We start from the raw sequence: 56264 nt of genomic DNA, 5'->3' as shown, positions 1-56264 counted from the left end.
GCACCGGCAGCGCATTGCGCCGCGTGTGGTCGCACTCCAGCACCGCACCGCCCAGGCCCTGGACGACGAACTCACGCGCCGCCGCGAACACCCGCGGCTCGGCGCGGCGGAAGCGGTAGATGCTCTGCTTCGGGTCACCGACGATGAACACCGCCGGCGGCTTCTGCCCGCTGAAGCCACCACCGGCGCCACTGTAGGACGACAGCCAGGCGTACAGCGCGTGCCACTGCAGCGGGCTGGTGTCCTGGAATTCGTCGATCAGCACATGGCGCACGCGGGCATCCAGCCGCTCCTGCACCCAGCCGGACAGATCAGCGTCGGCCAGCAGGGCGAGCGCGCCACGCTCCAGATCGTTCATGTCGACCAGGCCACGCGACGATTTCAGCGCCTCGTACTCGCTCAAGAGCACGCGGGACAGGCCCACCAGCTGCAGATGTTCGCACCGTGCCTCGTGCTGGGCGATCGCCGCGGCCAGCAGGGTGAGCCGCTCAAGGCCCTCGTCCAGCAGAGAGCTGTCGCCCAGATTCTTGCGCGGCGTGCCGGTGGCGGTGAACAGGGCCAGCCGCGCGGCGTCGAAGGCGGCGCGGTCGTCGGCCAGGCTCAGCGCCTGCTCCAGTGCGCTGCCGGCCTTCTGCGGGGTGACGCCCTTGGTCGCGCCGAGGACCTGGGCCAGGGCCGTCAGCGGCCGCGTCCAGGCCGGCAGACGCAGGGCCTGCACAGGGTGTGCCAGGCCTGCAAATGCGGCATCAACGCTGTCGGCACCAGGCATGCTGTCCTCCAGCACCGAATCGGCCAGGCGCAGCTCGACGCGCTTGGAGAAGGCCGACTCCAGCCAGCGCGTCACCGTGCTGCGGCCCCGCGCCGCCACCAAGGCCTGGTAGTCGGCCAACAGTTCTGCATCGTCCAGTACCTGACCGTGGAAGCGCAGCCACAGCTCGGGCATCAGATCGGTCTCGTCCTCGACCAGCTGCAGCTCGGGCGACAAGCCCTGTGCCTGCAGCAGTTCCATCGGCGCGGCGCGCAGCAGTTGCGAGAACCAGGCGTGAAAGGTGCGGATCTCGACCGCACGGCCGCCGATCAGCAGCTTGGCATGAAGGTCGCCCAGCAAGACCTGGCCCTGAGCGGCCTGCTCAGCGCTCATGCCTCGGTCCACCAGCGCCTGAATCCGCGCCTCGGGCGTGCTGTGGGCGCGGCTGAACTCGCGCAGCCAGTCGCTCAGCCGGTCGCGCATCTCGCCGGCGGCCTTGCGGGTGAAGGTGATGGCGACGATCTCCTGCGGCGCGGCACCGTCCAGCAGCGCGCGCAGGATGCGCGACACCAGCATCCAGGTCTTGCCGGCGCCGGCGCAGGCCTCGACGACGACGCTGCGCGCCGGGTCGCAGGCCACGCGGTAGAAGCGCTCGCGCGCCACCAGCGCACCATCCAGCCGGTAGGCCGGCCCTGAAGCATTCATCGATCCTTCATCCATGCTCAAGCGTGTTCCTGTGCAGACCAATCGTCGCGCCGGCACAGGCCGCGCATCTCGCAGTGCTCGCAGATCGCCCCCTCGCCGAGCGCCGGCAGGCGCTGGCCGCCGTGGATGGCCAGCAGGTCCTGGCCCAGGCCCTGCAGCATCTGCTGCGCCGAGGCCTGCGGGTCTTCATGCTCGACCCGCTCAATGCGCTGGGCATCGTCCAACGCCAGGTAGATTGCACGCATCGGTCTATCGGGGTCCACGCCGTCCAGCGGTTGGGCGTCCATCAGCGCGGCATAGACGGCCAGCTGGGTGTCTTCCAGCGGGTCGGACACCCTGTCCTTCAGGCCCGCCGCCCCGCCGGTCTTGTAGTCCACCAGCAGCAGTTCCAGGCCCCGCTTGCCGCTGAGCAGGTCGATACGATCCAGCCGGCCGCGCAGCTTGATTTCAGCCAGCACGCCATCCTGCCAGGCTGCGGGATGGACCTCCCGGTCCAGCTCGCCGGCCGCCCACATCGCGCCCTCGGCCTCGTGGCCGCGCAGCCAGTCCAGATAGCGCGGCACAAAGCGCTGGAAGCTGGCCTCGAACGGCAGAAAGGCGGCAGCGTCCAGGCCCAGCGCCGCGCTCTGCGCCGTGGCGGCCTGCTGCATCAGCGCGACTTCGTCGCTGCCGGGCTGCTCGACGCGCCAGCGGTGAAAGTCATACAGCACGCCATGCAACCAGGTGCCGTAGTCGCGCTTGTCGACCTCGTCGCCCAGTTCGTCGGTCTCGCGCAGGCCCAGGAGCACGCGGCTGAAGAATTGATAAGGGCAGCCGCGCAGCGACTCGACCGCGCTGGCGCTGAGCGCCCGCGGCAGACGGCCCGAGGCCTGGGCCGAGGCGCGCGCTTGAGGCCGCAGCGCCACGTTGGTGGGCACCCGGGCGTCCTGCCAGGGCTGGACAGGTGCATGGCCTGCCGCTTCCAGCGCCTGCTGCAGACGCTCCAGCAGGGGGCTTGCCGACAGCGGCTCCGAACCATTGGCCAAGCGCCGCAGCAGGGTCAGCGCCGGGGCGCGCATCAGCTGGGCAAAGGCTGCCGTCTGGGCGTCGCGCCGCTGCGCCTGAGTGGGCAGGCCCAGCGCCTCAGCCACCGCTTCGCCGGTCAGCGAAGCGCCAGCGCCCGCTGCGCCCAGGGTCTGCGCATCGGCGCCGGGCAGCACTACGGCGGCAAAGGGCCGCAAAATCGCCCGCACCAGCGGTGTGATGTGGACCTGAGGCAGGGCCTCGCCGGGCTGGGGCACGAATTGCTGCGCCTCCAGGCATTGGTCCACCCAGGCGACGAATTCGGCCGGGCTCAGCTGGCTGCCGCGCTGCACGGCATCGCGCGCCGAACCGGGCCAGGCAAGTTGCTGCAGGCTCAGCGCGGCAATCAGCTGCGGGCCTGATGGCGCCGACTGCAACTCGGCCCAGGCCTCGGCCTGCTGCAGCACGTCCCGCAGGCTCTCCAGCCAGGCGCCCAGGCTGCGTTTGGCTCCGCCCTGCAAGGGCTGCAGCACCTGCCGGGCACGCTGCCACAACCGCGCCGCGCCCTCGCTCAGTTGCTCGGGCCGTACCGAGGCCGCCCGGGTCCAGCCCTGGCTGCGGCACTTGGATTCGAGCTGCTGCAGGCTGGCGTAGGTGCTGTCGCCATCGAGGCGCCGTGCGATGTCGCTCTTCAGCCAGTCCAGCCAGTCGTCCAGGGTGGCATGGCCGCCTGCGGCGCGCAGCAGGGCCATCAGCTGGGCGGCCGCCGGCAGCGTGGACAGCGTCCAGCCGGTTTCGTCGGCCAAGGCCACGCCGCCGCGCTCCAGCAGGGCGCGCACGCGGCGCAGCAGCAGACGGTCCTGGGCAATCAGCGCCACCGGCACCCGGCCGGCATTGACGTGGGCCAGCACGGCAGCCGCTGTGCACTGGGCCTCGTCCTCGAAGTCGCTGCACAGGGCCAGCTCCAGTGTGCCCAGCGGCGGATGCTGGTCGAACAGCGAGTCCAGCCGCAGATCGGTGTCCAGCCGCAAGACCTGGCCGCCGCGGGCCTCCAGCACCGCTGCCACGGCCTCGCCCAGCGGATCGGCCCCACCCGCCTGGACCAGCACCAGGCCTGGCACCGGCATCGCGAACAGGGCATCCGTCACCGGGCTGGACGCGGTGGCCGCAGCCCACTCCAGTGCCAACCGGGCCAGACTCCGCTCCATCTCGCCGGGGCCGCCGGCGGCCAGCGCCGCGCGTGCCTGTTCCCAATAGGCCGCCCTGAGCTCCGGCGATTGCTGCGCCGCCGCCCGCGCCCACAGGTGTGCCGTCGCTACGACACGCGACACTGCCAGCTGAAAACCCCGGGGATCGCGCCGTTTCCAGTCCCGCGCCCAGGCCTGGCTGCCCAGCAGGTCGGCCGCACTGAGCTGATCGGTAGCCACATCGAAGCTGATGTCGCCCCCCTCGGGTGGCAGCTCCGGGGCCAGGCTCTCGGCCAGGGTGCGCGTGGTCTCCAGCCGCGGCGGCCAGCCGCCCTGGGCCATCCAGGCGCGGCGCGCCAGCGGCAGATGTTGGGCAAAGGGCAGCAGCACGACGCAGTCGCGAGGCGCCAGTTCCAGCCTGGCCATCCAGTCGCTGGAGATGGCCGCGATGCGCGACCAGATCAGGACCGCCGTGTGGTCGGTATCGAGGGGGAGTTGTGGCATCTTCGCTGTCTTGGCCCGCACGCCCGACAGGGGCGTGGGCTTTGTGTCAGAATCATTGTGCCTTGATGTATGGCCGATGGTCGGCCACCGAGAGGACTAATTCAATGAGCAGCGAACTGATCAAACACATCTCCGACGCGTCGTTCGACGCGGACGTGCTCCAGGCCGACAAGCCCGTGCTCGTCGACTACTGGGCCGAATGGTGCGGCCCCTGCAAGATGATTGCCCCTATCCTGGATGAGCTGTCCAAGGACTACGACGGCCGTCTGCAGATCACCAAGATGAATGTGGACGAGAACCGCGATGTGCCCGCCAAGTTCGGTATTCGCGGCATTCCGACCCTGATGCTGTTCAAGGGCGGCCAGCTCGCCGCGACCAAGGTTGGCGCCCTCTCGAAAGCCCAGTTGACGGCCTTCGTCGACGCGCATCTATAATCACTTCCAAAGCCGCTCGGGCTGCCGCAGACGATCCAGACGATCGGCCGGCCCTGGCGGCCCAGCAAAGTTCTGCCACCACGCCCGATTTCGGCGCGTGGACTCGGCCTAAAGCTCCAACGTTTTTCAGTTCATCGTTCGCAAGCCTTGCGCTTGATCGGCCTTTGTGACGTTCGCGAGCCCTCGCAGCCGGCAATTCCGCCGAGCCGCGAGTCGCAGCCGATGTTTTCCGTTGAAGACCCTTGGCAGGGACTTCGACGACCTACAGGGTGTTAACCCATGCATCTTTCAGAACTAAAAGCGCTCCACGTTTCCGAGCTCATCAAGATGGGCGAGGCACTGGAGATCGACAACGTCGCTCGACTGCGCAAGCAGGAGCTGATGTTTGCGATCATGAAAAAGCGCGCCAAAGGCGGGGAGCAGGTGTTCGGCGACGGCGTGCTGGAGGTGCTGCCTGACGGCTTTGGCTTCCTGCGCTCGCCCGACGCCAGCTATATGGCCTCGACCGACGACATCTATCTGAGCCCCAGCCAGATCCGCCGCTTCAATCTGCACACCGGCGACATGGTCGAGGGCGAGGTGCGCGTGCCCAAGGACGGCGAACGCTACTTCGCCCTGGTCAAGGTGGACCGCGTCAACGAGCTGACGCCCGAGGAGAGCAAGAACAAGATCATGTTCGAGAACTTGACGCCCTTGTTCCCCAAGGAGCAGTTCAAGCTCGAGCGCGACATCAAGAGCGACGAGAACATCACCGGCCGCATCATCGATCTGGTGGCGCCCATCGGCAAGGGCCAGCGCGCCCTGCTCGTCGCCCAGCCCAAGACCGGCAAGACGGTGATGATGCAGCAGCTGGCCCATGCCATCGTTGCCAACCATCCCGAGGTCTACCTGATCGTGCTGCTCGTCGATGAGCGGCCCGAGGAAGTGACGGAAATGCTGCGCACCGTGCGTGGCGAGGTCATCAGCTCGACCTTCGACGAACCGGCTGCCCGCCACGTGCAGGTCGCCGAGATGGTGATCGAGCGGGCCAAGCGCCTCGTCGAGCTGAAGCGCGACGTGGTCATCCTGCTGGACTCGATCACCCGTCTGGCCCGCGCCTACAACAATGTGCTGCCCTCGTCGGGCAAGGTGCTGACCGGTGGTGTGGACGCCAATGCGCTGCAGCGCCCCAAGCGCTTCTTCGGCGCGGCACGTAACGTTGAAGAAGGCGGTTCGCTGACCATCATCGGCACGGCGCTGATCGACACCGGCAGCCGCATGGACGAGGTGATCTACGAAGAGTTCAAGGGCACCGGCAACTGCGAAATCCATCTGGACCGTCGCATGGCCGAGAAGCGCGTCTATCCGTCCATCCTGATCAACAAGTCGGGCACACGCCGCGAAGAACTGCTGCTGAAGCCCGAGATCCTGCAAAAGACCTGGATTCTGCGCAAGCTGCTGTACCCGATGGACGAGATCGAGGCGATGGAGTTCGTGCTCGACAAGATGAAGTCCACCAAGAGCAATATCGATTTCTTCGACATGATGCGAAGAGGCGGTTGATTTTGGTGGCTCCAGGTGCGCGTAATCCGCGCACCAGCGGCGCGCCGGTTCGGACGCCAAAAAACAGTATATAATCCGCGTTTTTCCGCTGTCGGAAAGTGCGTCGCATGGTGCGGCAAGGCTCCCGGCACGTCAGCGCGAAACAAGCGAGAGGCTCCCCATGAAAGACGGCATTCACCCCAACTACCGCGAAATCTGCTTCGTGGACCTGTCCAACGGTTTCAAGTTTGTGACGCGTTCCTGCGCACAGACCAAAGAAATGGTGAAGATGGAAGACGGCCGCGAACTGCCGTTGTTCAAGCTGGAAACCACCAGCGAATCGCATCCGTTCTACACCGGCACGCAGAAGAGCATCGACTCGCTGGGTGGTCGCGTCGAGAAGTTCCGCAACAAGTTCACGCGCATCGGCGCCGCCGTCAAGAAGTAAGACTGGCAGGACTTGTACCAAGAAGGCAGCTCAGGCTGCCTTTTTTCGTTTCTGCCCCTCTTTGCGGCATGATCCCGCACTGACAAGAACCACAGCCCACAAGCCGACTGCGTGAACCTCCCAACCCCTGCCATCGCCACCGAGCGCAGTGCCACGCGGCTGCCGCGCCTGGCCCTGATCCTGTTTTGCGCGGCCTATGTGCTGCCCGGCCTGTTCGGACGCGCGCCCTGGCGCAATGCCGACGTCACCGCCTTCGGCTATATGGCCAGCATCGCCAAGGGCCTGGCGTCCTGGTGGCACCCGACGATTGCCGGCATCCCGGCCGAAGGCGCGCTGCTGCCCTACTGGGTCGGTGCGCTGTTCATCAAGGCCCTGCCCTTTGCCGATGCCGCCTTTGCCGCCCGCCTGCCCTTCGGCCTGGCCCTGGTCGGCGTGCTGATGCTGACCTGGTACAGCAGCTTTCACCTGGCCCGCACCGACGCCGCCCAGCCGGTCGCCTTCGCCTTCGGCGGCGAGGCCCATGCGATCGACTATGCACGCGCGCTGGCCGATGGCTCGCTCCTGGCCCTGATCGCCAGCCTGGGCCTGCTGCAGCTGGGCCATGAGACGACGCCCGAGCTGGCCCAGCTACTGGCCGCCACCCTGCTGCTCTATGGCATCGCCGCCGCCCCGTTCAAGCCGCGCAAGGCCCGCCTGGCGGTGCTGCTGGCCCTGCCGGTGCTGGCCGCCAGCGGCGCGCCGGCCGTGGCCGTAGCGCTCGGCTTGCTGGGCGCCTTGATCTGCTTTCGTTCCAGCTATGACGAGGTGCACCGCCTGGTGGTCTGGCTGCTGGCGGCCTCGGCACTCGCGGCCCTGGCGGCCTGGGGCACCGGTGCCTGGCGCTGGCGCGTGGCAGCTCCCGTGTCGGCGCTGGATCTGGCCCAGCAGATGCTCACGATGACGGCCTGGTTCGCCTGGCCGGCCTGGCCGCTGGCGGCCTGGACGCTGTGGCGCTGGCGCACCTATTGGCAGCGCCGCCACATCCTCGTGCCGGCGATGTGTGTGGCGGTCGGCTTTGCCACCAGCCTGATGATGGACGGTTCGGACCGCGCACTGCTGCTGGCCCTGCCCCCGCTGGCCGTACTCGCCGCCTTTGCCCTGCCCACCTTGCGCCGCAGCGTGGCCGCGGCCGTGGACTGGTTCTCGGTGTTCTTCTTCTCGGCCTGTGCGCTGATCGGCTGGCTGTACTACAGCGGCATGCACACCGGCAGCCCGGCCTGGGCGCTGCGTGGTCTGAAGCGGCTGTATGAAGGCTTCGAGCCGCAGTTCGGTGCGGTGGCCCTGGTCTTTGCCACGGCCGCCACCCTGGCCTGGATGTGGCTGGTGCGCTGGCGCACCGCCAAGCATCAACATGCGCTGTGGAAGAGCCTGGTGCTGCCGGCCGGCGGCGTGGCCCTGTGCTGGCTCTTGCTGATGACGCTCTGGCTGCCGCTGCTGGACTATGTGCGCAGCAACCGGCCGCTGATGGAACGTCTGCAGGCTCAGTTGCCGGCGCAGATCAACTGCCTGGCGGCGCCCGGCGTGGCGCTATCGCATCTGGCCGCCATGGAGCTGCAGAGCAACTGGTCCTGGCATATCGATGGCGTGACGCCACTGGCCGCCAGCCGCTGCGACTATCTGGTGCAGCAGAGCATTGGGCCGGCCGTGCCCGCCCTGGCCGGCTGGCACCTGGTCGCCCAGCTGCGCAGGCCCAGCGACAAGCAGGCCTACACCCTGCTGTACAAACGGCTGTAGTGCGGGCGGGTGTGAGGTTCAGGCCGCTTCCAGCACCGGTTCACGCACCCGGGCGGCCGGAAACAACAACCTGAATCGCGAGCCCTTGCCGGGCTCGCTCTGGATGTCCAGCGCACCGCCATGGCGCTGCACCACGTGTTTGACGATGGACAGGCCCAGGCCGGTGCCGCCGGTCTCGCGCGAGCGGCTGCCATCTACCCGGTAGAAGCGCTCGGTGAGGCGGGGAATGTGTTCGCGTGAGATGCCCAGCCCGGAGTCGGCGACACTGAGTTCGCCCGACCCATCGGCCTGCACAACCCAGGCGATGTCGATACGCCCACCCTCCGGCGTGTAGCGCACCGCATTGTTGACCAGATTGGCCATGGCACTGAACAACTCGGACTCCTGCCCGGCCAGCTGCGCAGGCGTGGCTTGCCAGAGCTTGATCTCATGCCGACCGGCCGACAGCGCCTGGCCATCCGCGGCCACCCGCTTGAGCAGCGCATCGACGGAAACCCAGGTGTCGGCGCCGGGCCGCGGGCTGCCCTCCAGCTGCGCCAAGGTCAGCAGGTCGCTGACCAGGCTCTGCATGCGCTGCGTCTGCTGTGTCATCAGGTGCAGCACGCGCTTGCGCTCGACCTCGGTCAGCGGCAGCGAGTCCATGGTCTCGATGAAGCCGGCCAGCACCGTCAGCGGGGTGCGAATCTCGTGCGAGACATTGGCCACGAAGTCGCGTCGCATCGCCTCGGAGCGCTCGCGCTCGGTGACGTCCTGCGACAGCACCAGGCGCATGCCCTCGCCGAAGCTGCGCAACACCACCGACAGCGTGCCCGGCCCCCGCGCATTGCTCAGCAGCAGGGTGTCGTCATCGCGCCCGGACTGCAGATGGGCGACAAAGGCCGGGAAGCGCACAAGATTGGTGATGCGCTGCTGACGGTCGCGCAGCGGATCGAGCGAGAAGTGGTCGGCCCCGACCTTGTTGCACCAGATGATGTGCTCCTGCGCGTCCAGCAGCAGCACGCCATTGGGCGAGGCCTCGATGGCCGACAGAAATTGCTCCAGCTGCAGGCGTTCGCGGGCAATGATCTTGTCGCGGTCACGCACCAGGCGCTCGACACGGTAGGCCAGCTCACCCCACAGCCCCGCATCGCGGGGTGCGCCCTCCTGCTGCGAGCCCTTGAGCCACTGGATCAGGCGATGGCCGCGAACCCCGTCGAGCAACACCAGTACCCCCACGCTGATGGCCGCACCGATCACGGCGCTGAGCAAGGGAATCTTGAACAGCGTGCCGGCCCACATGCCGAACACGCCACCGAGGGCCACGGCAAACGCCGCCAAAAACAGACGCGATGCGAACCAGCTCACAAGTGATTTCCGCGGGGTTTATTCGGCCGTGGCGCTGACGTGCTGGGTCAGGCGATAGCCCGCGCCGCGCACGGTCTCAATCATGCGGTGGCAAAGCGCCGGCTCCAGCGCACCGCGCAGGCGTTTGACGTGTACATCGACCGTACGCTCCTCGATGAAGACATGGTCGCCCCAGACGCGGTCCAGCAGCTGCGAGCGGCTGTGCACACGTTCCGGATGGGTCATGAAGAAATGCAGCAGGCGGAACTCGGTCGGGCCCAGCTTGACCTCGACACCGTCTCGGGTCACGCGGCGCGTGCCCGGGTCCAGGCTCAGGCCGCCGACCTCGACCAGCGAATCCAGCGCCTCGGGCGCCTTGCGGCGCAGCACCGCACGGATGCGTGCCAGCAACTCGTTGGTCGAAAAGGGCTTGGTCAGATAGTCATCGGCGCCGGCATCAAGACCCGACACCTTGTCGGTTTCCTCCGCGCGGGCGGTGAGCATGATGATGGGCAGGTCGCGGGTGCGGGCCTGGCCGCGCCATTGACGCGCCAGCGCCAGGCCGGACTGGCCGGGCAGCATCCAGTCCAGCACCACCAGTTCGGGCAGCACACGGTCCACCTCGAACTGCGCCTGATCGGCCGTGGCCGCGATGGTGACCTCGAAACCGGCGTGGCGAAGATTGATGGAAATCAGCTCGGCGATCGCCGATTCGTCTTCAACCACTAGAACGCGACTCATGCGTTGAACTCCAGGGATAGGGTTGTAGGGATCAGCGCACCATCGTCTCAACCGCCTCAGGCGTGTTGTGACGCACATCGGTGCCCTTGACCACGTAGATGATGACCTCGGCCAGGTTCTTCGCGTGGTCGCCCACACGCTCGATCGCCTTGGCCACGAAGATCATGTCAATGCTGCTGGAGATGGTGCGCGGGTCTTCCATCATGTAGGTGATGAGCTTGCGCATCAGGCCATCGAACTCCTTGTCGATCTGGTCGTCCTGCTTGAGCACCTCCAGCGCGCGCTCGACATCGAGGCGGGCGAAGGCGTCCAGCGCCTTGCGCAGCTGGGCGGTGGCCAGATCGGCCTCGAAGGCCAGATCGGCCATCGGCAGACGCAGCCGGCTGGAGACGCCGGAGTTCATCAGTCGCTGCACGGTGCGAGCCACACGGGCAGCCTCGTCACCGACACGCTCAAGGTTGGCAATGGCCTTTGAGATCGCGATCAGCAGGCGCAGGTCGCGGGCCGTGGGCTGGCGGCGGGCGATGATGCTTGAAAGGTCGCGATCGATCTCCATCTCCATCGCATTGACCTGCTCCTCGACCTTCAGCACGGTGCTGGCCAGATCGCCATTGAACTGCGTCAAGGAGGCAATGGCCTGAACGACCTGAGACTCCACCAGGCCGCCCATCTCGAGCACGCGGGTGGAGATGCCGCTCAGCTCGGCGTCGAATTGGGTGGAAAGATGCTTGTCTACCATGTGGTTGCTCCCGTTGAGGGTTTATTGGATACCGTGAGGATGGCAGGTCGCGGGCGCCTCAACCGAAGCGTCCGGTGATGTAGTCCTCGGTGTCCTTCTTTTTGGGTTTCATGAACAGATCCGACGTCGGCCCGAACTCGATCAGGTCGCCCAGGTACATATAGGCGGTGAAGTCCGAGCAACGCGCCGCCTGCTGCATGTTGTGCGTGACGATCAGCACCGTGTAGTCGCTCTTCAACTCGTGGATCAGCTCCTCGATCTTGCCGGTCGAGATCGGGTCCAGCGCCGAGCAGGGCTCATCAAGCAGCAGGACCTCGGGCTTGATGGCAATGCCGCGCGCGATGCACAGGCGCTGCTGCTGGCCGCCGGAGAGGCTCGCGCCGCTCTGGTTGAGCTTGTCCTTGACCTCGGTCCACAGAGCCGCCTTCTTCAAGGCCCATTCGACGCGCTCGTCCATCTCCACGCGCGGCAAGGTCTCGAACAGCTTCACGCCGAAGGCGATGTTGTCGTAGATCGACATCGGGAACGGCGTCGGCTTCTGGAACACCATGCCGACCTTGGCCCGTATCAGGCTCACATCCAGCTTGCTCTGCAGGATGTTCTCGCCGTCGAGCAGGATCTGACCTTCCGCGCGCTGCTCCGGATAGAGCGCGAACATGCGGTTGAAGCAGCGCAGCAGGGTGGACTTGCCGCAGCCCGACGGACCGATGAAGGCGGTGACCTTCTTCTCGGGAATGTCCAGGTTGATGTGCTTCAGCGCGTGGAAGCTGCCGTAATAGAAATTCAGGTCCCGCACCGACAGCTTCGGCGCGACGATCGTGGGAGCGTTCACATGGGCATCCATCTTGGATCCTCTTCTTGAATCAATGCTTGTTGCGGAACATCACGCGGGCGGCAATATTCAGTGCCAGCACGCCCATGGTGATCAGGAACACCCCGGCCCAGGCCAACTTCTGCCAGTTCTCATAGGGGCTCATCGCGAATTTGAAGATCGTCACCGGCAGGCTGGCCATCGGCTGGCCCAGGTCCATGCTCCAGAACTGGTTGGACAGCGCGGTGAACAGCAGCGGTGCGGTTTCGCCGGCAATGCGCGCCAGGGCCAGCAGGATGCCGGTCACGACACCGGCACGTGCCGACTTCAGCGTGATGTTGGAAATCACCCGCCACTTCGGCGTGCCCAGCGCATAGGCGGCCTCGCGCATCGCATTGGGGATCAGGGTCAGCATGGTTTCGGTCGTGCGTATCACCACCGGAATGACGATCAGCGCCAGGGCCAGGATGCCGGCATAGCCGGAGAAGGCCTTGAAGCGGGCCACCACCAGCGCGTAGATGAACAGGCCGATAACGATGCTGGGGGCCGACAGCAGGATGTCATTGATGAAGCGCGTGGTGCTGCCCAGCCAGGTACGCTGGCCATACTCGGCCAGATAGACGCCGGCCATGATGCCGATCGGCGTGCCCAGGAAGGTGGCCAGGGCCACCATCGTGAGCGAACCGAAGATCGCATTCGCCAGCCCCCCGGTCTCCGACATCGGTGGCGGGGTCATCTCGGTGAACAACGCCAGCGACAGGCCACCCAGACCCAGCCGGAAGGTCTCGAACAGAATCCAGATCAGCCAGAACAGGCCGAAGGCCATGGCGCCCAGCGAAAGCGTCAAGGCGATCGCATTGATGCGCTTGCGGCGCCTGTGCATGGCCATGCGGCCGGAATCCAATGAGTTGATGCTCATGTGCGGCTCCCCTCGCCCTTCTTCAGCTGCGACAGCAGCACCTTTGACAGTGCCAGCACCACGAAGGTGATGAAGAACAGAATCAAGCCCAGATAGATCAGCGAGGCCTGGTGCAGGCCCTCCTCGGCCTCGGCAAACTCATTGGCCAGCGCCGAGGTGATGCTGTTGGCCGCGGCAAACAGCGACGGCGAATCGAGCTGGTTCATATTGCCGATCACGAAGGTGATGGCCATGGTCTCGCCCAGTGCCCGCCCCAGACCCAGCATGATGGCGCCGATCACGCCGGCCTTGGTGTACGGCAGCACCACGCGGAACACCACCTCCCAGGTCGTCGAACCCAGCCCGTAGGCCGATTCGCGCAGCATCGCCGGGGTGGTCTCGAACACATCGCGCATCACCGCGGCGATGAAAGGAATGATCATGATGGCCAGGATCACGCCGGCAGAGAAGATGCCTATGCCGACCGGCGCGCCTTCGACCAGGCGGCTGAGGACAGGCACCCCATGCAAAAGCTTTTGCAGCGGCTGCTGCACATAGGTGGCGAGGATGGGACCGAACACCAGCAGGCCCCACATCCCATAGACGATGGAGGGCACGGCGGCCAGCAGTTCCACCGCAATACCCAAGGGCCGGCGCAGCCAGCCGGGAGACAGCTCGGTCAGGAACAGGGCAATGCCGAAGCTCACCGGCACGGCGATCAGCAACGCGATGATGGAGGTCATCAAGGTGCCGTAAATCATCACCAGGCCGCCGTACTGGTTCTTCACCGGATCCCAGTCGCTGCGCCACAGAAAGCTCAGGCCGTACTCGCGTATCGCCGGCATCGCGCTGACCAGCAAGGAGCCGATGATGCCCAGCAGGAGCAGGAGCACCAGCCAGGCCGCACCGTGGGCGAGCAGCGAAAACACGATATCAGCCCAGGGCGAGGCCTTGCGCTGCACCGGTGGCTCGCCGACGGGCTCGGTGCGCGCCTTGTCTTGCGCCTGGGGGAAAGGTGAAGCGGGAAGAGTTGCGGCCACGGCCTGTCCTCGGTCAAATGGCAAACCGGACATCAGCGTCCGGTTTGCCTGCTCTCATCGATAGGATCCGATTACTTGAACGCCACGGCCTTGCCGGCGCCGTCCTTGATCTCGCCCCATTGCTTGCGCACCAGGTTCTTGACGCTATCCGGCAGGGTCACGTACTCCAGGTCAGCGGCCATCTTGTCGCCATTGCCATAGGCCCAGTCGAAGAACTTCAGCGAATTGGTGGCCTGGACCGGCTTGTCCTGGTTCTTGTGCATCAGGATGAAGGTGGCGCCGGTCAAGGGCCAGCTGTCCTTGCCCGGCTGCTCGGTCAGCACCTGGTAGAAGGACTTGTTCCAGTCGGCGCCAGCAGCGGCGGCCTTGAAGTTCAGGTCATCCGGGCCGACGAAGGCACCCGCAGCGTTCTTCATCAACACATGGGACATCTTGTTCTGCTTGGCGTAGGCGTACTCGACATAGCCGATGGCGCCGGGCAGGCGCTGCACGAAGGCCGACACGCCCTCGTTGCCCTTGCCGCCCGCACCGGTGGGCCAGTTCACTGCGGCGCCCTCGCCGACCTTGCTCTTCCACTCGGCATTCACCTTGGACAGGTAGTTGGTGAAGATGAAGCTGGTGCCCGAACCGTCGGCGCGGCGCACCACGGCGATCGCCTCGTCGGGCAGCGGCACACCGGGGTTCAGCGCGGTCAGCGCCGGGTCGTTCCACTTGGCGATCTTGCCCAGGTAGATGTCGCCCAGCAACTGGCCGGTCAACTTGATCTGGCCGGGCTGGATGCCCTTGATATTGACGACGGGCACCACGCCACCGATCACGGTGGGGAACTGCACCAGGCCGTCCTTGGCCAGTTCGTCGTCGGTCAGCGGCATGTCGGAGGCACCGAAGTCCACCGTCTTGGCACGGATCTGCTTCAGGCCTGCGCCAGACCCGACCGACTGGTAGTTGATGCGGGCACCGGTGGCCTTGTTGTAGGCATCGGCCCACTTCGAATAAACCGGGGCGGGGAAGCTCGCACCGGCACCGGTGACATCCTGGGCTTGCACCGAGGCGGCCAGAGTCATCGAGGCCGAGAGAATCAAAACGCTAGAAATCTGGGCAATTTTCATGATTCACCTGTCGCGGTGTAGGGGTTGGCAATGCCCTGCACTGTAGGGACGGCTGATGACAGTGATGTGACACAGCCTGTCATAAACATATCCTTTCGCACCCACATGAGAGTGAAGCGACCATTGTCACAATTCATCGCCGAGTTGTCACAAAGTCATTTCAGTTGCTCCACTGCGCAGCGCGCGGGGTCGGCGGCCACCAGCGCATCGGCAGAGGAGGTGGGAGGTCGGCCACGGCGGGCATAAAGAAGCTGGAGGTCGGTCCGTTCAGGGCCGGCCCAAGCTTCAGCCCGTCGTGGCCGGCCTCCCGCCCCCTCTGCCACCCCACGGCAGCGAAGCGCAAAGCATCGCCACCCTCGGACAAGTCGATCAGTTTCACTTCAGGCAGAAAAAAGCCTGGCGGGAGCCAGGCTTGCGCTCAGCGGATGAAAACCTATCAGGCGCGAATGGCCTCGGCCAGGCGTTCGGCCGACTGCTTGGCCACTGCCGCGTCGCTGGCCTCCACCATCACCCGCAGCAGCGGCTCGGTGCCCGAGGCACGTATCAGCACCCGGCCGCGGTTGCCCAGCTCGGACGTGACTTCGGCCTGCTCCTGGGCCAGACGGGCATTGCTCTTCCAGTCCTGGCCAGGCTGCAGGCGCACATTGATCAGCGTCTGCGGGAACAGGTTGACGTCTTGCAGCTGCTCGGCCATCGAGCGGCCGCTGCGGCAGATCGCCTGCAAGATCAGCAGCGCGCTGACGATGCCGTCGCCGGTGGTGTGCTTGTCCAGCGCCAGCAGATGGCCGGAGCCCTCGCCGCCCAGTTGCCAGCCACGGGCGATCAGCTCCTCCAGCACATAGCGGTCGCCGACCTTGGCGCGCACGAAGTCCACATCGCGGGCCTTCAGGGCCAGCTCCACGGCCATATTGGTCATCAGCGTGCCGACGGCACCGGGCACCGCCAGGCCGTGGTTCAGACGGTCGGCGACCATCAGGTACAGCAACTCGTCGCCGTTGAACAGACGGCCATCGCGATCGACAAACTGCAGGCGGTCGGCGTCGCCGTCCAGCGCAATGCCGTAATCGGCACCGTGCTCCTTGACCGCGGCCACCAGGGCAGCGGGGGCCGTGGCGCCGACACCGGCATTGATATTGAAGCCGTCCGGGCTGACACCGATCGAGATCACCTCAGCGCCCAGCTCGTGGAACACATCGGGGGCGACGTGGTAGGCGGCGCCGTGCGCCGCGTCGATCACCAGCTTCAGGCCGCGCAGCGACAGCTCGGAGCCGAAGCAGCTCTTGCAGAACTCGATGTAGCGGCCACGCGCATCTCCCAGACGCCGGGCCTTGCCCAGGCTGGCGGAGTCAACCCACACCGGTGGCTCGGCCAGCACACGCTCGACCTCGATCTCCCAGGCGTCGGGCAGCTTCTGGCCGGCGGCCGAGAAGAATTTGATGCCGTTGTCGGCAAAGGGGTTGTGCGAGGCGCTGATGACCACCCCCAGATCCTGGCGCAGCGCCCGGGTCAGGTAGGCGACGCCGGGCGTCGGCAGCGGGCCGGTCAACCAGACATCAACGCCGGCCGAGGCAAAACCGGCCTCCAGCGCCGCCTCTATCATGTAGCCGGACACACGCGTGTCCTTGCCGATCAGCACGCGGGGGCGACCGGGCGTCGTGGTGCGCAGCACGCGGCCAACGGCATGGCCCAGGCGCAGCATGAAGTCCGGGGTAATGGGCGCCTGGCCCACGGTGCCGCGAATGCCGTCGGTGCCGAAATAATTGCGTGTCATGTGTTCTTGTCCTCGTCTGAATTCTTGTCCTGGGTCGGCAGGCCGGTTGGAGCGCCTGCGGCCCTCCAGACCTTGAGCGCATCGACCGTGGGCGCCACATCGTGCACCCGCACAATGCTGGCGCCATGTGCCACCGCAGCCAGCGCGGCCGCAATGCTACCTGCTAAACGTTCGCTCACCGCCCGACCTGTCACCGCGCCCAGTGACGCTTTGCGCGACCAGCCCGCCAACAGCGGATAGCCCAGCGCGCAAAGCTGCATTTGTTCACGCAGCAACTGGAAGTTCTGCTGAGGCGATTTGGCAAAGCCGAAGCCGGGATCGAGCACGATGCGCTCGGCCGCGATGCCGGCGTCCCGCGCCGCCTGGGCGCGTGAGGCCAGAAAGGCAGCGACCTCGGCCGTCACATCCTGGTAGTCCAGCAATGCCTGCATCGTGCCGGGCTCGCCGCGCATATGCATCAGGCACAGACCGGCGCTGCCATGCGCGGCCAACGCATCGAGTGCGCCGGGCCGCTGCAGCGCGTGGATGTCATTGACGATGTCCACGCCCAGGTCCAGCGCCGCCCGCATCACCTCGGGCTTGAAGGTGTCCACCGACACCGGCACGCCCAGGCTCAGCGCCCCTTGCAGCACGGGCAGCACGCGGGCCAGCTCATCCTCGACCGACAGCGGCTGCGCACCCGGTCGGCTGGACTCGCCGCCAATGTCCAGGATGTCGGCACCCTCGGCCACCAGTCGCTCGCAATGCCGCAGCGCAGTGTGCGAATCGGCCCATTGGCCGCCATCAGAGAACGAGTCGGGCGTGACATTGACGATGCCCATCACGCGGGGCCGGCTCAGGTCTAGACGGAATCTGCGGGTCTGCCAGAACATGGCGCACTCAATCTATGAATCAATCAGGGAACGAAAAACGGGGCCTAAGCCCCGTTGTGGTCCGGGCAGCCAATCAGGCTGCTGCGGGTGCGTTGCCAGCCGTGACGGCCGGCGGCGTGCCGTCCGGCTTGTTGGGCGGCGCCACCCAGTCCTTGGGCGTGCGCGGCGGCTTGCCGGCCATGATGTCGTCGATCTGGTCAGCGTCAATGGTTTCCCATTCGAGCAGGGCCTTGGCCATCGCGTGCATCTTGTCCTGGTTGTCCTCGATGTGCTTGCGGGCAATCGTGTACTGCTCGTCGATGATGCGGCGTATCACCGCGTCGACCTTGCGCATCGTCTCTTCGGACATGCTGGTCGTCTTGGTCACCGAGCGGCCCAGGAACACTTCACCTTCGTTCTCGGCATAGACCATGGGGCCCAGCTCGTCGGTCATGCCGTAGCGGGTGACCATGTCACGGGCAATCGCCGTGGCGCGCTCAAAGTCATTGCTGGCGCCGGTGGTCATCTGGTGCATGAACACCTCTTCGGCGATACGACCGCCGAACAGCACCGAGATCGTGCTGAGCATGCGCTCCTTGTCCAGGCTGTAGCGGTCGCCCTCGGGCAGCTGCATCGTCACGCCCAGCGCGCGGCCGCGCGGTATCACCGTGACCTTGTGAACCGGGTCGGTCTTGGGCATCAGCTTGGCCACCAGCGCGTGACCGGCCTCGTGGTAGGCGGTGTTCTTGCGCTCCTCCTCGGGCATGATCATGGACTTGCGCTCGGGGCCCATCATGATCTTGTCCTTGGCCTTCTCGAAGTCGACCATTTCGACCACGCGGCCACTGCGGCGAGCGGCGAACAGGGCGGCCTCATTGACCAGATTGGCCAGATCAGCACCTGAGAAACCGGGCGTGCCACGGGCCAGGATGTCGGCACGTATGTCCTGCCCGACCGGCACCTTGCGCATATGCACATTCAGGATCTGCTCGCGGCCACGCACATCCGGCAGGGTCACATAGACCTGGCGATCGAAACGGCCCGGGCGCAGAAGGGCCGGGTCGAGGATGTCCGGGCGGTTGGTCGCGGCCATCACGATCACGCCCAGATTGGTCTCGAAGCCGTCCATCTCGACCAGCATCTGGTTCAGGGTCTGCTCGCGCTCGTCATTGCCGCCGCCGAGACCGGCACCGCGATGACGACCGACCGCGTCGATTTCGTCAACGAAGATGATGCAGGGGGCGCTCTTCTTGGCCTGCTCGAACATATCGCGCACGCGGGCCGCGCCCACGCCGACGAACATTTCAACGAAGTCGGAACCCGAAATCGAGAAGAAAGGCACCTTGGCCTCGCCGGCGATGGCCTTGGCCAGCAGGGTCTTGCCGGTGCCCGGAGGGCCGACCAGCAGCACGCCGCGGGGAATGCGGCCGCCGAGCTTCTGGAATTTCTGCGGGTCCTTCAGGAAGTCGACCAGCTCCTTGACCTCTTCCTTGGCCTCGTCGCAACCGGCGACATCGGCGAAGGTAGTGGTGTTGTTGGCTTCATCGAGCATGCGTGCCTTGGACTTGCCAAAGCTGAAAGCACCGCCCTTGCCACCGCCTTGCATCTGGCGCATGAAATAGACCCAAACGCCAATCAGCAGAATCATCGGCCCCCAGCTGATCAGGATGTTCATCAGCAGCGACGGCTCTTCGCGGGGCTTGACCTCGAACTTGACATTGCTGGCCAGCAGATCGCCGGTCAGGCCGCGATCAATGATGCTGCCAATCGTGCGCAGCTTCTTGTCGTCGATCGTCACGGCGAGGATTTCGATATTGCCAGGGCCTTCCTGGATCACCACGCTCTTTACACGCTTGGCGCGGACTTCTTCCAGGAAGTCCGAGTAACCGATCTGGTTACCCGTGGTCGCGCCTCGATCGAACTGTTTGAACACGGTGAATAGCACCAGTGCTATCACCAGCCAAACAGCTACCTTCGAGAACCATTGATTGTTCACCGCGACTCCTTGTTCCTGTCAATTGCCGGTGGGCCCCGTGTTGACTCGCAACTTCGGCCCGTTCACGACATATGGGGTTGATTCTATTGCAGTCAAGTAGGGGCAATCACGGGCCAAGACCCTGCGCCCCCGGGGAGATTGCGCACATTGACCTGGCGCAACGCAATTTCTGCTGTTTCGACAGCCCCTGACCCCTACTTGAGACCGATACCGACCAGAAAAGTCTCCGAAGAACGGTCCCGCGAGGCCTTCGGCTTGATCGCCTTGACTCGCTTGAAGGTCTTCTTGAACAGATCGTTCAGCTGGCTGTAACCGCTGCCGTGGAACACCTTGCTGACCAGCACGCCCTCGGGCTTGAGGTGGGAGACCGAGAATTCGATCGCCAGTTCCACCAGATGGGAAATTCTTGCTGCATCGACGCCTTCGATGCCCGAGAGATTGGGCGCCATGTCCGACACCACCAGGTCCACCGGCCTGCCGGCCAGTTCGGTCTCCAACTGGGCCAGCACCGCTTCCTCGCGGAAGTCGCCCTGGATGAAGACCACGCCTTCGATAGGCTCGAACTCCAGCAGGTCCAGCGCGATGATGGTGCCGTTCAGGTCACCGACCGCGGCGCCACCAACACCGGCCTCCTTGGGTGCGAAGCGCCGCCGCAGATACTGGCTCCAGGCGCCCGGCGCTGCGCCAAGATCGACAACCACCTGGCCCGGGCGTATCAGTTGCAAGGACTCGTCGATTTCCTTCAGCTTGTAGGCCGCACGGGCGCGATAACCGTCTTTTTGCGCCATGCGTACATAGGCATCGGACAGGTGCTCGTTGAGCCATGCCTTGTTTACTTTTTTGCTTTTTGTGTCGATCTTCATGCTGCGTCGATAATAGCGGTATGCCTGCAATTCAACTGAACCCTGCCCAGCGCAAGGAAAAACGCGCTGATGCCCACCACCTTGACCCCGTGGTGATGATTGGTTCCGATGGACTCACCCCCAATGTCGTCAAGGAAGTTGACGCCGCCCTGAAGGCCCATGGCCTGATCAAGGTGCGCGTTTTCTCCGATGACCGCGATGGGCGCGAGGCCGCGTTCGCACAACTGTGCGATCAACTCGGTGCCGCCCCTATCCAACACATCGGCAAACTGCTGGTGTTGTGGCGGCCGATCCCGGACCCGGTGGTCACCGAGGACGAGAACCGCAAGCCGGGGCCGCGCACGGTCAAGATCGTCAAGTTCTCCAAGAGCGGCAACAACCGCCCTCAGGTGAAGAAGGTTCAGGTGCTGGGCAACCAGCGCGTGGCCCAGGGCGGCGAGATCAAGCGCGCCAAGAAACGCATCGGCAGCATCAAGAAGTCGAACGTTCAGGAGCAGTAGGCCGCAGCGCGCTGGCACGCCATGCCAGCGTGATCAGCAGCAAGCCCTTGAAGGCGAAGAAGCCGCTGGACATGGCATGCAGGGCACCAAAGCTCAGGCTGCCCTGCCCCGCCCGCGCCGCGTCCATCTGCGGCTGCAGTGCGTAGTAACCGGCCACGGTGCAGAACAGGGCACCGGCGGCCAACAAGAACTCGGCCGTGACGACCTTGGGCTCATCGCGGGTCAGCCGTCGCTCTATCAGTATCAGCAACATGGCCAGAGCCAGGCTGGCCGCCGCCTCCATTGCGAACAAGCGGCCGACGAAGCGCCCGGCATCTGGGCGCTCGAGCACCGCGAACGCCGCCGGCGCGGCAAAGGCCCCCACGCAGATCACGATGCCCAGCCAGACCGCGCTGAGCAGGCCGCGAAGGCGTCGCAGCAGCATGGTCAGAGGTAGCGAACCTGGATGATTTCGTAGCGCTTCACGCCGCCCGGCGCCTGCACATCGGCCACGTCGCCGACTTCCTTGCCAATCATCGCGCGCGAAATCGGCGAGCCGATCGAGATCTTGCCCTTCTTCAGATCGGCCTCGTCTTCGCCGACGATCTGATAGGTCACGGCAGCACCGGACTCTTCTTCTTCCAGATCAACGGTGGCACCGAAGACCACGCGGCCACCGGCGTCCAAGGTGCTGGGGTCGATGATCTGGGCCGCCGCGAGCTTGCTTTCCACTTCCAGGATGCGGCCTTCGATGAAGCCCTGCTTGTCTTTGGCGGCCTCGTACTCGGCGTTTTCGGACAGATCACCCTGGGCGCGCGCCTCGGCGATGGCCTTGATGACTTCGTGGCGCTCGACGGTCTTCAGCCGATGCAGCTCTTCCTTGAGCAGTTCGGCGCCGTTTTTGGTGATGGGAATCGTGGCCATGATCGAAAAACCTTTGACTTGGGGTCAGACCACCTCGTGCTCTGACCTCAACTGACTGAGACAAAATGAAACCGCCGCCCGGCAGGCATTTGCCTGGCACCGGCGGCGGTATTGGGGACTGAACGCGAGTTTAGTGCAGTTCCGCGTGCAACTCTTGCAGGGATTGCACCACCAGATCGTCCTGATGCTTCATGCCCTCCACGGCGGCTTCGCAGCCGGCCATGGTGGTGTAGTAGGTCACCCGGTTGGCCAGCGCGGCCTGGCGGATGTGGCGGCTGTCGGCGATGGCCGTGCGGGTTTCGTCCACCGTGGTGAACACCAGCTGGATTTCGCCGGCCTTGACCATGTCGACGATGTGCGGTCGGCCGTCCTTGACCTTGTTGACCGTGCGCACCGGCACGCCGCCCTCGGCAATCGCCGCGGCCGTGCCCTTGGTCGCCACCACGCTGTAGCCCAGTGCGACCAGATCGCGAGCCACCACGACGGCGCGTGCCTTGTCGCTGTTCTTCACCGTGATGAGCACCGTGCCCTGGCTGGGCAGGCGCGAGCCAGCCCCCAGCTGGCTCTTCAGCATCGCTTCGCCGAAGGTGCGCCCTGCCCCCATGACCTCGCCGGTGGAGCGCATTTCCGGGCCAAGCACCGGGTCCACGCCCGGGAACTTGTTGAACGGGAACACCGCCTCCTTGACGCTGAAATACGGCGGCACGACCTCGGCCGGCACCTGACCATTCGGGCTCAGCTGATCGGCCAGCTTGCGGCCGGCCATGCAGCGTGCGGCAATCTTGGCCAGCGGCTGGCCGGTCGCCTTGCTGACGAAGGGCACCGTGCGCGAGGCGCGCGGGTTCACTTCGAGCACATAGACGACGGCGTTCTCACCCTCGCCCTGGATGGCGAACTGCACATTCATCAGGCCGACGACCTTCAAGGCCTTGGCCATCAGCTTGGTCTGGCGGCGCAATTCGTCCTGCAGCGCAGCCGAAAGGGCATAGGGTGGCAGCGAACAGGCCGAGTCACCCGAGTGCACGCCGGCCTGCTCGATGTGCTCCATGATGCCGCCTATCATCACGTCGACGCCATCACCGATGCAGTCCACGTCGACCTCTACCGCGTCGTCCAGGAAGCGGTCCAGCAGCACCGGAGACTTCTCGGAGACACGCACCGCTTCGCGCATATAGCGCTCCAGATCCTTGTCGCCGTGGACGATCTCCATCGCCCGGCCGCCCAGCACATAGCTGGGGCGCACGACCAGCGGGTAGCCGATCTCTTGCGCCAGTATCAGCGCCTGCTCTTCGGTGCGGGCGGTGCGATTCGGCGGCTGCTTCAGGCCCAGTTCGTGCAGCAGCTTCTGGAAGCGCTCACGGTCTTCGGCGATATCAATGCTCTCCGGCGAGGTGCCGATGATGGGCACGCCATTGGCTTCCAGGTCCAGTGCCAGCTTCAAGGGGGTCTGGCCGCCGTACTGGACGATCACGCCGACCGGCTTTTCCTTCTCGACGATCTCCAGCACGTCTTCCAGGGTCACCGGCTCGAAGTACAGGCGGTCGCTGGTGTCGTAGTCGGTCGAGACGGTCTCTGGGTTGCAGTTGACCATGATGGTCTCGTAGCCGTCTTCGCGCATCGCCATCGCCGCGTGCACGCAGCAGTAGTCGAACTCGATGCCCTGGCCGATGCGGTTCGGCCCGCCACCCAGCACCATGATCTTCTTGTTGCTGGTCGGCTCGGCCTCGCACTCTTCGTCGTAGGTCGAGTACATGTACGCGGTCTGCGTCGCGAACTCGGCCGCGCAGGTGTCCACCCGCTTGTAGACCGGGCGCACGCCCAGTGCGTGGCGCTTCTGGCGCAGCACATGCTGATTGGTGCCCATCAGCTTGGCCAGGCGGCGATCGGAGAAGCCCTTCTTCTTCAGGAAGCGCAGCTCGTCGGCGCTCAGGCTTTCCAGCGTGCGGGCAGCCACCACCTTCTCGGTCTTGATGATGTCCTCGATCTGGGCCAGGAACCAGGGGTCGATCTTGGTTTCTTCGAACACCTCATCGAGGCTCATGCCGATGCGGAAGGCATCACCGACGAAGAGGATGCGCTCGGGGCCGGCTTCGCCGATCTCCTGCACGATCTCTTCACGGTCCGTCGAGCGCTCGCTGAGCCCGTCGATGCCGGTCTCCAGGCCGCGCAAGGCCTTCTGGAACGACTCCTGGAAGGTGCGGCCCATGGCCATCACCTCGCCGACCGACTTCATCTGCGTCGTCAAGCGAGAATCGGCGGCCGGGAACTTCTCGAACGCAAAGCGCGGGATCTTCGTGACGACGTAATCGATGCTGGGCTCGAACGAGGCCGGCGTGGCGCCGCCGGTGATGTCGTTGCGCAGCTCATCGAGCGTGTAGCCCACGGCCAGCTTGGCAGCGACCTTGGCGATCGGGAAGCCGGTCGCCTTCGAGGCCAGGGCCGAGGAACGCGACACCCGCGGATTCATCTCGATCACCGTCATCCGGCCGTTGGCCGGGTTGATCGAGAACTGCACATTGGAGCCGCCGGTGTCGACGCCGATTTCGCGCAGGATGGCGATAGAGGCATTGCGCAGCAGCTGGTATTCTTTGTCGCTGAGCGTCTGTGCCGGGGCCACGGTGATCGAGTCGCCAGTGTGTATGCCCATCGGGTCCAGGTTCTCGATCGAGCAGATGATGATGCAGTTGTCTGCGCGGTCGCGCACGACCTCCATCTCGTACTCTTTCCAGCCGATCAGCGACTCCTCGATCAGCAGTTCCTTGGTCGGCGACAGGTCCAGACCGCGCTTGCAGATCTCTTCGAACTCTTCCGGGTTGTAGGCAATGCCGCCGCCGGTGCCGCCCAGGGTGAAGCTGGGGCGGATGACCATGGGGAAGCCGCTGCCGCCGATATCGGCCTGGATGCGCTTTTGCACGCTCCAGGCCTCTTCCAGCGAATGGGCGATGCCGGACTTGGCCGAGTCCAGGCCGATCTTGGTCATCGCGTCCTTGAACTTCAGGCGGTCCTCGGCCTTCTCGATCGCGTGCTCGTTGGCACCGATCATCTCGACCTTGTACTTGTCGAGCACGCCATGCTTGTGCAGGTCCAGCGCGCAGTTCAGCGCGGTCTGGCCACCCATCGTGGGCAGGATGGCGTCCGGGCGCTCCTTGGCGATGATCTTCTCGACCACCTGCCAGGTGATGGGCTCGATATAGGTCACATCGGCCATCTCCGGGTCGGTCATGATGGTCGCCGGATTGCTGTTGACCAGGATGACCTTGTAACCCTCTTCGCGCAGCGCCTTGCAGGCCTGTGCGCCGGAGTAGTCGAATTCGCAGGCCTGTCCGATGATGATCGGGCCGGCGCCGATGATGAGAATGCTTTTGAGATCGGTACGTTTTGGCATGGGTGTCTCCGTCAGACCTTGGTCATCAGACCGATGAAGCGGTCAAACAGATAGGCAATATCGTGCGGGCCGGGGCTGGCCTCCGGGTGGCCCTGGAAGCAGAAGGCCGGCTTGTCGGTGCGGGCCAGGCCCTGCAGGGTGCCGTCGAACAGGCTCACATGGGTGGCGCGCATGTTCGCGGGCAAGGTGCTGGCATCGACGGCGAAGCCATGGTTCTGGCTGGTGATGCTGACGCGGCCGTCGTCCAGGTCCTTGACCGGATGGTTGGCGCCGTGGTGGCCGAACTTCATCTTGAAGGTCTTGGCGCCACTGGCCAGCGCCATGATCTGGTGGCCCAGGCAGATGCCGAAGGTCGGAATGCCGGATTCGATGATCTCGCGCGCAGCGGCGATCGCATAGTCGCAGGGCTCAGGGTCGCCGGGGCCATTGCTCAGGAACACGCCATCGGGCTTGAGCTTGAAGACCTCGGACGCGGGCGTCTGCGCCGGCACGACCGTGATCTTGCAGCCGCGCGAGGCCAGCATGCGCAGGATGTTGTACTTGACGCCGAAGTCATAGGCGACAACGTGGAACTTCGGCTCGGTCTGCTCGCCGTAGCCTCCCACCAGCTGCCACTCGGTCTGCGTCCAGGCATAGCCCTCTTTGGCGGACACCACCTTGGCCAGGTCCTGGCCCACCATATTCGGCGCGCTGCGCGCCTTGGCGATCGCATCGGCCACATGGGCGTCGCTCAGCGTTTCGCCGGCAGCCAGCGTCATGATGCAGCCGTTCTGCGCGCCGCTGGTGCGCAGCAGGCGGGTCAGGCGACGGGTGTCGATGTCGGCAATCGCTACCGTGCCCTCGTCTTTCAGATACTGCGCGAGCGTGCGGCTCATGCGGAAGTTGGAGGCGAGAAGCGGCAGATCCTTGATGATCAGACCGGCGGCAAAGGTCTTCGAGGCCTCGACATCCTCATCGCTGACGCCGTAATTGCCGATGTGCGGATACGTGAGCGTCACGATCTGCTGGCAATAGCTCGGGTCGGTGAGGATTTCCTGGTAGCCGGTGAGCGCGGTGTTGAACACCACTTCGCCGACTGTGTGACCGGCGGCGCCGATCGAGGTGCCCTTGAAGACCGTGCCGTCTGCAAGTGCGAGGAGTGCGGGGGGCAGAACTGGCAGCACGGGAAACTCCGGGTTGTGCGCGCCCAGCTCTGCTCCGGGGGAGCCTGAGTCCGGTGAGGAAACGACGGGAGTTTCGCTGAGTGCGTGGGTGTTGGCGGGTAAACCTGTGGATTCTAACTGATCAGGGTTAGTCCGGACTCAACTCACGCACTGAGCAGCCCCTCATGACCGCGTCATGACAGGAAAATTCGTTCCGATTCAGCCCTGCAGCGCGGCAATACCTGCACGGGCGATCTGCACATCTTCGCTGGACTTGACGCCGCTGACGCCCACCGCACCGACGCATTGGCCTTCGACCAGGATGGGCACGCCGCCCTCCAGCAGGCCCTGCAGCCCTGGCGCACTGAGGAAGGAAACGCGGCCCTGATTGACCATGTCCTCATAGACCTTGCTTTCGCGGCGGCCCAGCGCGGCCGTCTGGGCCTTGGCCGGGGCGATCTGGGCCGAAATCGGCGCGGCGCCGTCCAAGCGCTGCAGCCACAGCAGATGACCACCGTCATCGACGATGGCAATGCTGACGGCCCACTGATTGGCTACCGCCTCGGCTTCAGCGGCGGCGGCGATGCTGCGCACATCGGCAAGGGTCAGAACGGGTTTGTGATTCATGGCGATTGAACTCGAAGAGAAAAGTGCACTCTACGACAAGGTGCGGCGCTGTTTCAGCCACGGGAACGCAAAGCTGTTGCAGCCTCGGTGTGCTCCGCCCCTTGGAAAGTACCGAGAAGACCGCATCTACCGGCGAACGGCTTCGCCATAGAATGCCGCCGGGGCCATCAGACGGCCCGCTCTCTCACATAGGAGGTTTTATTCATGAATGAAAGCCTGCACACCGTCTTGGGTGGCAACGCATCGGCCGGGTCCATGGCGACCCAGCGCCAGCGCGTGCTGCGAAACACTTACTGGCTCCTGGCCCTGTCCCTGGTACCCACCGTGCTGGGCGCCTGGGTCGGCGTGAGCACCGGCATCCTGTCCACGATGGGCAATGGCATGAGTGCCATCCTGTTCCTGGCCGGCGCCTTCGGCTTCATGTTCGCGATCGAGAAGACCAAGGAGTCGAGCACCGGCGTCTACGTGCTGCTGGGCTTCACCTTCTTCATGGGCCTGATGCTGTCGCGCATGCTGGCCGTGATCCTAGGCTACAAGAACGGCTCCTCGCTGATCATGACGGCCTTTGGCGGCACGGCCGGGGTGTTCTTCGCGATGGCCTCGCTGTCATCGGTCATCAAGCGCGACCTGTCCGGCATGGGCAAGTTCCTGATGGTCGGCGCGGTGATTCTGCTGGTGGTCGGCCTGGTCAACATCTTCGTGCAATCGTCGGCGCTGATGCTGACGATGCTGGTGCTGTCCATCGCCGTGTTCTCGGCCTTCATGCTGTACGACATCAAGCGCATCATCGACGGCGGCGAAACCAACTACATCAGCGCCACGCTGGCCCTGTACCTGGACGTTTACAACGTGTTCCAGAGCCTGCTGGCTCTGCTGGGCATCTTCGGTGGTGACCGCGACTGATTCTGGTTCTACCCAAGCGAAAGGGGCCCTCGGGCCCCTTTTCTTTTGCATCCTGCGCGGACTAGATCCGCTCAAACACCGCCATGCTCTCAACGTGAGCGGTGTGCGGGAACATATTCACCGCCCCCGCCGACACGCAGCGGTAGCCGGCCTGGTGCACCAGCAGCCCCGCATCGCGCGCCAGGGTGGACGGGCCGCAGCTGACGTAGACGATGCGCTTCGGCGGCTGCCAGCCCGGTGCCAGCTCGGGGTTCTGATGGATGTCGGCCAGCGCCTTGACCAGGGCAAAAGCGCCCTCGCGCGGCGGGTCGATCAGCCATTTGTCGGCCTGGCCATCGGCGGCCAGCAACTCGGGTGTCATCTCGAACAGATTGCGGGCGACGAAGCTCGTGCGATCGCTCAGGCCATTGCGCTGGGCGTTCTCGCGTGAGCGCTGCACCAGGGCCTCGCTGCCCTCGATGCCCAGTACCTCGCGGGCCTGGGTGGCAATTGGCAGGGTGAAGTTGCCGAGGCCGCAGAACCAGTCGATCACCCGCTCGTCCTTTTGCGCATCGAGCAGGCGCAGCGCGCGGCCCACCAGCACCTGGTTGATGGAGTGGTTGACCTGGGTGAAGTCGGTCGGCTTGAACGGCATCACGACGCCGAACTCGGGCAGCGAATAGGCCAGCTCGGGGCCGCCCTCATCGAGCAGATGAACGGTGTCCGGCCCCTTGGGCTGCAACCACCACTGCACGCCGTGTTCGGCGGCAAAGGCGCGCAGCTTTGCCAGATCCCCGTCGGTCAAGGGCTCCAGATGGCGCAGCACCAGGGCGATGACCTGGTCGCCCATGGCCAGCTCGATCTGCGGCAGGCGTTCGATCTGGTCCATGCTCTGCACCAGCGCGCGCATCGGCATCAGCATGTCGCTGACCTTCTTCGGCAGCACCGCGCAGCTCTGCATATCGGCCACATAGCGGCTCTTGCGCTCATGAAAGCCGACCAGTACCGTACCCTTCTTCTGCACATGGCGCACCGACATACGGGCGCGGTAGCGGTAACCCCAGGCCGGGCCCTCGATCGGCCGCAGCAGCGTCTCGGCCTTGACCTTGCCCAGATGCCACAAATTGTCTTCCAGCACCCGCTGCTTGACGGCCACCTGGGCCGCCACATGCAGATGCTGCATCTTGCAGCCGCCGCAGGCACCGGCATGCAGGCCGAAATGCGGGCAGCCCGGTTCGACGCGCTGCGAGCTTTCGCGCCGCATCGCCGTCATCGTGGCCTGCTCCCAATTCTTCTTGCGCCGTCCGGCGTTGACCTGGACTTGCTCGCCCGGCAAAGCCCCTTCGATGAACACCACCTTGCCCTCGCTGCTGTGAGCAACCCCTTGGGCTTCGAGGTCCAGCGACTCTACGTTGAGCCATTCTTGATCTGTCGTCATGGGCGCAATTATCGCTGCCCCCTGGCTTGCAGGTGGCCGCCAGGGCGGCAGGTCTTCATAATGCCGCTCCAAACGATTGCCGAAAAGAACGATCCCGTCCATGCTCAACCGTCTTGCTGCCCTGGGCCTCTGTGGTCTGCTCCTGCATGGGCCGGCGCAGTCACAGGCCTTGGCGGTGCCCGCAGGCATGCGCGCCGAGGGCCTGCCGGCGCTGTCGGCCCGGCCGGAGCCTCTGCTGCAGCAATACCAGGACCTGACGCCCCACAGCTTCGTTGCCTGGCATCCGGCGAGGCTGGAGATGCTGGTGCTGGCCCCTCACGGCGATGTGCGCCAGTTGCATCGATTGAGCCAACCCATGGGCCGCATGGAGCCACTGACCGAGGGCGCTGATCCGGTGACCTCGGCCAGCTACGAACCCCAGCGCGGCAGCTTCATCGTCTTCACCCGGGATCAAGGGGGTGACGAGGCCTATCAGCTGTTCCGCCTCGATCCGGACAGCCGCTACATCGAGGCACTGAGCGAGCGTGGTCGCAAGGTGGGCGACTACAGGATGTCGCCCGATGGCCGCTGGCTGGCCTACACCTCGCTGAGCCTGGACGCCAGCAATACGGAAGCCGAAGGGGGCGCTCGTCACGCGAATGTGGAACTGCGCCTGCTCAACCCGCTGGACTCGCAATCCCAGCGCCTGCTGCTGAAGGTCGAGAAGGAGCGGCTATCCGGGCTGCACTTCAGCCCCGACGGCAAATCACTGTTGTTCACCCATTCCGAGGGCGCTTCCGCCAGCGGCAGCTGGCGGGTGGATCTGGGCAATGGCCGGCTGTCGCGCCTGATCGCCGCGGCCGATGACGCCTCCGAGCAGGAGCGGCCCGAGGCCTTCGACCAACAGCTGTGGTCCAGCGCGCCGGGCGCGGAGTTCCAGCAGCTGCAGGTATTCAACCTCGTCAGCGGCGAGAAGCGCCGCTTCGAGCTGGGCCAGCCCTACGACGTCGAGGCTGTCGCGAGCCCACGGCATCCTGAACAGCCGGTGGCTACCTTGATCAACCAGGGCGGCATCTCGAGGCTGCGCCTGTTCGACCCCCAGCGCAGCAGCTTCCTGCCGACACTGAAGCTGGATCTGCCGGCCGGGATCATGAGCAACCCGCAATGGCATGCGCAGCGCTCCCTGCTGGCCTTCACCCACAGCTCGGCGCGCAGTCCGGGCGAGGTGATTGTCTACAACCATGCGGAGCGCAATTTCGTCGCCTGGACGGGGCGCCGCTCCCGCATCAGCGGCCATGGCCCCGCGGAGCCGAGCCTGATACGCTGGAGCAGCTTTGATGGCCGCGAGATCAGCGGCTTCTACTACCCGGCAAGCCACCACTTTCCGGGCAAACGGCCCGTCATCATCAGCCTGCACGGCGGGCCCGCGGCGCAGTCGCGCCCGGGATTCCTGGGTCGCATGAATGCCTATCCGGCACAGCTGGGGGTGGCCCTGATCTACCCCAATGTGCGTGGCTCGTCCGGCTACGGCAGAACTTTCCAGGATCTGGACAATGGCCGCAAGCGAGAGGACGCGGTGAAGGATGTGGGTGCGCTGCTGGACTGGATCGCCCTGCAGCCGGAGCTTGATGCCAGCCGCGTGCTCGTCCAGGGTGGCAGCTATGGCGGCTATATGGCCCTGGCCGTGGCCACACTCTACTCGGAGCGCATCGCCGGCAGCATCGCCCGGGTGGGCATGTCCAATCTCGTCAGTTTTCTGGAGCACACCGAGAGCTACCGACGGGACAACCGGCGCCTGGAGTATGGCGACGAACGCATCCCGGAGATGCGCCAGTTCCAGCAAAGCATCTCACCGCTGACGCGCGCCGATCGGATCCGCAAGCCGCTGATGGTCGTGCATGGCATGAACGACCCGCGCGTGCCCTACAACGAAGCGGTGCAGATGGTTCAGGCAGTGCGCCGTAACGGCACGCCGGTGTGGTTTCTGGCCGCCGAGGACGAGGGCCATGGTTTCAAGAAGAGTGTCAACGCGACGTTTCTCTTCCGGGCGACACTGGAGTTCACCAGGCAGGTGCTGAGCCTGCCCTGAGCCCGGACGGACGAGGCGGAAGCCTCGGCCCGCCTGGCGAAGGCCCGGCCGCGATACAAGCGGACGGGCTGAGCCCGGCCAGCGTCAGAAAATGGCGTCTCTGTCGACGCCGTGTCGCACCATATTGCGCTTGAGCTTGACCAGCGCCTCCTGCTGGATCTGACGGATGCGCTCGCGCGTCAGGCCCAGGCGCAGGGCCAGCAGCTCCAGGGTCTCGGGTTCGCGGTCGGCCAGGCCGTAGCGGCCGGACAGCACCTCGCGCTCGCGGTCGTTGAGTCCCTCCATGCCGTGCTTGAGCAGCAGGTCCAGCTCATGACTGAGGGTCAGGCCCAGCGGGTCCAGCGCATGCTCGTCGGCCACCAGGTCCAGCATCGATTCGCCGCCATCACCACCATTGCGGTCCAACGGCGCATCCAGCGAGGTCGGGTACTCGGCATAGGTCAGCAACTCTGCCACCTCGGCCACCGGGCGGCCCAGCAGCTTGGCAATGTCTTCGGCGCGCACCGCGCCCTCGCCGCCGTCCGGGGCATTCAGATCGGGCACCGTGTCGGCACCGTCCAGGCTGCTGGAGCCCGGATGGCCATGGGCCGCCTCCAGCATGCGGCGCGCCTTCAGCACATGGTTGAGCTCGCGCACCACATGCACCGGCAGGCGCACCAGGCGGGCCTGATGCATCAGCGCACGCTCGACGCTCTGGCGTATCCACCAGCTGGCATAGGTCGAGAAGCGAAAGCCGCGCTCGGGCTCGAACTTGCCGATCGCGTGCATCAGGCCGAGATTACCCTCCTCGATCAGATCGCTCATCGGCAGGCCGCGGCCGAGGTAGTTCTTGGCGATGCTGACGACCAGACGCAGGTTGTGCTCGATCATCGCCTGCCGGGCCTCGAAGTCGCCGGCGCGGGCACGCAGTGCGGTGTCGTACTCCTGCTGAGGAGTCAGCAAGGGTGTGCGGCGAATGTCGCGCAGATAGCTCTGCAAGGCATTGCCGGTGACGTTGTCGGCGGCCTCCATCTGCGCCAAAGCCGGCGGCGTCAGGTCGTCAAGATCGGCCTTGCCCAAGGCCTGGCTCATGCCGTCAAGATCGGGCCCATGCGTGGAGGCGGGGGCCGAGGCCAGGCCCTGTTTGGGTGCAGCACGCTTTGAACCACTCATCGTCGCGCTCCACTTCTGTGACCTGGACCTCGTCGGCTAGCGTGCCGGCAGGAGCTTGGCCGGGTCTATCGGCTTGCCCTGCTTGCGCACTTCGAAATGCAGCTTGACCTGATCGGCATCACTGGATCCCATCTCGGCAATCTTCTGCCCGCGCCGCACCGCCTGGTCTTCCTTCACCAGCAGCGTCTGGTTGTGGGCATAGGCCGTCAGGTAGGTCGTGTTGTGCTTGATGATGACCAGATTGCCGTAGCCGCGCAAGCCGGATCCTGCGTAGACGACACGGCCATCGGCCGCAGCCAGCACCGGGTCACCAGGCTTGCCGCCAATGGCCAGGCCCTTGTTGCGGGCCTCGTCGAAGCCGGCCAGCAGATTGCCCGAGGCCGGCCAAGCCCAGTTGACATCCTCGTCTCCGTCCTTGGCCGGGGCCGGTGCGGCGGCGGCAACCGCCGAAGCGGCGGCACCGACGGTGGCCGCCGAGCCGGCGGCGGCCGTCACACCGGGCTTGGCGTCCAGGGGCCGGGTCTCCACCTTGGCGCTGTTCACGCCGCGGGTGCTGGCCGCGGCAGCGTCCACATTGGGCGGCAGCACGCGCAGCACCTGGCCCACCTCGATCAGATTCGGGTTGTCCAGGCCATTCCACTTCACCAGGTCGCGCCAGTTCTGCCCGTTGTCCAGGCCGATACGGATCAGGGTGTCGCCCGGCTTGATCGTGTAATAGCCCGGCTTGCCGGCGTTCTCGGCGCCGGGCAGCACCTTGCCGGCATCCGGCGTCGCGGCCGGGGTCGCATTCGGTGCGGTGGCGGGCGCCGGCCTGGTCGTCACCGGGCCGGTGGGGCGCTGCTCGACCGGCGCGCGGTTCAGCGTGGAACCGCAGGCGGCCAGCAGTGCGGCGGCCGTCAGGCTGCAAAGCGTGGCGGCCAGCGAGGGTGATTTCACAGCGGTGTTCACGGATTGAGTCATAGCCTGTCGTTGCGCCCCGCTCGGGGGCTGTACTGAATGGCGATTCTGGGTCTTGTCGGACGCCATGAAGCACCTACATGACGCCTGATTTTAGGGGGACGAAGTGAACGGCCTCATAGGCGTTGCGCACAAATCTTGTAACGCCGCGCTCCAGCACATGATCCACCACCACCAAGACCTGACCCTGGCCGGTGGCCTGTGACATCGGTGCGATCAGTCGCCCGCCGGGCGCCAGCTGGGCCAGCCACTCGGGCGGCAGGTCGTCGCCGCCAGCGGCGGCAATGATGCTGTCATAGGGCGCGCCGGGCCTGTGCCCGAGCCGCCCATCACCGTAGATCAGACGAATCTTGTGTGCACGCGTCGCGGCAAGATTCTCGCGTGCCTTGTCGTGCAACGGCCGCAGCCGCTCGATCGACACCACCTCGCGCGCCAGCTGGGCCAGCACCGCGGCCTGATAGCCGCAGCCGGTGCCGATCTCCAGCACCTTGCCGAGCTGGCCACCGGCCTGCGCCTGGGCGCCACCGAGCAGCAGCGCGATCATGCGCCCGACGACGGAAGGCTTGGAGATGGTCTGGCCATGGCCGATGGGCAGGCTGGTGTCTTCATAGGCCTGGGTGGCCAGCGCGGTGTCAACGAACAGATGACGCTGCACGGCGCTGAGTGCCTGCAGCACGCGCTCGTCGCGCAGGCCTTCTTGCTGCAGACGCTGCACCATGCGCAGGCGCACGCCGGCCGAATCCAGCCCCAGACCGGTGGGTGCGCTCAGGCGCGCGGCATGGTCGGCAGCCTGCTGCAGATGCAGTTGCGGGCGCAGCACCGTGCGCACCGGGCCGGTGGCCCCAGCGGTCGATTGCGAGACCTTGTTCAATGGCAGAGGGAAGCGCTTGGCGCGCCCTTCGCTCATGGTCAGGCGCCGCCCAGACGCTGACGCCAGGCGCCCAGGCCTGCGTGTTCGGTCAGATCAACCTGCAGTGGCGTGATAGAGACCTGCCCCAGGGCCGTGGCGTGGAAGTCGGTGCCCTCCCCGGCCTCGCGGGCATCGCCTGCCGGGCCGATCCAGTAGATCGTTTCGCCGCGGGGATTGCTCTGGCGTATCACCGGCTCACTGGCATGGCGCCGCCCCAGGCGCGTGACGACGCGGGGCAGGTTACGGGCATCGGCACGGTTCGGGATGTTGACGTTCAGCAGGTACGGCGCCTGGGCGCCGCTGGCCAGCACCTGGTCGATGATGGCCCGCGCCGTCTGCGCGGCAGCCTCCAGATGGGTCCAGCCCTTCTCGGCCTGCGAGAAGGCGATCGACGGAATGCCGAACAGATAGCCCTCGGTGGCGGCCGCCACGGTGCCAGAATACAGGGTGTCATCTCCCATATTTGCACCGTTGTTGATGCCGGAGATCACCAGATCGGGTCGATGCTCGAGCAGACCGGTCAGTGCCACGTGGACGCAGTCCGAGGGCGTGCCATTGACATAGCGAAAGCCGTTGCTGGCGGTGTAGACGTTGAGCGGCCGGTTCAGGGTCAGCGCGTTGGACGTGCCGCTGGCGTTCTGCTCGGGCGCAATCACCTCGATCTCGCCCAGGCCCTCACAAGCCTTGACCAGGGCCAGCAGGCCCGGAGCAAGGTAACCATCATCATTGGCGATCAGAATGCGCATGCAGCCATTGTAGGCACCCGGCCCGCGTCGCCAACGTGACGCGCACAACTTTAAGTGCTGCCTATCATGCGCGTTCACTTTGGAGACACCCGATGAAAGCCTGGCTCTGCGAAAACCCCATCGGCGTCGAGGCGCTGAGCTGGAAGGACCTGCCCGACCTGCCGCCTGGCCCCGGCGAGCTGCGGGTGGCCATCAAGGCGGCCAGCCTGAATTTCCCGGATCTGCTGATCGTGCAGAACAAATATCAGATGAAGCCGCCGCTGCCCTTTGTGCCGGGCACTGAGTTCGCCGGTGTGGTCGAGGCCGTCGGCGAGGGCGTCAAGGGCTTCAAGGTCGGCGACATGGTGGCGGCGTTCTCGGGCACCGGCGGTTTCGGCACCCATGCCAATATCAATGCCATGCTGGCCATGCCGCTGCCGGCAGGGTTTTCCTTTGAAGACGCCTCGGCGTTCATCTGTACCTATGCCACCAGCCACCACGCGCTGATCGACCGCGCCGCGCTGCAGCCGGGTGAAACGGTACTGGTGCTCGGTGCCGCCGGTGGCGTCGGCACTGCGGCAATCCAGATTGCCAAGGCCGCCGGCGCGCGCGTCATTGCCGCCGCCTCCAGCGACGAAAAGTGCGCTCGCTGCGTCGAGATCGGCGCCGATGCCACCATCAACTACGCCAAGGCCAGTCTCCGGGACGAGCTGAAGGCGCTGACCGGCGGCAAAGGCCCGGACGTGGTCTATGACCCGGTCGGCGGCGACCTGGCCGAACCGGTGTTCCGCTCGATTGCCTGGCGCGGCCGCTATCTGGTGATCGGCTTCGCCCAGGGCGCGATTCCGGCCCTGCCCCTGAACCTGGCCTTGCTGAAGGGCGCGTCCGTCGTCGGCGTGTTCTGGGGCGAGTTCGCCAAGCGCGAACCGCGCCGCAATGCCGCGGCGTTGCAGCAGCTCGCCCAGTGGTATGCCGAGGGCAAGGTCAAGCCGGTGCTCGACCAGGTGCTCTCGATGTCGCAGCTGCCGGAGGCCTTTGCCCGCATGGGCAGCCGCCAAGTGGTGGGCAAGCTGGTGCTGGTCAACGCCTGAACGCCGTGCAACACCCTGCGCCGAATTAGGGGTCGGGGCATGGGATTGCCCCCGGCCTGAGCTAACATGCGGCTGCGCAGGAGGCGCACATTCAATGGCTGTCAAAGTTCTGATCGTCGAAGACAACCCGGTTGCCAGAAGTTTTCTGAACCGTGTCGTCAAGGAAAGCTTCAGCGACCCGATGGAGATCACCGAAGTCGGTGATCTGCTGGGCGCTCGGCGTCAGCTTGAGAAAGCCAAGCTGGAGGCCGAGCAGGACAGCCAGCATGTGTTCAAGCTGATCCTGGTCGATCTGGAGCTGCCCGACGGCAGCGGACTGGAACTGCTGACCGAAGTCAGCGGCTATCCGGCGGTGAAAATCGTCACCACGCTGTATTCGGACGACGATCACCTGTTCCCGGCCCTGCAGTGCGGCGCCGATGGCTATCTGCTGAAGGAAGACCGTTTCGAGGTGCTGGTCGAGGAGTTGCAGAAGATCGTGCGCGGCCAGCCGCCGCTGTCTCCGGCCATTGCACGGCGCCTGCTCTCGCATTTCCGCCCCGCCAGCAGCCCCAACTCGGGCATGGCGCCACTGGATTCCGGCTTTGCGCCGCTGGGTGGTAGCGCTGCCTCGCCGGGCGGCCCGAGTTCGCGCTCCGTCTGGATGGAACCGGCCCCCGAATGGGAGCGACTGACGCCCCGCGAGAGCGAAGTGCTGACCTATCTGAGCAAGGGCTTCACCATCAAGGAAATCGCCAACCTGATGGGCATCAAGTGGTTCACCGTCAACGACCACATCAAATCGATCTACAAGAAGCTCAATGTGTCCAGCCGCGCCGAAGCGGCCGTGCTGGCCAGCAAGCAGGGCCTGGTCTGAACCCTCGCCGGGCGAGTGACCTGCCGCCTGGCTGAACGCCTGCCCGAGTCATTCATCGAGCCATGCGCGGCGCACCTCCCAGTCAATTCGGCCAGAGCAGCCTCGACTTCACCGAGTCCAGCCTCAATCTGGGGCCTTCGCCGGTCAAGGTCGAGCCACCCGGACCGGCCCTGCCCGGCTGGCCACGGCCACCCCTGGTGCCCCTGCTGATTCTCTTGCTGCTGAGCGGTCTCTTGTGGTTCAGCGCGGCCCAGTGGTTGGGGAAGATGCCACGGCTGCCGCTGCAACTGGCCAGCAGTGCCCAGCACGAGCTGCTGCTGAAGTCCAGCCATCTGCCCGAGCTGCAGGCCCACCAGGGCAAGGCCATTCTTGCCATACGCGGCGAGCGCGAGCAGTTGCTGGCCCCCTCCGGCCTGCTGGCGGAGCACTCGGCCCGCTGGCTGCCCGAAGACGCGCAGCGCAGCCTCTTTCTGGCCCAGCAACAGCAGCTGCGGCGCATGGCCGAGGCCGGAGCGCTGAGCCTGCAGCTGAGCGATGGCACGGTGCTGGCGCTGCCCGCATCGCCACCCGGACTCTTGAGCCTGCCCAGCGGCTTCTGGTTGCGCGCGCTGGTGGCCAGTGCGCTGGCGGTGGCGGCCCTGGCCTGGCTGCTGGTGCCGGTGCCGCAGGCCCGGCGGGCGCTGGCAATGCTGACCGCCTGCCAAGCGGTGCTGGTGGCCCTGGATGCGCTGGATGCCGGCCTGGGCACCCCGATGCCCCTGGCGTTCCTGAGCCTGGAGCTGAACCTGCGCAGCACGGCCGAGCTGGCGATGGTCGGCTCCATCGTCCAGGCCAGCTGCCTGCACATGACGGCCCGACAGCTGGCGCGGCGCATCAACATCCTGTGTTGGCTGACCCTGAGCCTGCTGGCGCTGTTGCTCAGCATCGATGCCCTGCCGCAGGCCTGGTACTGGACGCAGGCCGGCGTACAGCTGGCGGGCACGGCCGCCCTGCTGGTGCAGTACGGCTCGCAGCGTCTGCAGCCCCATCCCTGGACGACGCTGTTCACCCGCTTCACATTGCCCGCCGTGCTGATCTGGCCCCTGATCACCTGGGCCGTCATCAGCACCGACGCCTGGCCCGAAGAGGCCCATGCGCTGCGCGAGGTCGCGCCTCAGATCTGGTCCGCGGGCATGACGGTGCTGTTCCTGGCCCTGCCCTTCATGGCCCGCTCGCAACGGGTGGCGCGCGAAGTCATTCTCTGGTCGGCATTGGCGTTGGGCAGTCTGGCGGTGGCGCTGATTTGGACGGCAGTGCGCATCCGCATGCCGCTACCCGTGCTGGGCCTGTGCGTGCTGGCCGCGATTGCGCTGGGTGTGGTCGCCCGCTGGTGGCTGATACACCGTGTGTTCGAGCGCCGCCCGCTGCGCGCCGCACAGCTGTTCGATGAGCTCTACCGCACCATCCGCCTGGTGGACACGCAGCCGCAACAGGCCCAGGCTGCGGTGACCGCGTTGCTGGGCAGCATGTTCGCCCCGCTGAAGGTCGAGACCCTGGAGCGGGAGCTGCGCCGCAGCCTGATCGTGCGCGACGGCACAGGCATGATCGTGCCCCTGCCCAGCCTGAACCGCGGAGAGTCGCCGCGTGCCGGCAGCCGCACCTCATTGATACTCCACGGCTCGCAGTCCGGCAGGCGCCTGTTCACGCTGGAAGACGCGCGCCTGGCCGATCTGATCATCGAGCAGATCCGCCGCGCCGTGCTGTTCGACAAGGCCGTCGAACAGGGCCGCAGTGAAGAGCGCCTGCGACTGGCCCAGGATCTGCATGACGACATCGGCGCACGCCTGCTGACGCTGATGTACAAGGCGTCCACACCGGAGATGGAAGAGTACATCCGGCACACCCTGAAGGATCTGAAGACGCTGACCCGCGGCCTTGCGGCCAGCAACCACAGCCTGTCCTTCGCCTGTGCCGAATGGAAGTCCGATATGGCCCAGCGCCTGGCGGCGGTGGACTGCGAGCTGCAATGGTTCGCCGGCTGGGATCAGGACCTCGAACTGACGGTGGTGCAATGGTCGGCACTGACGCGCATCCTGCGCGAGCTGGTCAGCAATGCCATCGCCCATGCCCAGGCCTCGGTGGTGCGCATCGAGCTGAATCTGGAGCAGGGTCAGCTGGCCCTGCGCGTGCAGGACAATGGCCTGGGCCAGGCGCCCGAGCTGTGGACCCATGGCCTGGGCCTGGGCGGCATACGCAAACGGGTCAAGCAGCTCGGCGGCAGCGTGCGTTGGCAGGCCCAGCCCGGCGCCGGCATCCTGTGCGATATCCATATACAGAAGCTGAATCCCGAGCGCCGCGGCCTGGATGTGACGCGGCCCTGAATCGGCACCCAAACAAGCGGCCCGACAGAGCCTCAGGCAGAACCTCGCTGGCCAAGAAAGACAAAAGGCCCCGCATCGTTTGACGCTGGGCCTTTGAATTAGATGGGAGCTGATGGAGATTAATCAATTCAATGCAGGCCGCGTCAACGCTGGCTTTCCGCTGTGTGGTTTTCGCTGTTCCCCTGCTTGTTGCCCTACGATTTCTCTAACTGAGGGACCTTGAACCGGTGACTGAAAGAGGCAACTTCGGTCTCTGGGCTGCACGGTGACTTCGTTGCCGACCACGGCGAAAGCCAGCTGCACCATGCTCATCGACACCACTGGGTTGACCTTGCCCGACATGATTGAGCTCCCTGCCTGTACGGCGGGCAGAATGATCTCGCCGAGACCTCCGTTGGGGCCTGACGACACGAGAATCAAGTCCGAAGCGATCTTGCCCAGGGAAGTGGCTGTGGCGCGCAACTCGCCGGAAACACGCACAAAGGTGTCGAGGTTCTGCATCGCGTCAAAGGCGTCGGCCGCAGCCGTGAACTCGATGCCGGTGAGCCTGCACAGACGCGGATACAGATGATCGCGGTAGTTGCCTGGCGCACCGAAGCCAGTTCCGATGGCGGTGCCACCCAGAGGCAAGGTGTGCAAGTTGGCGCGCACCAGGCTCAGTTCTTCGGTCGTCGCGCTGTGAGCTCCGCATAGCCGCCGAACTTCTGGCCCAGCATCATGGGTTGGGCGTCTTGCATGCAGGTTCGCCCCAGATGCAGCACCTCGGCCATGCCACGCCGGTGTTTGGCAAAGGCCTGGCGCAGTTGCTGCAGCTCGTCAACCAGTGGGAGCAGCAGCCTGTGAACGGCGATCTCCATCGCCGCTGGGTAGACGTCGTTGGTGGACTGCCAAGGGTTCACAGGGTCGTTGGGGTGGACGGGTACCTTGTCTCCGCCGATCTGCTGGGCTCGGCGCGCAATCACCTCGTTGAAGTTCATGTTCGTGGAGGTTCCCCCCGAGCCCTCGAAAATGTCGACGATGAACTCGGAGTCCCAGCGCCCCTCGGCCACTTCGCCGCAAGCCAGCGCGATCAAGTGCGCCTGTTCGGCGCTGATTTACCCCAGGTCATGGTTTGCCAGCGCTGCGGCCTTCTTCGCGATGACGAAGGCGCGCACGAATTCGCGCTCGCTGCCGGCCTTGCGGTCGCTGACTGTGAGGTTCTGTACGCCGCGCAGGGTGTTGATGCCGTAGAGCGCCGCGGCGGGAAGTTCGAGCCTCTCCAGCAGGTCGGTCTCGGTACGAGTGGTCCTGCTTTCGTTCATGTGTGGGCCTTGTTAGGTTGATTGCTCAATGCCGGCCGTGCGCCGGCAGGCCCAATTGCCGTGGCGCGCAGCGCAGTTTGAACCGCCTCAGATCCATGGAGCCCCGCTGGCTTGAGTCGGACTGGCCGACGGCGCGCAGCCGCTTCACCTCGCGCGAACTCTTGCCGCTCGGTGTTGACGGGCTTATGGCCGCACGCCCTCATCCGTGTGGGCTCGGGGCTGGATAAGTAGCGGCCGCAGAACGGCCAGGCTCAGTCCACCCAGGGCCACTCCCCAGGCCACCAATGCGTATCCGGTGGCTTGCTGATCATCGACAAGGTAGTTGACGCAAAGTTGCCGTTCGGCATCCAGGTAAAGCAGCCCTGCAGTTGCGGTCATCCAGCCCGCGTTGCCCAGGAAGAAGGCGGCGAGGACTGGCGTGATGCGAGGCTGGGCCATGCCCACCATGCAGCCCGCCAACGCCCATGTGCCGTACTTCATCAACGCTGTACCGGGCTCCAGCACGGCCAGATCAAGCGCCGCAGGTACCATCCAGAAAGCCAATACACAGGAGGCCCAAGTCGCGGCGAAAAGCCCGCCGTCATCGAATTTTTCGAAGCGTGTCCCAGGCAGGGTCGCGGCGCTGGCGATCAGCCATCCTGCGATGAAGAGCAGGGGCAGTTCCACGGCCATATGCAGGCTCATGCGGCTCTCCAGCCAGCCCCGTACATCCGGCAGGCACAGGAACACCAGCGCCGCCAGTCCGACCAGTCCGAACCTCTTCATCGGCGTGTCGCTTCCAGCTGTTTGGCCAATGCCAGCGCACGTTGCCAGTCGGCCGTGTCAAAGATACCTGCGACGCGGCCACGCGGGTCGATGACGTGCAAGGCCCCGTTGTGTGTGAATCCTCCGAAACCGTCATCCACCGCGATCACGCCGAGCAGCCGGCGCGCAAGCCGACCCTCGTCCAGCGTTCTTGGGGCGGCCAGAGTCCAAATACCCGCGTCGGCACGATGGCGAGCACCGTAGCCGGCCAATGCCGCCGGCGTGTCACGGACCGGGTCAAGGGACACCGACAACAGGCGCACGGCTGACGCCTCGCGCTGAATCTGCTGCTGGGCTTGGAAGAACTCCGCACCGAGGGATTGGCAAACCGACTCGCAACTCGTGTAGACGAAATCCACCAAGGTCACCCGCCCGTTCCCACCGGCTGGCAGGTGGACCGGCCGACCCGATGCATCGACCAGATCCATTGCCGGGAAGTGCATCAGGCCATTGCGGGCCTGCTGGCGTCTGAGCGACTCAAAGGTCCAGTGCGCGAAGCCCCCTGTGAGGCGACCGACCGCTGTTAGGAATGCGGCAACCAGCAGCGCGCAAGCCAGCAGAGTCAGTCCAAGCCGCCGCTGCATGTCATGCCTCTGCTACACAGCCTCGTAGTCGACCGCGACGCCGTCGACGACGATGAATCGGGCGAACTTCTCGAAGAAGCCGTAGAAGAGGTTTCGACCTATGCCCTGCGCTGTGAGTTGCAGTTCCTCGGCGACCGGACCCGGAAACAGCGCTGAGGTGTTGGCGTTCCACAGCGAGATCCAGCGAAGGAAATGCTCTGGTCGAACCTCGGCGATTTCAGCCAGCGCGACGTGCTTTTGATAGACATTGCCCCGGAAGCTGCGAGTGCCCAGCATCACCGTACCCCAGAAATCCGTCATGCGCTCCAGATGCGCATCCCAGGCTTCGGCCGGGATGGCTGCAGCGAACACCGGGCCGAGCAGATCGTCCCGGCGAATGTCGTCGTAGAACGAAACGACCAGGCGACGCAGTGCCGGCCGATCCACTCCCTCCATCAGTTCAGCGGACAGATGGGCCATATCAGGCGCCAAAAGCCTGCGCGGCGCTCAGGGCCAGGGCGATGGCAAGGATGGCGGCGAACCAGAGCTCGCGCTGGTCACTCTTTGTCTCCTGAGCCAGCTCGACCCCACAGCGAGCCCCGCCTTCATAAATGCATTCGCAATACATCATTCAAACTCCTCTTCGCCCACCGGGCGATCAATCAATCGTGGGATGGCAGGTCCTTGTTACCGTCGAAGGGCGCCGTGCGCTCCTTGTGCGCCACACGCGCTTGGGCCACGGTCTCTGCGCTGACTGCAGCGGCCTGGTTTCCCCACTGTGAGCGCACATAGGTCAACACCGCCGCCATCTGCTCGTCGCTGAGCTGGGCGCCAAAGGCAGGCATGGCGCCGTTGTAGGTGCTTCCCTTGACCGACAGCCTGCCGGTGACGCCATGGAGCACGATCGCGGAGACCGTGCTGTCCTTGCCAGTGACCCACTCGCTGCCGGCGAGCGGCGGGAAGACCCCGGGCAGGCCTTGGCCATTCGCCTGGTGGCAGGCCACGCAAAGCGATGCGAACACTGCCGCACCATCCGCCTTCGCGGCGCCCTGCCCCTTGCTGCCACTGAGCTCTGCCGCCTGCCGCCCGTCACCCCAGGCTGCGGGCGATCCGATGTCCGACAGGCTGATATACGCAATTCCGAATGCAAACAGCAAGGCTACCAGCATGATCAGCGGCCAGGGCACGGGTTGCGTCTGCTCGTGGGGCTCGGGGTTCTCGCGTTGCTGCTGCGCCGAGATATGAGGGTCGGGGGTCATGTCGGCTCCTGTCGATCAAGGCTTGGCGGCTGGTGAAGCAGCGGCGGCGGGCGTCTCCACCACCGGATAGGTGTGGTTGAGCGCCTTCAGGTAGGCAACCAGATCCAGTGCGTCCCGGTTGGCGGCGACGAGCTTGCCCGGCGGCGCGTAGCCTGGCGGCAGATTGACCTCGACGTCGCCGCCGTCCAGCTTGTCCTTGATGTCGAACAGATAGGGGTAGCTCGGCATCACGCTGCCCTGCACATAGGCACGGGGCTGGTACAGGTGGCCGAGATGCCACTGCTCGCTGGGTTGCCGCGCGCCGATGTTGAACAGATCGGGGCCGGTGCGCATCGTGCCCAGTAGGTGCGGAGTGTCGTAGGCATAGTCCGCCGCGACACTGGCACGCCCCCAACCGCGAGCGAAGTCAGGCGCAAAGCTCTTGGCACGCGGCTGCTGGGAATGGCAGTACACGCAGCCATTGGCGATGTAGACCTGACGACCACGCACCTCCGCACTCGTGTAAGGCTTGAGCCCTTCCGGCGCCTTGACGTCCCGGACCGTCAGGTAGGGAATCACGACCAGGATGCTGGTCGCGATGCTCAGCATCGTCATGCCACCGGCGATCAATTTAGTTTCGTTGTGCATGGCATTCCTCCTCACAGCGTCTTGAGCAAGGTGGGCTCATTGCGGCCGGCAGATCGGCCGGCCAGCAGCATCACGAAATGCACGGCAAAGACCACATGGCCGAGCCCCATCAGCGCCCCGCCCACACTGCGCGCCTTCAGATAAGGCAGGGTCAGTGCGACGGACTCCATGAACGGCAGGCTCTCGTCCAGCATCGCCAGCCCCTGCAGCCAGCCACCCACCGTCAGTGACACGAAATAGACCGTGATGCCCACCGCAGCCAGCCAGAAGTGCGCGGCAATGAGGGCCTGCGACGGCCATTCGCGGCCGCTGATGCGCGGCATGATGAAGTAGATGGCACCGAAGAACACCATGGTCACGAAGCCGTACAGACCCAGGTGGGCGTGGGCCACGGTGAAGTGGGTGAAATGAGCCACCGCATTGACGCTGCGCAAGGCCTCGAAGCTGCCCTGCATCGAGCTGGCCGTGTACATCAGGCCGCCAAAGCCGATGAAGCGCAGCGTCGGCGACGTGCGCAACGCGTCGAACCGCCCCTTGAGCGTCTGGTGCTGATTGACGGTAAATGCGACGACCGGGACGATCATCATCATGCTCTGCACGATGGACAGCGTGATCAGCCAGCCAGGCACCGGTCCGCCGATCAGGTGATGCCCGCCGACCTGGCCATAGAAGAACGCCAGGCCCCAGAAACCCAGCAGCGACAGGTTGTAGCTCTGCACCGGCCGCCCGATGACCTTGGGCAGGAAGTAGTAGACCGACCCCAGCGCCAGCGGCGTGTAGAACAAGCCCAGCACGTTGTGGCCGAACCACCAGTTCGTCGCCGCCTGCTGCACGCCCCGGTGCAGCTCGGGCATGTTGCCTACCAAAAATAGGACCGGGAACCAGAACAACGCGCAGCCCATGTACCAGACCGACACGTACAGGTGCCCGACCTGGCGATTGAGCAGCGTCAGCACCAGGGGCACGCCTACCAGCGCGCCGCCGACGACGAACAGGATGTCGATCTGCCAGGGGATCTCAAGCCACTCCAGGCCGTCGCTGAAGCCGGCCGCGATGGCGCCCAGGCCGGCGATGAGCGCTGCATTCCACAGCGCAGCGCCGAGCAACGCGTAACGGGCGCCGACCAGTTCCGTCTTCAGCAGGCGCGGGATAACGAACAGGGCGATCCCGAGGCCGGCCATCGGCGCCCAGCCATAGGCCACGGCGTTGAGGTGAAGGGTGCGTATGCGCCCGAAGGTCAGCCAGGGCTGGGCCACCAGCCAATCCGGCTCGTGCAGCTTGATGGACGCCATCAAACCCGCTAGAGACGCGACCAGCAGCCAGGCAAAGGCGCAACATAAGAAGAAGAACACCAGCGGCGCCGTTGACGCGTCGGCCCGCGCACGCTGCCGCAGCTCGTCATTGACCGCGTGCGGCACCACACCGGCAGCGGGATCTTCGGCGCTGCCGATCTCACCCGGAGCGAAGATGACCTCGGCGCCTTTGGCGCTGCGGTCGAACATGCCGCTGCGCTGCGTCCAGATGAAGACCAGCAGCGCAACCACCGAGAGGACAAAGGCCGATAGCAGGATAGCGACGGTGCTCATGGGAGCTCTCCTTGTAGCCGAGGGGCCAGACGCTGGCGCGCCAGCACGACGAGGGCGGCAAACTTGAACAACTCAAGCACCACATAAAACCAGTGGTGCGGCGCAGCAGGTGGCACGGCGCCATCTTTCAGCTGCGAGAGGCGCAGATCGAGAGACGGCATGAGCAGCAGCAGCTGCACGGCCAGACTGCCGCAAGCCACCAGCAAGACGAACCAGGCAAGGGACCGGTTTACCTTTGCCGGCACCACGACGACGGCCAGGACACCCAGGGCGATCCATTGCATGGCGTGCGAGCCATGGAAGATGGTGGAGCCGACCGATGCCAATTGCGCAGTGGTCAGCCCCGGCGTCAGGAATTTCACCGGCTGGGCAAAGAAGGAGATGCCAGCCAGTGCGCCGACGACGATCCAGGGCAGAGCGCCGGCGCATGAGAACGAAGAGGGGGGCCGCATTTCAACCGTCCTGCCCGTCAGCCCGGGGGCTCAGCAGCCATTTCGCGTACACGGCCAGGTAGAGCGCAAACGCACTGGCGAAGCAGGCGCCGGAAATGATCAACGTCACCAGGGTGGCACTCGGCCAGGCCAGCGGCACCAGAACCCGGAGGCAGGCGGACAGGGCGACCAGGACGTAGGCCAGCGCTTCCACCCTGCCTACCTGCAGAGGGCGGCCGGTATGGCCGCGCGCTGTGCGGGTCATCATGGACATGAGGAGCCCGGCCGTGGCGCCGACGGTGAATGTATGCAAGGCCGGGGAAACCGACCACTGAAACCACAGCGAGCTGGCCAGCAGCGCCAGCCCCACAGGTATCCATGCGTACGCCAGGTGAAGCGACCAGAGGATGGGCCGGCGCAGGCTCATTTGCGGCGCCCAGGTGAGCAGTCGCCACAGGTGCAGGCCGGCCGCGCCACCCAGCAGGGTCGCAGCAAACCCGATGGGCCATTCGCACAGCCAGGCGACCAAGCCGAGCAGCGTGACGCCCATCAGCAGGCGTTCGCGCCAGGTCGGGACGGCATTCTCGAGACCCGGGGTCACGTTGCGCGTGAAGAAAGGGATTACCCGCCCGCCGATGACCGTCTCGAGCACCACCAACAAGGCGACAGCGGCCTGCAATGCCCGCTGCGGAGGCCAGTCCAGCGCACCGCTCGCGCCCAGGTGAAAGGCCAGGTTGGCGATGCCCAGCCCCATCAGCACGGTGGCAATGCCGGCATTGCGCAGATTGCCGGATCGCACCAGCAGATCACCAAATAGCGCTGCCGCGAGGGGCAGGAAGGCCACATCCAGAACGAAGAAAACGGGATAGGGTGCGGCCAGCGCAGCGACGCGGGCCATCAGCCACAGCAGCGCAAACGCTCCCAGCTGCGAGCCTCGCGGCGTCGGCAAGCCGGTCCAGGTCTTGCCGGCAGTGAACAGGAATCCCACGACCACGGCGCCGACCATGCCAAACAGCATCTCGTGTGCGTGCCAGAGCGATGGCGCCAGCCCGGAGGCCGGCACGAGCCGGCCCGTGTACACCGCCCACCAGAGCGGCATGAGCGTCACACCGGCGAGGGCCGCCAGCAGATAGAACGGCCGGAACGCCAGCCGCAGCGACGGCCAGCCGCGCGGCGCGGGCATCGCGCCCTGACCCAGGATCGGCAATGGAGCATGTACGGGTTTCATAACTTTAAAGATGTATTTTCAATACCAGTTTAAGACAAGGCTGGGCCTGGAATCAAGCGAGATCTGATTCCGAGAGCTAAACTAAAGATGCACTAAAGGAGATTGTTCTATGCACCTGACGGTCTACACCGACTACACATTGCGCGTGATGTTGTATTTGGCCGTTCGCCACAGCGAAGGCGGCATGGCCACCATTGACGAGATCGCCAGGGCCTACGACATCTCCCGGAACCACCTCATGAAGATCGTCAATGAGCTGGGGCAGACCGGCTTCGTGACGACGGTGCGTGGCCGCTCCGGCGGCATCCGCCTTGCCAAGGAGCCGAAGGAGATCTCGATCGGGGCCATCGTGCGCATGGCAGAAAAGGACTTCGCCGTCGTGGCGTGTCACGACCCCGAGATGCCCGTCCAGTGCGCGATCCAGCCGAGTTGCAATCTGCGGCGCCGACTTGCGCGCGCCATGGATGCCTTCATGGCCGAGCTGGACTCCATGACCCTCGCCGAGTCCATCGCAGCTCCAACGGTCGCGGCGTCGCTGTTGGGCATCACACCGCAGGCCATCGTCATGGCACCTAGGAACTCGGCTCGCGCCGCTGCAGCCGTTAAGCAGCGCTGAAGCGGTCCGTCGCACATACGGGCATCAGGCCGCCAGCCGAGGCTGGCAGCCTGATGCCGCGGACGGCTTCGGCCTCAGGGGGCACGGCCGACCGATGCAGCAGTCGCCGGCCTGATCAGCAGCCGCACCGCTGGCGCCCCTGGGCGGGGGTTGTCCGCCGTAGGCCGTTCGGCCCAGCTCCATTCACCCTGGGTGCAGACCTGGCGCACCGCAAAGGCCAACTCCCCGGGCTCAGCCGGCAACGTGGCGCGCAGCACGAACTCGTCATACCAAGCGTCCTGCAGATGGTTGGCCTCGCTGTTGGCCGTCCAGCGTGCCTCGGCCAGCTCGTCAGTGACACGCTTGCCGTGGCTGTCGTAGGGAGCCCTGAGCGCGCGGCGCTGCGTGGTCAAGGTCCAGCCGGGCTTGGGGCTGGGCTTGGCGCCGCGCATGCCTTCGGGCAGGGTGACGACGATCTCCTTCGTCGCCGCGCCGTCGCAGCCGTGGCCGACCCTGAAGACGGCGCGGTAGCTGCTCCCGGCCGGGGCTTCGGGCGGGTCCAGCGTGATGTGGGCATGGGCTGCGCCGACGAGGGCCAACAGGATGGGCGTGAGGTGCGTCCTCACAGGTCGAACCTCAGCTCAGCCGAGTAGCTGCGTTGCGGATAGGGATGGAAGTTCCAGTACTGGTAGTTGGGCTAGCCCGCAAGACTGGTGGCCATCGCCGTTGCGCCTACATACGGTTGCGCGGGCGCCTCCAGTCCGAGCACGAGCGCCGCCACGGTCTCGCCGCCGCGGTCCTGGTCCGCCATCAGCCTTCCACAACGCAGCCGACGCATCTCGTTCCGGCTGTCGGCGAGGGCCCGGCCGATCGCCGTCGTGAACTCGGCGGTCGACCAGTTCGCGCGGCCGACTTCGCCAAAGCCTTCACGCGCCAACCGGTGGGCGTTGTCAAACTGGTCATGCGCGTTGGGCACGGCAAGTTGATGAACGGCCGAGCGCAGCGCCTCGGCCATGGTGCCGATGCCCCCGTGATGAACCACGAGTGACACCCGCCGGAAGAGCGTCTCAAAGGGTGCGAAGGGAATCCACAGGACGTCCACATCGACGTTCTGGGACGGTGCGGAAGACCCGACGGCGATGACCTTTGCGCCCGCCGCCAACGCGCCGAGGATGCACCGCTTCATCCACCCGGCCCCATGGGCGACGGCGGTCCCGGCGGTGACGAGGACGGTGGGCTTGTCTGGCCGCATCGCAAGGAACTGGTTGACCGTCTTTGGCAGGGCCAAGCCGCGCTGCAGCTGCAGCGGGAAACCGCCATGCACCCCCTGATGCGGCCAATCCGCGGCCGCCGCGGCGAACCAGGCCGGAAACGCGTACACGACCCGTCGCGGCGAATGGATCCAGCATGAGAAGACCTTGGCAACCGGCTTGAGCCCAAGCAGGGCACGCACCTTGTTGACCCCCGGTGCGATCACGGGATCCAGGGCCAGTCGCTCCACCAGGGACATGGCCCCCCGCTTCAGCCAAAGCGGGTACTCGGGAGGGATTGATGCCGCCGGCCACTTGGGCGGCGACATCGCCGAGAAGATCACCGACGGCGAAAGATGAACCGTCGTGTTCGCAAAACCGTCCCGCTCTTCGGCTAGCCGCGCCGCCAGCGCGAACGTCGAACTGACCAGCAACGTGCCCGCCGGCGACCAGCGCCTGGCGATCAGCTCGTAGCCGCTGTGCATCGCCGCCGTGTAGTAGCGCCAGGCCGCCGCAGTCCCCTTCCTGGGGTTCCAGACCTCATGCCCATCGAAGACCTCCGAGAAGATGTCCTCGGAGCCGATGCTCTCGTAGTCGATGCCCAGAGCATCCGCATAGGATTTGTAGCGGCCCGGGCCGAGCATCTTGACCGGCAGGCCCCGCCCCGCCAGCGCGCTGCCGATCTGGATGAAGGGCAGCACGTCACCGCCGGTCCCGACGGCGCAAATGACCACACGACTGACTAACTCCATGGTGCAACTCCCGACGGTCTCGAAACCGCCCTGATGACTGTTGCGCGGCAGACGTCTGCCACGATTGATGCGTATCGTATGCAGCATTGCATCCCGCGTCTTGAACGATTCAGCCATCTCTGGAGCCCTCGCCCATTGACGGATGCATCAGCGGCGCAGGCCATCAGCTCGCGCCTTCCAAACGGGATGGCCCAAAGGAATCATTGAGGTCCGGTCCAAATTGAAATATCCTTAATGCTTCTTTAAAGGCGGTGAGACTGCAATGAACTCGCTCTTCGTGGATGCCACCTCGACCTCGGCTGCTGCGGCGCCCCTCCCGGTGCATCTGACCGTCGATGCCGGCGAGCACGTCAACGTCCTGCCTGCGCCGCCGGCATTGAGCGGGCTCGTGGCATGCATCGTTCGCCGCGAAGTACGAGGAAGCGAGCAGGCAGCGAGCGTGCAAGGAACGGTGCCGGCGAACGCCTATGCCTGCCTCAATCTGGTTGCCGGGACTGGCCAGGTGCGGCTCGGCGCGTCGGGTGCGTGCCTGCCCCGCGCGTTCGTCACGGGGCCGTTCACAGCCCCGCTGTCGACCCGGGCCCAGGCGCCGCTGCGATCGCTGAGCATCGTGTTGCAGCCCTGGCTGCTGTCACACTGGTTCGGCCTGCAGCCCGCGCGGATGGTGAACGCGCTCCAGGACCTCGAAGCCCGAGAGGCCGCTCAACTGCTGCAACCCCGGACCCTCTCCAGTTTGCTGGCGAGCGTCGACCAACCCGAGCTCTTGACGGCAGCGCTGATGGCGCTGGCGGTTCGCAGTGACCCGTTCGAGATAGAGGCTGCGGAGGCTGCCCGGCTGGTCTGTGCCATGGCGCATGGCCGCTCGGTCTCGCTCGCCGCCGAACAGGCAGGACTCAGTGAGCGCCATTTCATGCGCAGGTTCGAAGCCCTGATCGGCCTGAACCCTGTCGCCTGGCGCCGCATCAAGCGCTTCGAGTCGGCCCTGGCGCAGATCGCGAATGAGCCAGCGAGCCGCTCGCAGCTTGGACAAATCGCCATCGAATCGGGCTACGCGGACCAATCCCACATGACACGCGAGTTCCGCACGATCACCGGGGCCACGCCGTCCGGCCTGCGGAGCGGTATCAGGGCCGATGCTCCGGGCCTCTGGGCCTTCAAGCCGGCAGGCCATCCCGGTCACGTCATGCATGCACCGGCAAACCCGGCATGAAACGCCACGCCAAGCTTGTGCCTCTGGCCCGCGAACACCACCAGGCGCTGACTTTCGCGAGGTGGGCGAAGGCGGCATCCACCGAGGATGGCGTCGCGCTCGAGGAGTCCGACCTGCTCCGCCTGGCCAAGTTTCGCGGGCATCTCGCGGCGCACGCGAAACGGGAGGAAGCCGTCGTTGACGGCGTCCCGCCGTCCGCCGGACTTCACGCGGAAGGGGCCCGGCTGCGAGCCGAGCACCTGGAGTTGCTGGATCTGATCGACCGCTGCAGCCACCCGGCCGATCTGATCCTGCTCGGCGCCCGGCTGGAGAACCACACCCGCTGGGAGGACCGCGAGTTCTTCGCCCAGCTCGAAGCGTTCTGGCGGGAAAGCGGCGCATGACGGCCGCCACGGAACTGACCTCGCGCGAGGCCGCTGCACGTCCCGGCTGCTCGGCAGCGTCGCGCGCGGCAAAGGCGCCCATCAGCCACGCCCTCTGTCCGGCCGTCGATGCATGGGTCGCATCGCTGCGGAGCCCTGAGGTGTCCCACATGATGGCTTCCGCGCCAGAGCGACTCCTGCTACTCGGCCTCATCGTTGATCAGCCCGTCGACGCCGTGATCACGATCACGCCGGATCAGCGAATCGCGGTTGCCAACAGCGCGACGTCCCGGCTCTTCGGGTAGAAGACTGCATCACCCTCAAGACCCGTCGTAAGTTCTGCGGTCAGGCGGACAGTTCCATGACCGCTTTGTTCAACGCATCGTGAAATCAGCCCGCCGCCGCGAGTGACCACAGCCGTTTATCCGCGCGGCGTCCAGCATGACGGCTCGATACTGGACCGGTCATAGTTTTCGCCTGGCAAGGCCGGCGAGCTGCGCTGCGCCGGCTGCAACTGAGGTCTTGAATACTTTGGCGCCCGTCTCCGCATCGAATTGAATCGCCGAACTGACGTCGGTCGATGAGGTCGATGAACACTGGCGGCAGCACGATTTGCTCACGCGACGCAACGTCGCAGCCTAGTGGGTCGGAGCAAAGCACGACAGCCAGTCAACGGCACCACGCAATGCTTCATTGGGCCGCACGCCGACGACAACTATGTCAAGGGCTGGTCGGACGGGCCTACTTGGAGGCCGCCCGAACTCTTGCTTCACGATCGTCCGCGCCGGCCAACTGCGCATAGTTGAGATCTGCGCATAGGCAGCGTTAGGAGCCGGTCCCAGGCAGCTGCCGGGCTCACGGTATAGGCCGTCAAACCGACGTTCGCGTCAGCGACCTGCGCTGGCCCGAGTGTCGGCTATAGGAGGAACTGCTGCCTCCCCGGATTGCGACTGCACGGCCTCGCTACTTGAGTGGCTGCTTCCGCGCGCGGCGACGGGCTCATGACGACCCAAAGGCGAAGTTCAATTGAAGCGAAAGCGGTCGAAGCCCAGGCCCGAACGTGCCAACGCGAAACGGTGCCTAGGATTTCGAGGCTTCCCCGTGCAGCCACGATAGGAAGGCTTCCACAGGCGGTCGCTTTCCGTGCTTCGCCGGGTACACCGCGAAGTGCGCCTTGACCTTGATGGCTTTGTCGAGTCCGAAGACGGGCCGGAGCTGGCGCGCTGCGATATGCCGCCCAGCGATCGTCGCGCTTTCGAGTGCAACGCCGAGGCCTTGCGTTGCCGCGTCGAGTGACATTTGGGCCCGATCAAACCGCACCGCGAACCGATCCGGAGCACGCAGCTCGGTGAACTTGCCAAACCAGTCGGACCACTGAACGACGCTGACATTGCTCTGGATGAGCTTGACCCCCAGCAGATGCTCTGGTCGCTTCAGACGATGCGCCTGGATGAACGCAGGACTCGCAAGCGGTAAGACGAGTTCCTCGAACAGCGGCTCGACCACTAAGCCTGGCCAATTCGGCACACCGTAGCGGATGTCGATGTCGGACTGGCCCAGTTCAAAGTCGCTAGGCGTGTGCGCCGCCGACAGGTTCAGCGAAATGTCGGGGTAAGCCTGCGCAAACCCTTGCAACCGCGACATCAGCCATTGGCTCGCGAAGCTAGGTGCCGAGTGGACGTAGAGGCTGTTGCTCACCCCTTGCCGCAGGTCCTCGGTCGCAGTAGCAATGGCGGACAACGCGCCACCCACACGTGAGAGGTAAGTGGCCCCCGCAACGCTGATGCGCACCCCGTGTGCGCTTCGCTCGAAAAGGCGCACGCCCAGATGCGATTCGAGTCGCGCGACCTGGTGGCTGACTGCCGAGGCCGTGAGGTGCAGCTCTGCCGCCGCGAGCGCGAAACTGCGCCTGCGCGCCACGGCCTCGAAGGCCTGGAGGTTGATGACCGGAGGAAGCGAGGCCATGGGGTCAACCCTGTCGTTGAGTGACGGATCGTCATCTTAAGGTGAAAACACTTCGCTTGTCGTCATGCAGTCCAGCGCCGAATATTCGTTTCACGAACACGGGAGACAAGCCGCGGCACCCAAGCCCGAGGCACCCGCAGAGGGTCACAGACCCCAGGGTCCGGAACCGCCGGCTGTCTCCAGGGTTCGCGCCGAACCTTTATTCACTGGAGACCAACGACATGCTGCTCAAGGACAAAGTTGCCGTTATCACCGGCGGTGCCGGCCTCAACGGCCTTGGCTTCGCCACTGCTCGGCTGATGGCATCTCACGGCGCACGCGTCGTGGTGCTCGATCTCGCCCGTGCCGAACCGGCTGCGGCAGCGGCACAGATCGGCGGGGAGCACCTTGGACTGGTGGCCGACGTTACCGACAAGGCCTCATGCGACGCCGCCGCAGCGGCCGTGCTGAAGGCCTTCGGCCGCATCGACGTGCTTGTCAACAACGCCGGCATCACGCAGCCGGCGAAGACCTGCGACATCACCGGCGCCGACTACGACCGCATTCTCGACGTGAGCCTGCGTGGCACGCTGTACATGTCGCAGGCGGTGCTGCCAACCATGCAGTTGCAGCAGAGCGGCTCGATCGTTTGCATCTCGTCGGTCTCCGCACAGCGTGGCGGCGGCATCCTGGGCGGCCCACACTACTCGGCGGCGAAGGCCGGTGTGCTCGGCCTGGCCCGTGCGATGGCACGCGAGTTCGGCCCCGAGGGCATCCGCGTCAACTGCATCACCCCGGGCCTGATCGGCACCGACATCATCAAGGGCAAGCTCACCGAAGAGAAGAAGGCCGAAATCGCCGAGACGATCCCGCTGGCCCGCCTGGGCCGCGCTGACGACATCGGCGGCGCCTGCGTTTTCCTTGCCAGCGACCTTTCGTTGTACTGCACCGGTATCACGCTCGACGTGAACGGCGGCATGTTGATCCACTGACGGCCGCCCCCAAAGCGCCACACCTCGTCACAACACACTCGGAGACAAAAGACCATGCAACGCAAGATATTCACCCGCTCCCTGCTGGCCCTGGCTGCCGGCAGCCTCCTCTCCCCGCTTGTCGCACAAGCGCAGGCCGTCAAGCTGACGCTCGGCCATGGCGCCGCTCCCGGCAACCCACGCCACGAAGCTGCGGTGAAGTTCGCCGAGGTGGTTAAGGCCAAGTCCGGCGGCCGCATCGAAGTGCAGGTCGCACCGTCAGCCCAACTCGGCGACGACGCGGCCATGGTGACAGCAATGCGCACCGGCGCGCTGGACATGTCGGCGAACTCGCAAGGTGCGGTCGCCAACGCAGTGCCAGAGTACGCCGCGTTCGGCATGCCGTTCCTGTTCTCCAGCGCCGCACAGGCCTTCAAGGTGCTGGACGGTCCGCTCGGAAAGGAACTTTCCGACAAGTCCGCTGAAAAGGGCCTGGTCGTGCTCGGCTATTGGGACAACGGCATCCGTCACATGACCAACAGCAAGCGCCCGATCACCAAGGTCGAGGACATGAAGGGCCTGAAGATGCGCACCCCGCCCGACACGGTGCTGGTTGACATCATGCAATCTCTCGGTGCCGAAGCCCAGCAGATCAAGTTCGCCGAGCTCTACGTGGCCCTGCAGCAAGGTGTGGTCGACGGGCAGGAGAACCCGTTGGTGAACATCCATGCCAGCAAGCTCTACGAGGTGCAGAAGCACTTGGCCCTGACCAGCCACATGTTCCAGATGACACCCTTCCTGATGGGCAAGCGCAGCTGGGACCGGCTGTCGGAGGCCGACCGCAAGGCCGTCACCGAGGCCGCGGCCGAGGCCACCGCGCTGCAGCGCAAGCTGTCCCAGGAGTCGGACGAAAAGTTGCTGGTCGAACTCAAGGCCAAGGGCGTGCAGGTCACCACGGTCGACAAGGCTGCCTTCGAGAAGGCCACCGCCCCGGTCGACGCCAAGTGGCTGGCCACGCCGATCGGCCCGTACGTCAAGAAGGTCATAACGGCCGCGCGCTCCAAGTAACCCTGGTTTGAGCGGCTTCAAGGCGCCACTGGCGCCCGTCGGACCCGCGCTGAGGAGACTCTCATGAATGCTGTCGAACGCAACGCAGTCCAACGCGGCGTAGTGAACTTGTGCCATGTCGTGCTGTGGCTGAGCACGGTCGCGATATTCCTGATCCTCGTGGTCAACACCGTGCTTCGTTATGCCCGGGGTTCCAGCCTGCAATGGGCCAACGAGGTGCCAGAGCTGCTGTTCCCGTGGATGGTGATGGCCGGGGTGGTGCTGGCGGCGGTGCACAGCGCACACATCGCGACGACCTTCCTGATGGAGGCCATCCCTGCCGCAGCGCGGCGCGTGGTGGGCGTGCTGAGCTGGCTCGTTGTCGCAGGGCTGTACGGCACGCTGGCCTGGGCGACGCTTCGCATGCTCGATGTCGTGCACGACGAGAAGTCGCCGATCCTGCAAGTCCCTGGGTCGCTGACCTACGGCTGCGTGATGGTGGGCATGGCCCTGCTCGCGTTGCTGGCCCTGCAGTCCGCCTGGCAAGCCTCGCGCGTCCAGCCCGAGCCCGCACACGACGCCGAACCCCAAGTGCCGACGGCGCACTGGTAGCCCCCGAACCCACTGGAGAACACCATGAGTGCACTCATCCTGCTTGTCCTTCTCGGTGCGGCGGTGGCCGCCATGCCGATCGCCCATGCGCTGCTGCTGGCCGCGATGGCCGCCGCCGCAACCTCTGACCGCGTGCCTCTAGATCTGCTCGTGCAGCAGATGGTGGCCCAGGTTCAGAGCTTCCCTTTGATCGCGATCCCCTTCTTCATGCTGACAGGCTCGTTGATGATGGGCGGCAAGCTCGGCCAGGCGCTGGTCGGCG

Annotated in this window: 56 protein-coding genes (2 of these 56 running past the window's edge); 18 read left to right on the top strand and 38 right to left on the bottom strand. The window is 65.5% G+C overall.

Features of this window, described 5'->3' with window-relative positions; all coding sequences use genetic code 11:
• Positions 1-1453, bottom strand: partial view of a UvrD-helicase domain-containing protein gene (locus tag DES47_RS03135; RefSeq protein WP_166651824.1) — the beginning only. The gene continues 1823 nt to the left of window position 1, outside the view; 1453 of the gene's 3276 nt are visible here — the first part of the coding sequence; it begins with the start codon at positions 1451-1453; its stop codon lies beyond the left edge, outside the window.
• A 17-nt stretch (positions 1454-1470) separates the two neighbouring features.
• Positions 1471-4146 (bottom strand): PD-(D/E)XK nuclease family protein, encoded by a 2676-nt coding sequence (locus tag DES47_RS03130; protein WP_133699183.1) that lies wholly within the window; start codon positions 4144-4146, stop codon positions 1471-1473.
• A gap of 104 nt (positions 4147-4250) precedes the next feature.
• On the opposite strand from DES47_RS03130, the gene trxA reads away from it, so the two are divergent.
• The 4 genes from trxA to DES47_RS03110 all read left to right on the top strand — a co-directional run bounded on the left by trxA (position 4251) and on the right by DES47_RS03110 (position 8322).
• Positions 4251-4580 carry a thioredoxin TrxA gene (gene trxA, locus DES47_RS03125; protein WP_133699182.1) on the top strand — a complete coding sequence of 110 codons (330 nt, stop codon included), beginning with the start codon at positions 4251-4253 and terminating at the stop codon, positions 4578-4580.
• Between the two features lie 279 nt (positions 4581-4859).
• Positions 4860-6122, top strand: coding sequence for a transcription termination factor Rho (gene rho, locus DES47_RS03120; RefSeq protein WP_133699181.1), 1263 nt, complete (start codon positions 4860-4862; stop codon positions 6120-6122).
• Positions 6123-6282: 160 nt separating this feature from the next.
• Positions 6283-6549, top strand: coding sequence for a type B 50S ribosomal protein L31 (locus DES47_RS03115; protein WP_133699180.1), 267 nt, complete (start codon positions 6283-6285; stop codon positions 6547-6549).
• A gap of 111 nt (positions 6550-6660) precedes the next feature.
• Positions 6661-8322, top strand: coding sequence for a hypothetical protein (locus DES47_RS03110; protein WP_133699179.1), 1662 nt, complete (start codon positions 6661-6663; stop codon positions 8320-8322).
• A gap of 18 nt (positions 8323-8340) precedes the next feature.
• On the opposite strand, the gene phoR is transcribed toward DES47_RS03110, so the two are convergent.
• The 11 genes from phoR to DES47_RS03055 all read right to left on the bottom strand — a co-directional run bounded on the left by phoR (position 8341) and on the right by DES47_RS03055 (position 20464).
• Positions 8341-9666, bottom strand: coding sequence for a phosphate regulon sensor histidine kinase PhoR (gene phoR, locus DES47_RS03105; protein ID WP_133699178.1), 1326 nt, complete (start codon positions 9664-9666; stop codon positions 8341-8343).
• Positions 9667-9684: 18 nt separating this feature from the next.
• Positions 9685-10386, bottom strand: a complete 702-nt coding sequence (phoB, locus tag DES47_RS03100; RefSeq protein ID WP_133699177.1) for a phosphate regulon transcriptional regulator PhoB — start codon at positions 10384-10386, stop codon at positions 9685-9687.
• Between the two features lie 31 nt (positions 10387-10417).
• Positions 10418-11125 (bottom strand): phosphate signaling complex protein PhoU, encoded by a 708-nt coding sequence (phoU, locus tag DES47_RS03095; RefSeq protein ID WP_133699176.1) that lies wholly within the window; start codon positions 11123-11125, stop codon positions 10418-10420.
• Positions 11126-11183: 58 nt separating this feature from the next.
• Entirely contained in the window at positions 11184-11969 is a 786-nt protein-coding gene (gene pstB, locus DES47_RS03090) for a phosphate ABC transporter ATP-binding protein PstB (RefSeq protein WP_133699175.1), read from the bottom strand.
• A gap of 19 nt (positions 11970-11988) precedes the next feature.
• A complete protein-coding gene (gene pstA, locus DES47_RS03085; protein WP_133699174.1) occupies positions 11989-12855 on the bottom strand; it encodes a phosphate ABC transporter permease PstA in 867 nt (288 codons plus the stop codon).
• Positions 12852-13907: a phosphate ABC transporter permease PstC gene (pstC, locus tag DES47_RS03080; RefSeq protein WP_133699173.1), complete on the bottom strand. Its 1056-nt coding sequence runs from the start codon at positions 13905-13907 to the stop codon at positions 12852-12854. Before pstC ends, pstA begins: the two co-directional genes overlap by 4 nt.
• Positions 13908-13945: 38 nt before the next feature.
• Positions 13946-14983, bottom strand: a complete 1038-nt coding sequence (gene pstS / locus DES47_RS03075) for a phosphate ABC transporter substrate-binding protein PstS (protein WP_133699172.1) — start codon at positions 14981-14983, stop codon at positions 13946-13948.
• 436 nt (positions 14984-15419) lie between these two features.
• Positions 15420-16754 (bottom strand): phosphoglucosamine mutase, encoded by a 1335-nt coding sequence (glmM, locus tag DES47_RS03070; RefSeq protein ID WP_133699171.1) that lies wholly within the window; start codon positions 16752-16754, stop codon positions 15420-15422.
• Complete coding sequence (folP, locus tag DES47_RS03065) at positions 16751-17626, bottom strand: dihydropteroate synthase (RefSeq protein WP_133699170.1); 876 nt, start codon at positions 17624-17626, stop codon at positions 16751-16753. The genes glmM and folP overlap by 4 nt, the downstream gene beginning before the upstream one ends.
• Positions 17627-17699: 73 nt before the next feature.
• Positions 17700-19601, bottom strand: a complete 1902-nt coding sequence (gene ftsH / locus DES47_RS03060; RefSeq protein WP_133699169.1) for an ATP-dependent zinc metalloprotease FtsH — start codon at positions 19599-19601, stop codon at positions 17700-17702.
• Between the two features lie 194 nt (positions 19602-19795).
• Positions 19796-20464, bottom strand: a complete 669-nt coding sequence (locus tag DES47_RS03055; protein WP_133699168.1) for an RlmE family RNA methyltransferase — start codon at positions 20462-20464, stop codon at positions 19796-19798.
• Positions 20465-20484: 20 nt separating this feature from the next.
• Here DES47_RS03055 and DES47_RS03050 point away from each other — a divergent pair, with 20 nt between their 5' ends.
• On the top strand, positions 20485-20964 hold the full coding sequence (locus tag DES47_RS03050) for a YhbY family RNA-binding protein (RefSeq protein WP_133699167.1): 480 nt from the start codon (positions 20485-20487) through the stop codon (positions 20962-20964).
• On the opposite strand, the gene DES47_RS03045 is transcribed toward DES47_RS03050, so the two are convergent.
• The 5 genes from DES47_RS03045 to DES47_RS03025 all read right to left on the bottom strand — a co-directional run bounded on the left by DES47_RS03045 (position 20936) and on the right by DES47_RS03025 (position 27021).
• The gene (locus DES47_RS03045) at positions 20936-21388 is read right to left on the bottom strand and encodes a DUF4149 domain-containing protein (RefSeq protein WP_166651823.1); all 453 of its coding nucleotides are present in this window, start codon (positions 21386-21388) and stop codon (positions 20936-20938) included. The genes DES47_RS03050 and DES47_RS03045 overlap by 29 nt on opposite strands.
• 2 nt (positions 21389-21390) lie before the next feature.
• Positions 21391-21867 carry a transcription elongation factor GreA gene (gene greA, locus DES47_RS03040; protein ID WP_133699166.1) on the bottom strand — a complete coding sequence of 159 codons (477 nt, stop codon included), beginning with the start codon at positions 21865-21867 and terminating at the stop codon, positions 21391-21393.
• A gap of 130 nt (positions 21868-21997) precedes the next feature.
• Positions 21998-25252: a carbamoyl-phosphate synthase large subunit gene (gene carB, locus DES47_RS03035; protein ID WP_133699165.1), complete on the bottom strand. Its 3255-nt coding sequence runs from the start codon at positions 25250-25252 to the stop codon at positions 21998-22000.
• An 11-nt stretch (positions 25253-25263) separates the two neighbouring features.
• On the bottom strand, positions 25264-26415 hold the full coding sequence (carA, locus tag DES47_RS03030) for a glutamine-hydrolyzing carbamoyl-phosphate synthase small subunit (RefSeq protein WP_133699164.1): 1152 nt from the start codon (positions 26413-26415) through the stop codon (positions 25264-25266).
• A 198-nt stretch (positions 26416-26613) separates the two neighbouring features.
• Positions 26614-27021: a GlcG/HbpS family heme-binding protein gene (locus DES47_RS03025; protein WP_133699163.1), complete on the bottom strand. Its 408-nt coding sequence runs from the start codon at positions 27019-27021 to the stop codon at positions 26614-26616.
• Between the two features lie 204 nt (positions 27022-27225).
• Here DES47_RS03025 and DES47_RS03020 point away from each other — a divergent pair, with 204 nt between their 5' ends.
• The gene (locus DES47_RS03020) at positions 27226-27924 is read left to right on the top strand and encodes a Bax inhibitor-1 family protein (RefSeq protein ID WP_133699162.1); all 699 of its coding nucleotides are present in this window, start codon (positions 27226-27228) and stop codon (positions 27922-27924) included.
• A 61-nt stretch (positions 27925-27985) separates the two neighbouring features.
• On the opposite strand, the gene rlmD is transcribed toward DES47_RS03020, so the two are convergent.
• Positions 27986-29341 (bottom strand): 23S rRNA (uracil(1939)-C(5))-methyltransferase RlmD, encoded by a 1356-nt coding sequence (rlmD, locus tag DES47_RS03015; protein WP_133699161.1) that lies wholly within the window; start codon positions 29339-29341, stop codon positions 27986-27988.
• 100 nt (positions 29342-29441) lie between these two features.
• Between rlmD and DES47_RS03010 the strand changes: the two genes are divergently transcribed.
• Complete coding sequence (locus DES47_RS03010; RefSeq protein WP_133699160.1) at positions 29442-31409, top strand: S9 family peptidase; 1968 nt, start codon at positions 29442-29444, stop codon at positions 31407-31409.
• Between the two features lie 84 nt (positions 31410-31493).
• Here DES47_RS03010 and rpoS read toward each other — a convergent pair whose 3' ends face one another.
• The 4 genes from rpoS to surE form a co-directional block, all read right to left on the bottom strand.
• Positions 31494-32561, bottom strand: coding sequence for an RNA polymerase sigma factor RpoS (rpoS, locus tag DES47_RS03005; protein WP_133699159.1), 1068 nt, complete (start codon positions 32559-32561; stop codon positions 31494-31496).
• 36 nt (positions 32562-32597) lie between these two features.
• Positions 32598-33521, bottom strand: a complete 924-nt coding sequence (locus DES47_RS03000; RefSeq protein ID WP_133699158.1) for a peptidoglycan DD-metalloendopeptidase family protein — start codon at positions 33519-33521, stop codon at positions 32598-32600.
• Positions 33522-33594: 73 nt separating this feature from the next.
• The gene (locus DES47_RS02995) at positions 33595-34425 is read right to left on the bottom strand and encodes a protein-L-isoaspartate(D-aspartate) O-methyltransferase (RefSeq protein ID WP_133699157.1); all 831 of its coding nucleotides are present in this window, start codon (positions 34423-34425) and stop codon (positions 33595-33597) included.
• A 2-nt stretch (positions 34426-34427) separates the two neighbouring features.
• Positions 34428-35174 carry a 5'/3'-nucleotidase SurE gene (gene surE / locus DES47_RS02990; RefSeq protein ID WP_133699156.1) on the bottom strand — a complete coding sequence of 249 codons (747 nt, stop codon included), beginning with the start codon at positions 35172-35174 and terminating at the stop codon, positions 34428-34430.
• 92 nt (positions 35175-35266) lie between these two features.
• On the opposite strand from surE, the gene DES47_RS02985 reads away from it, so the two are divergent.
• The 3 genes from DES47_RS02985 to DES47_RS02975 all read left to right on the top strand — a co-directional run bounded on the left by DES47_RS02985 (position 35267) and on the right by DES47_RS02975 (position 39460).
• Positions 35267-36244 carry an NADPH:quinone oxidoreductase family protein gene (locus tag DES47_RS02985; protein ID WP_133699155.1) on the top strand — a complete coding sequence of 326 codons (978 nt, stop codon included), beginning with the start codon at positions 35267-35269 and terminating at the stop codon, positions 36242-36244.
• A 94-nt stretch (positions 36245-36338) separates the two neighbouring features.
• Positions 36339-37100, top strand: coding sequence for a LuxR C-terminal-related transcriptional regulator (locus DES47_RS02980; protein ID WP_133699154.1), 762 nt, complete (start codon positions 36339-36341; stop codon positions 37098-37100).
• Between the two features lie 62 nt (positions 37101-37162).
• Positions 37163-39460 (top strand): sensor histidine kinase, encoded by a 2298-nt coding sequence (locus DES47_RS02975; RefSeq protein ID WP_133699153.1) that lies wholly within the window; start codon positions 37163-37165, stop codon positions 39458-39460.
• A gap of 123 nt (positions 39461-39583) precedes the next feature.
• On the opposite strand, the gene DES47_RS29530 is transcribed toward DES47_RS02975, so the two are convergent.
• The 12 genes from DES47_RS29530 to DES47_RS02920 form a co-directional block, all read right to left on the bottom strand.
• Entirely contained in the window at positions 39584-40111 is a 528-nt protein-coding gene (locus DES47_RS29530) for a lyase family protein (protein WP_166651822.1), read from the bottom strand.
• 5 nt (positions 40112-40116) lie between these two features.
• Positions 40117-40554 (bottom strand): lyase family protein, encoded by a 438-nt coding sequence (locus DES47_RS29525; RefSeq protein WP_133699151.1) that lies wholly within the window; start codon positions 40552-40554, stop codon positions 40117-40119.
• Positions 40555-40761 carry a hypothetical protein gene (locus DES47_RS02960; protein WP_133699150.1) on the bottom strand — a complete coding sequence of 69 codons (207 nt, stop codon included), beginning with the start codon at positions 40759-40761 and terminating at the stop codon, positions 40555-40557.
• A 183-nt stretch (positions 40762-40944) separates the two neighbouring features.
• Positions 40945-41526, bottom strand: coding sequence for a hypothetical protein (locus DES47_RS02955; RefSeq protein WP_133699149.1), 582 nt, complete (start codon positions 41524-41526; stop codon positions 40945-40947).
• Positions 41523-42149, bottom strand: a complete 627-nt coding sequence (locus tag DES47_RS02950) for an SCO family protein (RefSeq protein ID WP_133699148.1) — start codon at positions 42147-42149, stop codon at positions 41523-41525. The genes DES47_RS02955 and DES47_RS02950 overlap by 4 nt, the downstream gene beginning before the upstream one ends.
• 12 nt (positions 42150-42161) lie before the next feature.
• Positions 42162-42608: a group III truncated hemoglobin gene (locus DES47_RS02945; protein WP_243748130.1), complete on the bottom strand. Its 447-nt coding sequence runs from the start codon at positions 42606-42608 to the stop codon at positions 42162-42164.
• A gap of 1 nt (position 42609) precedes the next feature.
• Entirely contained in the window at positions 42610-42759 is a 150-nt protein-coding gene (locus tag DES47_RS28615; protein ID WP_166651820.1) for a hypothetical protein, read from the bottom strand.
• 31 nt (positions 42760-42790) lie between these two features.
• On the bottom strand, positions 42791-43387 hold the full coding sequence (locus tag DES47_RS02940) for a c-type cytochrome (protein ID WP_133699147.1): 597 nt from the start codon (positions 43385-43387) through the stop codon (positions 42791-42793).
• Between the two features lie 15 nt (positions 43388-43402).
• On the bottom strand, positions 43403-44014 hold the full coding sequence (locus DES47_RS02935) for a cbb3-type cytochrome c oxidase subunit II (RefSeq protein ID WP_133699146.1): 612 nt from the start codon (positions 44012-44014) through the stop codon (positions 43403-43405).
• Between the two features lie 11 nt (positions 44015-44025).
• Positions 44026-45600, bottom strand: a complete 1575-nt coding sequence (locus DES47_RS02930) for a cbb3-type cytochrome c oxidase subunit I (protein ID WP_133699145.1) — start codon at positions 45598-45600, stop codon at positions 44026-44028.
• Entirely contained in the window at positions 45597-46052 is a 456-nt protein-coding gene (locus DES47_RS02925) for a hypothetical protein (RefSeq protein ID WP_133699144.1), read from the bottom strand. The genes DES47_RS02930 and DES47_RS02925 overlap by 4 nt, the downstream gene beginning before the upstream one ends.
• Position 46053: 1 nt before the next feature.
• Entirely contained in the window at positions 46054-47259 is a 1206-nt protein-coding gene (locus tag DES47_RS02920; RefSeq protein WP_133699143.1) for an NnrS family protein, read from the bottom strand.
• A gap of 109 nt (positions 47260-47368) precedes the next feature.
• Between DES47_RS02920 and DES47_RS02915 the strand changes: the two genes are divergently transcribed.
• Positions 47369-47875 (top strand): RrF2 family transcriptional regulator, encoded by a 507-nt coding sequence (locus DES47_RS02915; RefSeq protein WP_133699142.1) that lies wholly within the window; start codon positions 47369-47371, stop codon positions 47873-47875.
• Positions 47876-47949: 74 nt separating this feature from the next.
• Here DES47_RS02915 and DES47_RS02910 read toward each other — a convergent pair whose 3' ends face one another.
• A complete protein-coding gene (locus tag DES47_RS02910; protein ID WP_133699141.1) occupies positions 47950-48480 on the bottom strand; it encodes a YcnI family copper-binding membrane protein in 531 nt (176 codons plus the stop codon).
• Positions 48481-48551: 71 nt separating this feature from the next.
• Positions 48552-49973 carry a glycosyltransferase gene (locus DES47_RS02905; RefSeq protein WP_133699140.1) on the bottom strand — a complete coding sequence of 474 codons (1422 nt, stop codon included), beginning with the start codon at positions 49971-49973 and terminating at the stop codon, positions 48552-48554.
• Positions 49974-50118: 145 nt separating this feature from the next.
• On the opposite strand from DES47_RS02905, the gene DES47_RS02900 reads away from it, so the two are divergent.
• From DES47_RS02900 to DES47_RS02890, 3 genes are read left to right on the top strand one after another with little or no spacing between them, the layout of a single operon-like run.
• On the top strand, positions 50119-51066 hold the full coding sequence (locus DES47_RS02900; protein ID WP_133699139.1) for a helix-turn-helix domain-containing protein: 948 nt from the start codon (positions 50119-50121) through the stop codon (positions 51064-51066).
• Positions 51063-51449, top strand: coding sequence for a hypothetical protein (locus DES47_RS02895; protein WP_133699138.1), 387 nt, complete (start codon positions 51063-51065; stop codon positions 51447-51449). The genes DES47_RS02900 and DES47_RS02895 overlap by 4 nt, the downstream gene beginning before the upstream one ends.
• Complete coding sequence (locus tag DES47_RS02890; protein ID WP_133699137.1) at positions 51446-51733, top strand: hypothetical protein; 288 nt, start codon at positions 51446-51448, stop codon at positions 51731-51733. The genes DES47_RS02895 and DES47_RS02890 overlap by 4 nt, the downstream gene beginning before the upstream one ends.
• A 775-nt stretch (positions 51734-52508) precedes the next feature.
• Here the strand turns inward: DES47_RS02890 and DES47_RS02885 are convergent.
• On the bottom strand, positions 52509-53393 hold the full coding sequence (locus tag DES47_RS02885; protein WP_133699136.1) for a LysR substrate-binding domain-containing protein: 885 nt from the start codon (positions 53391-53393) through the stop codon (positions 52509-52511).
• Between the two features lie 221 nt (positions 53394-53614).
• Between DES47_RS02885 and DES47_RS02880 the strand changes: the two genes are divergently transcribed.
• From DES47_RS02880 to DES47_RS02865, 4 genes are all read left to right on the top strand, one after another.
• A complete protein-coding gene (locus DES47_RS02880; RefSeq protein ID WP_133699135.1) occupies positions 53615-54364 on the top strand; it encodes an SDR family NAD(P)-dependent oxidoreductase in 750 nt (249 codons plus the stop codon).
• Between the two features lie 54 nt (positions 54365-54418).
• On the top strand, positions 54419-55411 hold the full coding sequence (locus tag DES47_RS02875) for a TRAP transporter substrate-binding protein (RefSeq protein WP_133699134.1): 993 nt from the start codon (positions 54419-54421) through the stop codon (positions 55409-55411).
• A gap of 63 nt (positions 55412-55474) precedes the next feature.
• A complete protein-coding gene (locus tag DES47_RS02870; RefSeq protein WP_133699133.1) occupies positions 55475-56002 on the top strand; it encodes a TRAP transporter small permease in 528 nt (175 codons plus the stop codon).
• Positions 56003-56026: 24 nt separating this feature from the next.
• A protein-coding gene (locus DES47_RS02865) for a TRAP transporter large permease (RefSeq protein ID WP_133699132.1) crosses the window boundary here: on the top strand, positions 56027-56264 show its beginning. 1022 nt of this gene lie beyond the right edge of the window; 238 of the gene's 1260 nt are visible here — the first part of the coding sequence; its start codon is at positions 56027-56029; the stop codon falls past the right edge of the window.

Source organism: Roseateles toxinivorans (assembly GCF_004362525.1).
GTDB lineage: Bacteria > Pseudomonadota > Gammaproteobacteria > Burkholderiales > Burkholderiaceae_C > Paucibacter > Paucibacter toxinivorans.
The sequence above is the reverse complement of the archived record's forward strand: the minus strand, read 5'-3'. Positions and strand labels throughout refer to the sequence as shown.

Coding starts and splice junctions, on each gene's coding strand:
- DES47_RS03130 (WP_133699183.1), bottom strand. CDS start 4,146: ATGCCACAACTCCCCCTCGATACCGACCACACGGCGGTCCTGATCTGG.
- trxA (WP_133699182.1), top strand. CDS start 4,251: ATGAGCAGCGAACTGATCAAACACATCTCCGACGCGTCGTTCGACGCG.
- rho (WP_133699181.1), top strand. CDS start 4,860: ATGCATCTTTCAGAACTAAAAGCGCTCCACGTTTCCGAGCTCATCAAG.
- DES47_RS03115 (WP_133699180.1), top strand. CDS start 6,283: ATGAAAGACGGCATTCACCCCAACTACCGCGAAATCTGCTTCGTGGAC.
- phoB (WP_133699177.1), bottom strand. CDS start 10,386: ATGAGTCGCGTTCTAGTGGTTGAAGACGAATCGGCGATCGCCGAGCTG.
- phoU (WP_133699176.1), bottom strand. CDS start 11,125: ATGGTAGACAAGCATCTTTCCACCCAATTCGACGCCGAGCTGAGCGGC.
- pstB (WP_133699175.1), bottom strand. CDS start 11,969: ATGGATGCCCATGTGAACGCTCCCACGATCGTCGCGCCGAAGCTGTCG.
- pstA (WP_133699174.1), bottom strand. CDS start 12,855: ATGAGCATCAACTCATTGGATTCCGGCCGCATGGCCATGCACAGGCGC.
- pstC (WP_133699173.1), bottom strand. CDS start 13,907: ATGTCCGGTTTGCCATTTGACCGAGGACAGGCCGTGGCCGCAACTCTT.
- pstS (WP_133699172.1), bottom strand. CDS start 14,983: ATGAAAATTGCCCAGATTTCTAGCGTTTTGATTCTCTCGGCCTCGATG.
- glmM (WP_133699171.1), bottom strand. CDS start 16,754: ATGACACGCAATTATTTCGGCACCGACGGCATTCGCGGCACCGTGGGC.
- folP (WP_133699170.1), bottom strand. CDS start 17,626: ATGTTCTGGCAGACCCGCAGATTCCGTCTAGACCTGAGCCGGCCCCGC.
- DES47_RS03055 (WP_133699168.1), bottom strand. CDS start 20,464: ATGAAGATCGACACAAAAAGCAAAAAAGTAAACAAGGCATGGCTCAAC.
- DES47_RS03050 (WP_133699167.1), top strand. CDS start 20,485: ATGCCTGCAATTCAACTGAACCCTGCCCAGCGCAAGGAAAAACGCGCT.
- DES47_RS03045 (WP_166651823.1), bottom strand. CDS start 21,388: ATGCTGCTGCGACGCCTTCGCGGCCTGCTCAGCGCGGTCTGGCTGGGC.
- greA (WP_133699166.1), bottom strand. CDS start 21,867: ATGGCCACGATTCCCATCACCAAAAACGGCGCCGAACTGCTCAAGGAA.
- carB (WP_133699165.1), bottom strand. CDS start 25,252: ATGCCAAAACGTACCGATCTCAAAAGCATTCTCATCATCGGCGCCGGC.
- DES47_RS03025 (WP_133699163.1), bottom strand. CDS start 27,021: ATGAATCACAAACCCGTTCTGACCCTTGCCGATGTGCGCAGCATCGCC.
- DES47_RS03020 (WP_133699162.1), top strand. CDS start 27,226: ATGAATGAAAGCCTGCACACCGTCTTGGGTGGCAACGCATCGGCCGGG.
- rlmD (WP_133699161.1), bottom strand. CDS start 29,341: ATGACGACAGATCAAGAATGGCTCAACGTAGAGTCGCTGGACCTCGAA.
- DES47_RS03010 (WP_133699160.1), top strand. CDS start 29,442: ATGCTCAACCGTCTTGCTGCCCTGGGCCTCTGTGGTCTGCTCCTGCAT.
- rpoS (WP_133699159.1), bottom strand. CDS start 32,561: ATGAGTGGTTCAAAGCGTGCTGCACCCAAACAGGGCCTGGCCTCGGCC.
- DES47_RS03000 (WP_133699158.1), bottom strand. CDS start 33,521: ATGACTCAATCCGTGAACACCGCTGTGAAATCACCCTCGCTGGCCGCC.
- DES47_RS02995 (WP_133699157.1), bottom strand. CDS start 34,425: ATGAGCGAAGGGCGCGCCAAGCGCTTCCCTCTGCCATTGAACAAGGTC.
- surE (WP_133699156.1), bottom strand. CDS start 35,174: ATGCGCATTCTGATCGCCAATGATGATGGTTACCTTGCTCCGGGCCTG.
- DES47_RS02985 (WP_133699155.1), top strand. CDS start 35,267: ATGAAAGCCTGGCTCTGCGAAAACCCCATCGGCGTCGAGGCGCTGAGC.
- DES47_RS02980 (WP_133699154.1), top strand. CDS start 36,339: ATGGCTGTCAAAGTTCTGATCGTCGAAGACAACCCGGTTGCCAGAAGT.
- DES47_RS02975 (WP_133699153.1), top strand. CDS start 37,163: ATGCGCGGCGCACCTCCCAGTCAATTCGGCCAGAGCAGCCTCGACTTC.
- DES47_RS02960 (WP_133699150.1), bottom strand. CDS start 40,761: ATGAACGAAAGCAGGACCACTCGTACCGAGACCGACCTGCTGGAGAGG.
- DES47_RS02955 (WP_133699149.1), bottom strand. CDS start 41,526: ATGAAGAGGTTCGGACTGGTCGGACTGGCGGCGCTGGTGTTCCTGTGC.
- DES47_RS02950 (WP_133699148.1), bottom strand. CDS start 42,149: ATGCAGCGGCGGCTTGGACTGACTCTGCTGGCTTGCGCGCTGCTGGTT.
- DES47_RS02945 (WP_243748130.1), bottom strand. CDS start 42,608: ATGGCCCATCTGTCCGCTGAACTGATGGAGGGAGTGGATCGGCCGGCA.
- DES47_RS28615 (WP_166651820.1), bottom strand. CDS start 42,759: ATGATGTATTGCGAATGCATTTATGAAGGCGGGGCTCGCTGTGGGGTC.
- DES47_RS02940 (WP_133699147.1), bottom strand. CDS start 43,387: ATGACCCCCGACCCTCATATCTCGGCGCAGCAGCAACGCGAGAACCCC.
- DES47_RS02935 (WP_133699146.1), bottom strand. CDS start 44,014: ATGCACAACGAAACTAAATTGATCGCCGGTGGCATGACGATGCTGAGC.
- DES47_RS02930 (WP_133699145.1), bottom strand. CDS start 45,600: ATGAGCACCGTCGCTATCCTGCTATCGGCCTTTGTCCTCTCGGTGGTT.
- DES47_RS02925 (WP_133699144.1), bottom strand. CDS start 46,052: ATGCGGCCCCCCTCTTCGTTCTCATGCGCCGGCGCTCTGCCCTGGATC.
- DES47_RS02920 (WP_133699143.1), bottom strand. CDS start 47,259: ATGAAACCCGTACATGCTCCATTGCCGATCCTGGGTCAGGGCGCGATG.
- DES47_RS02915 (WP_133699142.1), top strand. CDS start 47,369: ATGCACCTGACGGTCTACACCGACTACACATTGCGCGTGATGTTGTAT.
- DES47_RS02905 (WP_133699140.1), bottom strand. CDS start 49,973: ATGGCTGAATCGTTCAAGACGCGGGATGCAATGCTGCATACGATACGC.
- DES47_RS02900 (WP_133699139.1), top strand. CDS start 50,119: ATGAACTCGCTCTTCGTGGATGCCACCTCGACCTCGGCTGCTGCGGCG.
- DES47_RS02895 (WP_133699138.1), top strand. CDS start 51,063: ATGAAACGCCACGCCAAGCTTGTGCCTCTGGCCCGCGAACACCACCAG.
- DES47_RS02890 (WP_133699137.1), top strand. CDS start 51,446: ATGACGGCCGCCACGGAACTGACCTCGCGCGAGGCCGCTGCACGTCCC.
- DES47_RS02885 (WP_133699136.1), bottom strand. CDS start 53,393: ATGGCCTCGCTTCCTCCGGTCATCAACCTCCAGGCCTTCGAGGCCGTG.
- DES47_RS02880 (WP_133699135.1), top strand. CDS start 53,615: ATGCTGCTCAAGGACAAAGTTGCCGTTATCACCGGCGGTGCCGGCCTC.
- DES47_RS02875 (WP_133699134.1), top strand. CDS start 54,419: ATGCAACGCAAGATATTCACCCGCTCCCTGCTGGCCCTGGCTGCCGGC.
- DES47_RS02870 (WP_133699133.1), top strand. CDS start 55,475: ATGAATGCTGTCGAACGCAACGCAGTCCAACGCGGCGTAGTGAACTTG.